The following is a 57,671-nucleotide window of genomic DNA, read 5'->3' as shown; positions in this document are numbered from 1 at the left end:
ATTTACTACGATTTGGACAAAGCCGATATTCGTCAAGACGCAACGATTGAATTAGATAAAATTGTCAATTTCCTGCAAGATAATCCACAGGTAAATTTAGAGTTGGGAGCGCATACGGATGCCCGTGCAACGGCAGCATACAACCAAAAGCTTTCGCAACGCCGAGCTGAATCAGCGGTAAAATACATCATTCAACGCGGTATTGCGAAAGACCGAATTAAGCCAAAAGGCTATGGTGAAAGCCAATTAATCAACGAATGTTCAGACGGCGTGGATTGCCCAGAGGAAATGCATCAGCAGAATCGTCGGACCGAGTTCAAAATCATACAAATAAATCAGGAATAATATGTCGGCATATTTATTGAAAAATGGTCAAATCGTCAATGAAGGCACAATCACTTCAGGGGATATTCGCATAAAAAACGGGCGTATTGAAAAAATTGGCACGAGCATAAGCCCTGAAGGAAATGAGCAGGTGATCGACTTAGGGGGCAAACATGTTTTTCCCGGTATGATTGATGATCAAGTCCATTTTAGAGAACCTGGATTAACCCATAAGGCAACGATTGCTAGCGAAGCGCGGGCGGCTGTTGCCGGCGGTGTCACAAGTTTCATGGAAATGCCGAATACGGTACCCAATGCGCTGACACAAGATTTACTTTCCGACAAATACCACATTGCCCACGAAAACTCCTTAGCCAATTATTCCTTTTTCATGGGAGCGGCGAATGATAATTTAGAAGAGGTCTTGAAGACGAATAAAAACAATGTCTGCGGGATTAAAATCTTCATGGGCTCCAGCACAGGAAACATGTTGGTCGACAACACCAAAACCCTAGAAACACTTTTCCGTTCTAGCGAATTATTAATTGCAACGCATTGTGAAGACGAGTCAACAGTTCGTGCGCGTTTGGAATTATTTAGAGAAAAATACCCAACGGAAGATGCGCCAGCTTTTATTCATCCGTTGATACGTAATGAAGAGGCTTGTTATTTGTCATCCTCGATGGCGATTGATTTGGCGAAAAAATCAAACACGCGTTTGCATATTTTACACATCAGCACCGAAGAGGAATTAGCCTTATTCGAAACAGGAAAGGCCGTAAAAGATAAACGCATTACGGCTGAGGCCTGCGTGCACCATTTGTGGTTTGATGCGTCGAGCTATGAAAATTTAGGCAATCAAATCAAATGCAATCCAGCAATCAAAGACGCGAGACACCGAACGGCGATTCGACAAGCGCTTCAAACAGGAGCGATTGATGTCATTGCTACGGATCATGCGCCGCATACGTGGGAGGAAAAACAACAAGGCTATTGGAAATCACCATCTGGCCTTCCGTTGGTACAGCATCCTATGTTGATGTTATTAGAAATGAGCCTTGAAGGCGTTTTAAGCTTGACTCAAATCGCCGAAAAAACGGCTCACAATCTGGCGGAATGTTTTCAAATTCAGGACCGTGGATACATCCGTGAAGGATATTGGGCTGACTTGGCCATTGTGGATTTAAAGCAATCCCATGAGGTAACAAAATCGTCCTTGCAATATCAATGTGCATGGTCACCTTTAGAAGGCCACACCTTTCCGCATAGCATCACACACACCTTTGTTTCGGGGCATTTAGCTTATGCGAATGGACAATTTGATCTGAGCAAAAAGGGAGAACGATTACTATTTAACCGATAAATTAGAGCACATCGTCAAAGAACACACGCATGTAAAATCCAAGTGATTGATTATACAATGACTTGGAATTCGTCGCAATATTCATGAGACCGGCCTGATAAGTCAAGCCTACGGAAACAAAATTTTGGGAAACAATGCCGATCCCCACTTTAAAGCCCATGTCAAGTCGGCGAATATCGCGCGAAAAGCTTTCGCCTTCTGTCGAGGTCAATACATATATTCCTGGCTTTAATGGATTTGCGGTACGGATATCATAAGTCGCATTGTCCCACAATCCGATTCCCATGTAGGGACCTCCCCAAACAGAAAAGCCATTGGCATATTCCGAAACAGAGCCCAGCTTCAGTTCAAAATTGGGGCTAATATCCAAGTAGTTTAAGGACAAATTCCGTTCTGTATAAGTTGAATCTGAGTAATTCGTTTTTCCGTGAAAACCTTTTTGAGCCAAGGTTAATTCTGGATTGAAACTAACCCGCGAAGTCAGCGGATACTTCAACCCAAAACCTATTTCAAAGGCCGGTTTGAAAAAATAGGTTTCTCCACCAACGCCGTCTCCATTGAATCTTGCCGACTTAGCTTCGAAATGGAAGATCTTTTTCGAACGATTTTTTTGAGCAGACACAGAGTTTGCCAAAAGGCAAAGACACAAAAAAGCGAAAACGAGGTGCTTGTTCATAGGTGGAATCTTTGAAAATAATTAGCAATTTTAAGCCATATTTGTGGAAACACCAACAAATTTTATCGTTCGGCCCTAATTATGTCACTTATCAAATCTGCATTGTTACCCTATTTCCAATCCGAGGGGATTGAAGCAGGCCTTGATGAAGCAGGACGTGGTTGTTTAGCGGGTCCCGTAGTTGCCGCAGCCGTTATTTTACCAAAAGATTTTCACGATAAATTATTGACGGATTCGAAGCAATTGAATGCAAAGCAACGCAAACAACTCATCGATGTCGTGAAAAATTATGCGATCGACTATGCGATTGCCGAAGTGGATCATGCGACCATTGATCAGATAAACATTTACAAGGCCAGCGTGATGGCAATGCATCAAGCTGTCGACAAACTTCGCACCCCGCCAGATCATTTATTGGTTGATGGAAATCGCTTTATTAGCTACCCTTTTATCCAACATACCTGTATCGTCAAAGGAGATTCCAAATATTTTTCGATTGCCGCTGCCTCTATTTTAGCAAAAACCTTTCGAGATGAATGGATGCAAAAAGCAGCGGAACAATACCCTGGCTATGGTTGGGAGCGAAATGCAGGCTATCCAACCTTAGAACATCGAAAGGCGGTCCTGAGCTTAGGGCCTACCGAAATCCACCGAAAAACCTTTCATGTGGAATTAAAGGAAAAAGATTAAATTAGTGCTTTCCAATCTTAGGCATGCGTCATTATTCCCTTTTTTTGACATTACTTTTCGTTTGGGCATTTGCTCCAAACATCCATGCACAGCGGGAAATTTATCGACAAGAAGCCAAAAGTCAAATCCAGGAAAAGGCCACCCAATTTAGCCTTCAAGAAGGCATGAGGCACTCCAAAAGCATTACACTTGCCGAGGAAAAAGGGATCAAGCGCATCGATCAAATAGGCGAGAAAAAAATCTATTTACAATACATCAATGAGCTCGGGGAACCCTTGTATTTAGGAACGGAATCCAATCGGCGATCAGGCCAAATAACCCGTACCGATCAATTGTACAGCGGTGGAAATCTAGGTCTTTCACTCAACGGAAAATCAGATACACTCGCGGGAAAACTAGCCATTTGGGATGGAGGCGGTGTCATGGCTACACACCAAGAATTCTCAGGAAGGGTTAAATTACAAGAAACATCGCTTTCTCCCGACCTGCATGCAACGCACGTGGCGGGAACGATGGTTGCCAGTGGCGTCATTGCGACGGCTCGCGGGATGGCATTTGGCGCGGATCTAAAGGTTTGGGATTACAACAATGACAACTCCGAAATAAGTGCCGCATCGCCCAATCTACTTGTTAGTAACCACTCTTATGGTTACCAGGCAGGCTGGGTCTATGATTCCACGAAACGCAAATGGCAATGGTGGGGCAACGATGCCATAAGTTCACTCGAAGACTACAAATTTGGCTTTTATGACAGCAATGCACAGTCCCTTGACCGAATTGCCTATAACGCCCCTTACTATTTAATCACAAAGTCGGCTGGAAATAGTCGCTCTGAAAATGGGCCCGACTTCGCCAAAGGCGAGTATTATTTATTGAAAAATACCAAAGACTCCAGTAACATTATCCGGACAACAAACGACGCATACGATATCATTTCGACTACAGGAACGGCTAAAAATATCCTAACCGTAGGGGCAATTGAATCCATCCAACAAACGCCAAACCTTCCATCCGAAATCCGAATGAGCGATTTCTCTAGTTGGGGCCCCACCGACGACGGCCGAATTAAACCCGACATCATGGGCGTAGGAACAGATATCCTTTCCACCAGCAACGCATCGAATGGATCCTACACAAGCTTGAATGGAACATCCATGTCCTCGCCACAAGTAGCGGGTTCCTTATTTTTACTACAGCAATTGTACAGTCGACTCAATACGGGGAAATTCATGCGCGCGGCTACACTAAAGGGCTTGGTCATTCATAGCGCGATGGATTTTGGACCCGTTGGCCCCGATTATCAAAGTGGCTGGGGCCTGTTAAACGCAGAAAATGCGGCTTCAATCATTCAAAACAAAGATAAAACGCAGGCCATTCGCGAGTTGAGTCTTAGCAGCGGGGCCATTTACACAGAAAAAATCGTTGCGTCAGGTGCGACAAATGTAAGTGCGACAATATGCTGGACCGACCCAGAAGGCAATGTTTTACCACTGATAGCCAGCAGTTTAAATAGCAGAAGCCCTCGACTCATCAACGATTTAGACATCAAAATACAGGATAGCAAAGGGACATATCTTCCATTTACCCTGGACCCGGAGAACCCAAGTTCGCTCGCACAAACAGGGGTAAACATGCTTGACAATGTTGAAAAAATAAGCATCCTAAATACCGTACCCGGCGAAACCTATACGCTAACGGTTAACCACAAAGGCACATTAAAAAATGGCCAACAAGACTTTTCACTCATTCTTTCCGGGATCGGAGGAACAAGTTATTGCAGTGTAAGCCCAACAAGCAAAATCGCTTTAATTGCAAAATTACAAGCCGACAATAAATCCATCGCGAATACAATAGATAGCAGTGGCGTTGCGCTATCGATCGAAATTGGAGAAAGAAAAAACATCAGCGTTGATTTCAGCAATGCAAATGCCAAAAACATCCGTACCGTGGTTGACTGGAATCAAGATGGAGATTTCGAGGATGCCGACGAACTAATTAACGCATCCACCAATATTACGGGTAACACCTACAGCCTACAAATAACACCCCCGGCGAGCACAAAAATAGGCAATCGGTACAAATTACGCGTCATTTCTTCCTACGAACCCATCAATTCTACTTGCGGAATCTTTCCGAGCGGCAACAGCTTGGACGCAACAATTCTCCTATTGCAAGCATCAAATGACATTGCAGCCATTGGGGTCAACACAACAACGGGGAATTTCTGTCAGCAAACTGGCAATGTAACCTTATTAGTGCGATTGAAAAATGTGGGGAGTAAAACCCAAGCAAAACTTCCTGTAAAGGTCGATATCTATGCTAATGCTCTATTTGTCACGCAGCTGACTGCTACGATGGAGAAAATCAATCCTGGCAGTGAACAAGAAGTTGCTTTACAAGGGAATTTGAACATTGAGGCAGGAAAAACCTACACATTCGAACTTAGCCACCAACTAGCCGGCGACCAATTTGGTCTAAACAATCGGATAGTGGTTGAAAAATTTATTGAAACACCCAAAGCTCCAATTGCGACGGGTACCCAATGCGTTCCAGGAACATTGGTTAATTTAAGCTCCTCAAATGACGCCTCCTTGTGGTATACAAATAATACGCTTGTTGGGGCTGGCGCACGCATTAGCCTTCCTGCTTCCGACAAATACAGCGTCGCACAAGCTGATTTTTCAGGCAACTTAAAACCAAGTGGTAAGTCGGAATTTGGCACAGGGACATATTACAACAATTTCGGTCCTGAACCCATCATTGAAGTCAAAAGCCCCATCGTTTTGGAAAGCGCCCGTATTTATGTAGGCACGTCGGGAACAATAACCTTCAGTGTATTTAACAAAGATACAGGGGAGCTCGTAGGTACAGTCACAAAAGATGTCGTTGCTACTCGGACACAAAGTAATTTAACGCGGACGAAAGATGGCCAACTGACGGATGACAAAGATGACCCGGGTCAAGTTGTTTATTTGAACCTTTCCTTTCCGAAGGCTGGAAGCTATCTTTTGTCTCAATCCTGTTCGAATGGGGCAAGTATTTTCCGGAGCAATAAGAGTCTTGCTGATACGATAAATGCTCCTACAAACATTGGCTATCCTTATACCATACCGAACATACTCACGTTAACCGGCGCAAAGTTTAATGGCTCGCCGATAACAAGCGGCTACTATTATTTTTATGATATGAAGTTTCGATCGATTGGATGTCCTACACCAAGAAATCAAGTTGTCGTATCCACAAGTCCAAATCCGAGTATTAATATAAATCCTGTAGGTACCCTTACGATTTGCCCAAATGAGGTAAAAGATCTTACAGCCGAAGCAAGTGAAAATACAAGTATTCAGTGGTTACTGAATGGGACCCCCATTTCCGGAGCTACTCAGACAAGCTTTAGGGCGAACAAAACGGGGCAATATCAAGCACAAGCGAGTAATTTGAGTAACTGCACGAGTGTAAGCACAACATTCAATCTGATTTATTCAAAGCCCGTCGCACCTTCCTTAACCTTCTCAAATGGTATTTTAAAAACGATTGGAGGGACAAATCCACAATGGTATTTGAATGGGGTAAGTATTCCCGGGGCGACCACAGCCGACTTTTCCCCTAAGGAATCGGGCAGCTATACCATTAAAGTAATCGATATAAACGGTTGCGCGGTGGAATCTGACAATTACAATGTAAGTATTTTGGCTTCCGACGAGCAGAATCCCTTCACCCAAATGACTGCTTTCCCTAACCCAGCGCAAAATGAAATTGTCATAGGACTACCTGAACATCTCCTACCTACAAAAGAAATTACAATCCAATTGTATACGAATTCAGGACAGCTTATTCGAGAAGTAAGCCTTGTGAGCGAGAACCATAAAATCCGGGTTGATATTCGCGACTTAGCGCTTGGAAATTACCTCATCGCATTTCCGGAATTAACGAATCAAAAAGGCATCAAATTTGTCAAATTTTAACAAGATAACGACCGCTACTTGTCCCTGCTAGCATGGACGACAATACGCTAGGAGCCTGTTCAAGTGTAATTTCTTGACAAAAATCCGCCAAGTTCAATGACCAATCTTCTGCTATTTTAGCCCATAATTGTTGTTTATAGGCAAGTGGAGAGTCCGCCGAATAAATTCCTAGCATCCGCGCCCCGCGCAAAATAAAGGGGTACACTTGCATAGGCAATTCAACGCCCGACGCCATTCCACAAACAGCAACAGCACCACCGAATTTCAATCGCTTGACTACTTGAACAAGGTAATCCCCTCCAAGCGTGTCAATCGCCCCCGCATATTCCATCGCATATAATGCACGAACAGGTTCCTCAGCGAAATCCTGTCGAGCAATCACTCGGGAGGCCCCTAATACCTTCAACGTTTCCGCTAGCTCAGGCTTGCCGCTCAGTGCAACGACCGAATAGCCTAAATGACTCAACAAGCGAATCCCAATCATTCCCACGCCTCCGCTGGCACCCGTCACGAATACGTCACCCTTATCGGAAGTAACTTGATTAGCAACCAATGCATCTACCGCCATGGCGGCCGTTAAGCCTGCGGTCCCCCACTGCATCGCGACGCGAGTAGATAAATCATTGGGGATTTCAACAACCCAGTTGGCAGGCACAGCAATATATTCCGATAGGCCACCGTGTGCATTCATGCCCATATCGAACCCTGTCACCAACACGCGCATGCCAGGTTTGAAAGCGCCACTGATGTCAGAGACGACAACTCCAGCGGCATCGATACCCGGAATATGAGGAAAGTTGCGTGTGATTCCTTTATGGCCGCTGGCCGACAAAGCGTCTTTGTAATTCAAGGATGAATATTCGACTTTAATCAGCACTTCAGAAGTTGGCAAAAAAGTTGACGGCAAATTTTGTAGTTCCGTAGAGGCTTTGCCGTCTGAACTGATTTCCGTTACGAGTGCACGAAAAGATTGCATAGGTCTTATTTCTTTTCCCAGAAAAAGATCATTCTCGGGGATGTTTGTTCGTCAAACTTAGCTAAAGTATAGTCGCCTGCCAAATTTAAAAAAGTCAAGCCTGCCTGTTCTGCGTACTTTAAAAAATCAGCTTGGGAGATCAATTCGACTTTCTCTTGAAAGGCAAAGGATTGCCCTTGATCTTCAAAATCAATCGATTTATAGAGATAACCTCCTGCTTCCCATCGTTTGATGTGGAATAAGATGGAACCGCGTTTAACGGTTTCTTCTGGGACTAAATTCGTTCGAATGTAGGTTGGATTTAGAAAATCCATGACCAAAATCCCATCTTTTTTTAGGCCTCCTGCAAATGTTTGAAACGCACGAGCATTATCTTCAGGCGCATCAAAATACCCGAAACTCGTAAAGAAATTAAATACGACATCGTACTGGGCTTGCTTAGGAAGTGGTTCCCGAAGATCGTGAACAAAGAAATGTAAATGTTTATTTGCCAAACGATTCGCCTCCGCAATACTGCTAGGGGACAAATCAAATCCTTCTACCTCCATCCCATGGCGCTGAAGCATTTTGGCATGACGGCCTTTGCCACAAGCGGCATCTAGAACGAAGGCCCCTGTTGCAATTTTCAAATGCGCTTGCAAGGCTTCGATAAAATGTTTGGCTTCTTGCTCATCCCGACTTGCATACAAGAGGTGATAATAAGGGGAATCAAACCACGTACTAAACCAGGTAGCTTTTCCCATTATTTACGCAAAGCGATGTTTTGTAAAAAGTCTTGGTAGGCTAACTGAATCCCATCCTTTAATTCGATGTGGTGTTTCCAACCTAATTGATGTAGTTTCGAAACATCCATTAATTTACGCGGGGTTCCATCGGGCTTTGAAACATCCCAACGAATTTCGCCTTCAAAGCCAACAATTTGTTTAATCGTTTCTGCCAGTTCTTTGATGGTCACATCGACACCCGTACCGATATTAACAAGTTCTTCGTCGCTGTAATTTTCCATCAGGAATAAGCAGGCTTCAGCTAGGTCATCGGCATAAAGAAATTCGCGCATGGGTGAACCCGTCCCCCACAATTCCATGGCTTGGTCACCACGCGCCTTCGCTTCATGAAACTTACGAATCATTGCAGGCAACACGTGGGAATTTTGCAAATCATAATTATCATTCGGGCCATACAAGTTGGTAGGCATCACCGAAATAAAATCACAGCCATATTGTGCACGATAGGCCTCACACATTTTAATGCCTGCTATTTTAGCGATTGCATAAGGTTCATTCGTCGGTTCTAAAACACCCGTTAACAAATAGGACTCTTTCAATGGCTGAGAAGCCATTTTCGGATAGATACATGAGGACCCCAAGAACATTAATTTCGTTACTTGATTTAAGTAAGCCGCATGAATGACATGATTCTGAATCGCCAGGTTTTCATATAAAAAGTCTGCCCGGTACGTGTTATTGGCAATGATTCCGCCTACTTTCGCCGCAGCTAAAAACACATATTCCGGCTTTTCTTGTTGGAAAAAATCCAACACCGCTTGTTGGTTTCGTAAATCCAACTCCTTGGATGTGCGTACGACAATGTCCTGAAATCCATTTAATTTCAATTGTCGGACAATGGCAGAGCCCACCATACCTCGGTGTCCTGCTACATATATTTTAGCTTCCTTTTTCAATGATTGAATGATCTGAAAGATTTAACTCGTAAAAAACCTTGCAAAAATACATAAACTACCCAAGCTAATCATTTAAATTCCTATTTTTGGGAAATTTTTTTGAACGCATAGCGTTCTTAGAAGCCATGAAAATCAAGGTCCTCATTTTATTTTGCATTTCCCTAGCAGCATTAACCAGCTACGGCCAAACGCAAGCCGTGATTTCCTCCCATAAGCCTTTGACGGACACCAGTTCACAAAAAGGATTTTTGGGTGGGCGTTTAAGCACGGGCCTTGAGGAGCAATTGGAGGGCGCAAAAAAGATCAAATCAGAAAGTAGGGCCATCATAGAAGATTTAGGCATTAAAAACCTGGGGATCAAAGCGAGTATGCTCGCACGAAGAGCTGCCAAAAAATCTCCTCCGAAAGATGAATATTCAGGCATAAAAACAGAACGTCGCTTAGGCAATTATGGCAGCGGTGCTCGAAATACCTTAGAAGAAATCAATGTGGTCAAATATGTAGAGGATGAGGCCGTAAGCCCCTATGTAGCTGAAATTTGGTGGTTTGACCCCGCGCAATCACGCATCGTAACAGGCGCGCTGAAGGACAACAAATCAGCACAAATATGCCATGGACCTTTTAGTCGGGTTGTAAATCAAAATATAAGTGAACAAGGTTTTTTCTTCATGGGGGCCAAAGACGGCCGCTGGGAAACGTATGGACCTGAGGGAGAATTAGTAAACAAACAATATTATTATCGCGGATTTCCGGTGGAATCAAACATCAGTTATTACGATGCAGAACAAAAGAAAATCAAAGAAATTATCCCTGTCGTTTTCGGAAAAATTCGCGGACAATATCGTGCTTTTTATGCAGGTGGGAATGTCAAAGAAGAAGGTGTTCTTGACGACAATGTACGTGTAGGCAGATGGCGAGAATATTATGAATTTGGTTCGGGCGGCCGACTGAAAAAGGAATGGCGCTATGGAAAGGACAAGTTTGATAATCAAGAACCCGAATTAGTTCAAGAACGAGATGCACAAGGAAAGATAATTTTCCAGCTACAAAATAAGTTAGGCGAATGATCAAGACTCTATTTTTCTTGCTTAACATACTTTTGGGGGGCCAGCAGACAACTCCTCAGATGCTTTACAGCAACCCGATGGATGGGTTTGTCCTACATACGCGAAGCGAGCATGGTAACACCAATGCCCAAGCGGCTGAACGTACTTTTGCCGAGGAGGAAGATTCCAAATCCGATTCAGATGACTCGGATGACGAATTTAATCCTTTAGATCTGCTGAAAATTTATAGCACTCATGCAGAAAACAACTTTAGCACATCTCAAAAAAAACATATCATGTATGTTGGCGAATTAAGTCCAGCTTATTTACCCCCAATATTGAGTCCTCCTGATAAAATGCATGTTTTAATTCATTTAAATCACGCATTAAAATCTCATGATGAATACTCAAACGTATATAAAATCTTTCATTACTAATGATTGGAAATCGGGCATAGCCGTATTTTTAGTCGCATTACCGCTCTGCCTGGGCATTGCCCTGGCTTCAGGCGCTCCACTCATGGCGGGCCTCATGGCTGGCATTGTGGGTGGCTTACTTGTTTCCTTACTATCGGGCTCTGAATTATCGGTCAGTGGTCCTGCGGCGGGCTTAACCATTATCGTCGCACAAGCCATCTCAAGCCTTGGATCTTTTAACGGCTTTTTGGTCGCTGTCATTTTAGCTGGAATCATCCAAATCATCTTGGGTTTGTTGAAACTAGGTAAGATTGGTGGTTTTTTTCCGAGCTCTGTCATCCGGGGCATGTTGGTCGCTATTGGTGTAGTTATCATCTTAAAACAGATTCCCCATGCGCTGGGAGATGACCTCGATTTTATTGGTGAATTTGAATTCGACCAATCAGATGGGAAAAATACATTTTCCGAAATTCTCGCATCCATTGCGGAATTCAAGATGGGGGCAATCATAATTTCCCTGGCAGGGTTGGTATTATTATTTGCCTGGACCGCTTTGGGGAAGACCGTTAAACTATTAAATGCACTGCCTGCATCTTTGTTTGTGGTATTGATGGGCGTCTTGTTAAACATCCTGTTTGGCCTGTATTTCCCGAGTCTTTACTTAGGAGATTCAAAAGACCACATGGTAAACCTTCCCATTTTTAGTGATATCGGCGCTATTGCTGCGAGCATCGTAACACCCGATTGGTCATTCATATCCAATCCAAAAATTTGGCAAATTGCATTTACATTGGCTATTGTTGCTTCATTGGAATCACTCTTATCGCTCGAAGCAACGGATTCCCTAGATCCGCTTAAACGTATTTCATCCCCAGACCGTGAATTACTTGCGCAAGGAATCGGAAATGTAACCAGTGGCCTAATTGGAGGGCTCCCTATTACCTCCGTGATCGTTCGGTCATCGACCAACATTTATGCGGGCGGTAAATCAAGAATGTCAGGCTTTATGCATGGCTTACTCCTTTTGGTAGCAATTTTATTACTGCCTTTATACTTGAACAAAATTCCCTTAGCTTGCTTGGCAAGTATTTTACTTTACACAGGATATAAATTAGCGCACCCTGACCAATTCAAAAAAATTATCAAGGAAGGTTGGAAACAGTATGTTCCCTTTTTTGTTACTATCATTGTTGTTGTCAGCGTTGATTTATTGTGGGGTATTTTTGTTGGAACCGCAGTAGGTTTGGTGTTCGTCATCATAACGAATTACTCCGCTGTTTTCACCGTGTTTATCAATGGAAATGAGGTATTAATCAAATTCCAAAAAGACGTTACATTCCTACACAAAATGGCCATACAGGAAGCCTTACGAAAAATCCCTGAAGGAAGCGAAGTGTATATTGATATCTCAAAAGTTCACTTTATTGACCATGATGTCAATGAGCTCATCAACGATTTCCTATCTACTGCGAAAGCAAGAGGCATAGATGCCGACTTAAAGAAAAAATAACATGAAAGAATATAAAAAACTCTTACTAAGCAATAAAGCTTGGGCTGCAGAACGCCTCGAGTTAGATGCTACCTATTTTGATAACTTATCAAAAGACCAAAACCCCTTGTTTCTTTGGATCGGTTGTGCGGATAGCCGGGTACCCGCCGAAGAAATAACGCACGCGGATCCAGGTGATATTTTTGTACACCGCAATGTGGCCAACATGGTTGTTCACACGGATATCAATTTATTGTCGGTATTGCAGTATGCTGTCGAGGTGTTAGAAGTCAAGCATATTATTGTTTGCGGACACTACAATTGCGGCGGGGTTAAGGCGGCGATGACCAACCATGACTTTGGTTTGATCAACAAATGGTTACGGAACATTAAAGAAGTGTATGAAAAACACTTTAAAGAGTTACACGAAATCGACAATGAGGAAAAACGGTTTGACAGACTTGTCGAACTCAATGTGACTGAACAAATTCAAAATCTAGCGAAAACGACTATTGTTCAGAAAGCTTGGCAAAAACGCCAATTTCCACATCTACATGGCTGGGTTTTCGATATCCACCATGGACATATTAAAGAAGTATTGAATATCAATGCGGGTGAATGGACGAGTCCCGTCTTTCATTACGACTTTTAATGATTCCTCCCACTTAAGCTTTGGCAATCCTTCAAGGTTTGCCAAAGCTAGCGGGAAAAAACGGCTAAACGCCTCAGAAAACTTATAAATTCGTTTTAATTTTCAACTCATCCAATTGGTCTTGCGCCAATGGAGATGGTGAATCAATCATCACGTCACGACCCGCATTGTTTTTAGGGAATGCGATGTAATCACGAATTGACTCTGTTCCTCCGAACAACGAGCAAAGACGGTCGAAACCAAATGCCAACCCACCATGTGGCGGCGCACCATATTCGAATGCGTCTAACAAGAACCCGAATTGGGCTTTTGCCTCCTCCTCAGTAAATCCGAGTACTTGGAACATTTTCGATTGTAAATCTTTTTGGAAGATACGAATCGAGCCTCCGCCCACTTCCACGCCATTCACGACTAAATCGTACGCATTCGCACGAACTTTACCAAATTCCCCGGCTTCCATCAAGGCGATATCTTCTGGCTTTGGACTTGTAAAAGGATGGTGCATCGCGAACCAACGGTCCTCTTCCTCGCCGTACTCCAACAAAGGGAAATCAACAACCCAATGAACTTTATAATTGTTCGGGTCACGCAATCCCATGCGCGTTCCCATTTCAAGACGAAGTTCATTCAATTGCTTACGCACTTTGTCTCCATCGCCTGACAACACCAAAATTAAATCGCCAGCCTCCGCTTGGAAAGCCGAAGCCCACGCAGCTAAATCAGCCTCCGAATAAAATTTATCAACGGATGATTTCACAACACCGTCCAGCTGAACACGTGCATAAATCAACCCTTTGGCACCAATCTGTGGACGACGAACAAAGTCCGTCAACTCATCCAATTGTTTACGCGTATACTCCGCAGCTCCTTTTACACAAATACCCACGACGGTATTCGCGGAATCAAATACTTGAAAATCTTTACCCGAAGTCAAATCTACGCCCTCTCCTTTCAACTCCACAAACTTCATGTCGAAACGAATATCCGGCTTATCCGAACCGTAATATTTCATCGCATCCGCATAAGTCATGCGCGAAACCTGACCAATGTCCAATTTTTTGACCGACAAAAACAAGTGACGAATCAAACCTTCAAACATATTCAGAATATCTTCCTGCTCCACAAATGACATTTCACAGTCAATTTGCGTAAACTCAGGCTGACGATCAGCACGCAAATCTTCGTCCCGGAAACATTTCACAATTTGGTAGTAACGATCAAATCCCGAAACCATCAACAATTGCTTAAAGGTTTGCGGCGATTGCGGCAAAGCATAAAATTCACCTGGATTCATCCGAGATGGCACGACGAAATCACGTGCCCCTTCCGGCGTAGACTTAATCAATACAGGTGTCTCCACCTCAATAAAATCTTGCTTATCCAAATAATTACGAACCTCACGTCCTACTTGATGACGCAAACGTAGACTCTCGCGAATCGGGTTGCGACGCAAGTCCAAATAGCGATATTTCATGCGAATATCGTCACCTCCATCCGTTTCATCTTCAATTAAAAATGGTGGCAATTTCGCTGGATTTAAGATGCGTAAATTCGTCACCTTAATCTCGATATCGCCTGTTGGCAATTTATCATTCTTCGCCAAACGCTCCACAACCACGCCTTCTGCTGCGACAACAAACTCCCGACCCAAGCCACGGGCTAAAGTCAAGGCCGACGGATCTGATTTCCCTTCCTCCAACATTAATTGGGTAATGCCATAACGATCGCGTAAGTCGATCCATAACATGCCTCCCTTATCACGTGTTTTTTGAACCCAACCACATAATGTGACTGTTTGGCCCACGTGCTCCATTCTCAATTCGCCGTTCGTGTGTGTACGTAACATAGTTTATTATAAAAATTCGTGCAAAATTACGGAAAAGAGTATGTAGTGTAAAACATTTACCTGTTTATTCTTATTTAGTTAATTTCACGGGAAATTAAATCAGCATGTCAACAGTCGGAATTGTCGGATCAGGTATAGGAGGAATTGCATTCGCGATTCGCATGCAAATAATGGGGCATGCGGTGACGGTCTTCGAAGCGAATGAACGTCCTGGCGGAAAGTTGGGCCTTTTGGCAATGCAAGGTTACCGCTTCGACACAGGCCCTTCCTTATTTACGATGCCGCAATTAGTGGATGAATTATTCCAACTTGCCGGAAAAAATCCCCGAGACTATTTTAATTACGAACGCTTACCTGAGATTTGCAGTTATTTTTGGGATGACCAAACACGCTTAAAAACACTTGAGGATCCGGGCGAAACAGCCTCTTTGATGGCTGAGGCATTACAAGAGGATGCAGCCACAATTTACCGTTACATTAAAGAGGCAGGCGAGAAATACAACATCGTAAGCGATTTATTCCTGGATGATTCCTTGCATAAATTGAGCACCTGGACAAGTAAAAAAGCGCTGCATGGCTATGCCAATTTGCATAAACTCGGGTTGTTTCAGACCATGCATCAGGCGCACAAATCGAAGTTCAAAAACCCGAAAACGGTGCAATTGTTCGATCGATATGCCACCTACAACGGCTCTGACCCCTATCAAACGCCGGCAACGCTTTCCATCATTCCACATTTAGAATATAATCTAGGCGCCTATTTTCCGAAAGGAGGCATGATTGAAATCCCGAATGCTTTAGTTCGATTAGCACAGGAACTAGGAGTTCAGTTCCGCTTGAACGAAGCCGTGGAGAAAATTCGCACACATGGCAATGTCGCAAACGGCATTCAAACTAAAATGGGGGTCTATGATTTTGATATCGTAGCAAGTAATGCAGACATTCGGCCGAGTTATAAGCAGTTATTGCCCGAAAACCTTCGGCCAAGCCATTTACTCAACCAACCTAAGTCAAGCTCGGGGATCATTTTTTATTGGGGAATCAATCGCGTATTTGAGGAATTAGGCGTTCATAACATCTTTTTTTCGAAGGATTATCGGGCTGAATTTGAGGCCATATTCAAGCAGGAAAATCTGTTTGATGACCCTACTGTCTACATACATATCTCAAGCAAAGTGGCAAAAGAGGATGCGCCAGATGGTTGTGAAAACTGGTTTGTGTTGATCAATGCCCCTGCAAATTCGGGCCAAGATTGGGATTCCCTCATACAATCATGTCGAACAAATGTCATCCAAAAAATCAATCGGGTACTTGGAATTAATTTGGAAGACCATATCGTCGTGGAAGATTATTTAGATCCGCGGCGCATTGAATCCCGAACTTCATCGGCTGGAGGCGCTCTGTATGGCAACTCTTCCAATAATAAATTTGCCGCGTTCTTGCGACATCCTAATTACCGTGCTGCGATTAAAAACATGTATTGGATTGGGGGGAGTGTTCATCCGGGTGGCGGAATTCCACTTTGCTTGAGTTCTGCAAAAATTGCCGTCAAGCTTTTTCAAGAAAATGCTTAATTTCGCATGAAAATTTTATAACCATGATTCAAAGACCACAAACAATCTTCTTAACGCTTGTTATTATTGCCAATTGCCTTGTCACATTAGGTTGGAGCATTTGGGCTAAAGTAGGCCAAGCTGGACAAAGAGCTGAATTATTTTTCAATGAATGGACGCTATCAGCTGGAGGCAAGACGACTTCCTCAAGCGCGATTGCCATCACGATATTATTGACCTTGTCGACCATCGTCACATTGGTAACGATTTTTTCTTTCAAAAATCGTATTCGTCAAATGATGCTTGGACTAATTAATTCTCTGTTGCTCGCTGGCGCAATGGGCTATGCCTTCTGGGTGATTTTCAAAGAAGCAATGCCGACATTCGAACCGGAGGCACAAGGAAAATACGGCTACGGATTCTATGCGATGGTTGTGGCATTATTGGCCAATATGATAGCAAATCGTTTGGTACGTAAAGACGAGATGTTAGTGCAGTCGTCGAACCGCATGCGCTAATTTTAAACGATTCCCTCTTTTAAAAGGTCGTGGAGATGAACAAATCCCACGGCCTTTTTATTTTCCGTCACGACCAATTGGGTAATATTCAAAGATTGCATGATGGCCAAAGCCTCCGTGGCAAAAGCATCTGCCTCGATTGTTTTCGGCGTGCGATTCATCATGTCGGCCAATTGAATTTCTGACCAATTCGAATGCTGCTCCAACATCCGACGAACATCTCCATCGGTAATAATACCAACAAGTTGATTATTTTCCCCTACAATCGCCGTGGCACCTAAGCGCTTCGAACTGATTTCGTGAATAGCCTCTTGAATACTTGCGGCAGGTGTGATGACTGGAAAATCGTGTTGGGGGTAAATATCACTTACTTTCAAGTACATGCGTTTGCCTAAGGCTCCACCAGGGTGGTATTTCGCAAAATCCTGGGCTGTGAAACCTTTGCACTCCAACAAACAAACCGCTAATGCATCACCGAGCGCTAACGCAACCGTGGTAGATGTTGTAGGCGCTAAATTCATCAAATCCGCCTCTTGTTCTGCCAACGCATGCAAGATAAAATCCGCTTGTTGGCCTAAATAGGACTGTTTATTCGAAACCATCGCAATCAAGGTAACCCCTGTTCGCTTGATCAGCGGAACCAAAACTTTAATCTCCGGTGTGTCCCCTGATTTGGAAATACAAATCACGGCATCTCCGTCTTGAATCATACCTAAATCTCCGTGAATAGCATCCGCTGCATGCATAAACAATGCGGGCGTTCCTGTCGAGTTCATCGTTGCCACAATCTTTTGGGCGATAATCGCCGACTTCCCGATACCGGTAAAGACGATGCGACCTTTGCTTGCCAATAAATGTTCGACACAAGCTTCGAATTCGGAATCAATTCCATCGCTTACACGAAGAATAGCCTCAGCTTCTTGGCTTAAAACTTTTTTTGCTGTGCTTTGGATATTTTTGCTTAATTTCAATGTTAGTAAGAATTTGGGGACCGACAAAGATAACCAATTCTTATGCAATAACTGAAACACTTACGCCACGATATAAATTATGCCGACTTCCATTTCTAGTGAGGTATTGAAGGAACAGCTCAAAAAAACCTTTGGCTTTAGCCAGTTCAGGGGTGAGCAAGAAGCAATCATTCGGAATACGATTGATGGCCGTAATAGTTTCGTATTAATGCCGACCGGTGCCGGCAAATCGCTTTGTTATCAATTACCTGCGATTGTGATGCCTGGGACAGCCATTGTGATTTCGCCATTAATTGCATTAATGAAGAATCAGGTGGACCAAATGCTAGCTTTTGGCATCAATGCACAGTTTTTAAACTCTTCGTTGAGTCGGGCGGAAATTAATCGCGTGAAAGCCGAGGTAATTAGCGGAAGCGTTAAATTACTCTACATCGCTCCTGAGTCACTGAATAAACAAGAGAATCTTAATTTCTTACAGCAAGCAAATATATCGTTCGTAGCCATCGATGAGGCACACTGTATCTCCGAATGGGGACATGATTTCCGTCCTGAGTACCGTAAAATTCGCAACATCATCGAATCGATTGATGCCAAATTGCCGATCATCGCCTTAACAGCGACTGCAACACCGAAAGTGCAGCAGGATATTCAGAAGACATTAAACTTAGAAGACGCGACCGTTTTCAAATCTTCCTTCAATCGGAAGAATTTGTATTACGAGATCCGTTCAAAGAAAGATATAGACAAGCAATTGATTCGCTACATAAAAAGCCACACAGGCAAGGCGGGGATTATTTATTGCTTAAGTAGAAAACGCGTAGAGGAAGTTTCAGAACTTTTAGGGGTCAATGGCATTAAAGCCCTTCCCTATCATGCAGGACTCGATCCACAAATACGCATGTCGAACCAAGAGGCGTTTTTGAATGAGGAGGTTGAGGTCATGGTTGCGACCATTGCGTTTGGGATGGGCATTGACAAACCAGACGTTCGTTTTGTTATTCACTACGATGCACCCAAATCCCTGGAAGGCTATTATCAAGAAACAGGGCGTGCTGGCCGTGATGGCTTGGATGGAACCTGCATCTTGTTCTACACCTACGATGATATTTTAAAATTAGACAAGTTCAATAAAGATAAAGCCGTTTCTGAGAAGGAAAACGCGAAGATTTTATTGAGCGAAATGGTCTATTATGCGAATTTGGGTGTGTGCCGAAGAAAGCAATTATTAAGCTATTTTGGCGAGCATATGGCAGACAACTGTGGCTTTTGCGACAATTGTATGCATCCAACGGCTACCTATAAAGCCGAGCAAGAGGTTTCTTTGGTATTAGAAGCGGTCAAACAAACCGGCGAAAAATTCGATGCAGAGCATATTGCAGATGTTTTGGAAGGCAAAACCAACCAATACACGCAAAGCTATGAACATGAAAAGCTCTCGGTATTCGGCAAAGGGAAAACCATTTCTTGGGCGATTTCAGATGAAGATGAGGATGATGACGAGGATGATGATGACACAGATGGCGAAGAGCAAGCACCTAAAAAGCAGAAGCTGCGTAAAAAGAAGAAAGAAGTAAATCCGGAGGATGAAAAATCACCTTGGATATCTTTCATCAAGCAGGTGCTGATTTATGATTTATTGACAAAAGACATCGAAAATTACGGTGTTCTACATTTGAGTGAAAAAGGAGAGGCTTTTTTAAAAGACTCGCATCCGTTAACCTTCTCGCGTGACCACGATTACGAGCAGGAAGCTATTACGGCAGAAAATGATGAAGAAAATGCGGCAATTGGAGCGAAAGCTTACGATGATGCATTATTTGAAATCTTAAAAAACCTGCGTAAAAAGGTAGCCAAGGAGAAAAACCTTCCTCCTTATGTCATTTTTCAGGATCCATCGTTGGAAGAAATGGCAACCACCTACCCGACTACGCAAGAAGAAATGGCGCAGATCAATGGCGTGGGGATGGGAAAAGTAGTCAAGTTTGGGAAGCAATTCTTGGATGTAATTATTCGATATGTAGAAGAAAATGAGATTGAGACAGCGAAGGAAGTCGTAGTTAAATCAACTGTCAATAAATCTAAAATCAAGATTTACATTATCCAGCAAGTGGACCGTAAAATCGATTTAGACTTAATTGCAGAGCAGAAAGAATTATCGATGACCGAGTTGATCGAGGAAATCGAAACGATCTGTTATTCGGGAACTAAATTGAATTTAGATTACTTTATTAACCAAGTAATCGAACCGGATAAGCAGGAAGAAATCTTCGATTATTTTATGTCGGCAGATACCGACAACATTGCACAGGCCTTAGATGAATGTAACATTGAGGATGTAAGTGAGGAAGAGTTGCGTTTAATGCGCATTAAGTTTTTGAGTGAATTAGCCAATTAATAAAACAGATGAATGTATTAATTATCGGGTCTGGGGGTCGTGAACATGCTTTTGCATGGAAAATAGCTCAAAGCCCACAACTAAGTAGTTTATTTATTGCCCCAGGTAATCCTGGGACAGCGCGTATAGGTACGAATTTAGCCATCGGAGTAGCTGATTTAGCCGGAATAACACAAGCCATTCGGGAACATCAAATTGATTTAGTCGTTGTTGGGCCAGAGGAGCCCTTGGTCAAAGGTGTTCGAGATTACATTGAGTCACAAGATGATTTAAAGCATGTAGGAATCGTCGGTCCTGGAGCGGAAGGAGCACAATTAGAAGGAAGTAAAGATTTCTCTAAAAACTTCATGCATCGCCATGGAGTACCGACGGCGGCATCGCAAACCTTTACGAAGGAGAGCATTGAAGCAGGATTAGCCTATTTAGACACACAATCCTTACCCATTGTCTTGAAGGCAGATGGCTTAGCAGCAGGAAAAGGCGTGATCATCGCATTAACGTTGGAAGAAGCGAAGGCATCCTTACGGGAAATGCTTTTGGACTCGAAATTTGGTGCGGCGTCAGACAAGGTCGTGATTGAACAATTTTTACGCGGAATAGAACTATCTGTTTTCGTATTAACAGATGGTGAAAACTATGTTGTCTTGCCAGAGGCAAAAGATTATAAGCGTATTGGCGACAACGATGAAGGACTGAATACGGGCGGTATGGGGGCTGTTTCCCCTGTCCCATTCGCGACGGCATCCTTTATGGAACATGTGGATAGCAAGGTGATTAAACCGACATTAGCCGGACTAAAGGCTGATGGAATTAAATACCAAGGATTTATCTTCATCGGTTTAATGAACCATGAGGGAGAACCATATGTCATTGAATACAATGCCCGTATGGGAGACCCTGAAACGGAAGTTGTGTTACCTAGAATCGAATCAGATTTCTTATCTTTGCTTCTTGCGGCTGCCAAAGGCACATTGGACAAAGAAAAAATTGAAATCTCTGAACAATATGCTGTGACAACGATGGTTGTCGCAGGTGGTTACCCGGAAGATTACCGAAAAGGGGATGTCATTACGGGATTAGATCAGGTGACTGAGGCGCACATTTTCCAAGCTGGGACGCGTGAAGAAGCAGGTCAATTGGTAACAAGTGGCGGTCGAGTGATCGCATTAACAGGAACTTCGAATACCCTGGAAAGAGCAATTCAAAAGTCTCAAAAGGCAGCGCTTGCGATCCAGTTCGAAGGTAAAAATTTTAGAAGAGATATTGGCTTAGACGTTCTCCGGTATAAAGGATAATTTGCCAATCAAGCATATATTATGGCATGTAAATCGTGTTCAACAGGATCTTGTGGATCCAAAAGCGTAACGGGCGAAGTGGCAGGATGTCAAAGCAACGGAGGTTGTGGCTCAGGTGGCTGCAACAAAATGAATGTCTTTGATTGGCTTTCCGACTTGGATGTGCCACAATTCCAGCGTTTCCACGTCGTTGAAATCAAATTCAAGGGTGGACGTAAAGAATACTTCCGCAACTCAAATAAACTTGAACTACACACAGGTGATGCTGTGATGATTGAATCGAGCACAGGTATTCACCTAGGGGTAGTCTCGCTTCAAGGCGAATTGGTCCGCTTGCAATTATTAAAAAAGAGCATCAAGGATGATGACAATTTAAAGTCCATCGTTCGCATTGCGACAGATAAAGACTTAGAAAAGCATGAGCAAATGATTGCACGCGATATGCCGACCATGTATCGTGGACGTCAAATCATTGGTGATTTAAAGCTTAATATGAAATTATCTGATGTGGAGTTTCAATCAGATGGAACAAAGGCTGTTTTTTACTATTCGTCAGATGACCGCGTTGATTTTCGTGAATTGATCAAACTTTTAGCGACTGAGTTCAAAGTGCGTGTGGAAATGAAGCAAATTTCCTTGCGTCAAGAAGCAGGTCGTTTAGGTGGAATCGGAGTTTGTGGACGCGAATTATGTTGTTCTACTTGGTTAACGGATTTCAAAAACGTAACCACATCTGCTGCACGTTATCAAAATTTATCGTTGAACCCAGTCAAATTAAGTGGCCAATGTGGTCGATTGAAATGCTGCTTAAACTATGAATTAGAAACGTATATGGATGCCCTAAAAGGCATCCCGACGATCGAAGGCCGACTAAAAACGAAGAAAGGCGACGCGATTCTTCAGAAGACTGACATTTTCAAACGCATGATGTGGTTTGGTATTGTGGGTGAAGAAGCGATTTGGATACCCGTAAGCTGTGACCGTGTAGCTGAAATTATTGAGTTAAATAAACAAGGAATTATTCCAGAATCCTTCTCGGATTTAAATCCAGATGCACCAGTAGTTGAAAAGCCATCACTTTCCGAATTAAATTCTGATTTGGAGCGTATGGACAAGAAATATGGTGGAAAGAAACCGGCCAACAAACCAGGGAATAACCGAGGAGGCCGTGACCGTTTCGAAAACCGTGGACCACGTGAAAACCGTGGACCGAGACCAGATGGTCGCGATAATCCACGCGGACCTCGACCAGAGAATCGTGGGCCAAAACCCGCAACACCCGGAAATGAAGGTGATGCAAACCGTGGACCGAGACCTGAAGGTCGCGATAATCCACGCGGACCTCGACCAGATAATCGTGGGCCAAAACCCGCAACGCCCGGAAATGAAGGTGATGCAAACCGAGGACCAAGACCACAACAGGAACGTAAACCTAGACCGGAACAAGTACCTAAGCCAGAAGGCGTAGCACCCGGTGTAGACGGAGAAAACGCAACACCGAAACCGTTTAAAAAGAAGTTTAAGAAGAAATTCAAACCACGCCCACCGCGTGAGGGAGGTTCTTCTGAGGCCCCTGCAGCTCAATAAGCTATGTATATAAAGCGCATTATCCTTTTCATGATGGTCTTGTTCGCTTTTGCTTGCCAAAACGACACCTTGGTTGACCAAACCGTCTCCTTGTCGGAACACGGTTGGCTACAAAAAAACAAAATCGTCATTGATTTTCAGGTGACTGATACAAGTAAAGCATACGATGTTCGGGTTGCATTGCGGCAGTCAATCGAATACCCGTATTACAATTTGTATTTCGTTCCTAAAGTCGTCAATCCAGAAGGGAAAGTCATTAAACGTGCTTTTGCGGAGGCATTTCTGTATGACGCAAAGACAGGAAAACCGAAAGGAAGCGGATTAGGCGATATGTACAGCCATCAATATACGATTTTCAAAGGGCTGCACTTCACCCGATTAGGCAAGCACCAAGTTAGCTTGGAACAATACATGCGGACAGATACGCTGAAGGGAATCATTTCAGCAGGCGCGTCCATCATTGAAACCACAGCAAACGATGGCCAAAATTGACGATATTGATAAGCAAATTCTAGCCTTCTTGCATGAAGACGCATTCATGTCCAATAAGGAAATGGCCTCCAGGCTTGGATTAAGTGCAACCCCCGTTCATGAGCGAATTAAGCGCATGGAAAAAGAAGGTGTCATTACCGGGTACAAAGCTACAATCAACCCGAATAAACTCGGCAAATCCTTAACCGTTTTCTGTGATATTTCACTCAAAGAACATGCCGCGGAATATTTAAATCAATTCGAAACCGATGTCATGTCGCTCATAGAAGTCCAAGAATGCTATTGCGTCTCCGGACACAGTGACTTTCTTTTAAAGATTGTCGTTTCAGATATGGATGAATACCGCAATTTTATCTTGCATAAATTAGCTAGCATCAAAAATATCGGAAATGCCCAGAGCCACTTTGTGATGAATCAAATTCAAAACGAACAAATTTTACCCTGGTTAACCAATAAAACAGCCCAATAAACCTACAATTTAGGACAGCCAATCGTAGGAAAATAGGTAATTTGACTTTCCTCCTAAACCGACTATAAAAACTATGAATAAAGTAACCAAAACCATCGTCTCGCTTGCATCCATTGCCTTAATCCTTGGACTCGCATTTTACCCGAAAATCAAACAAGCTATTTCAAAAAATCCTGAGGAGGATGCCAAAAAGGAGAAAGGCGGCCCAGGAGGAAAAGGTGGCGGAAAAACAGCTGTTGTTGTCTCTGTCGTTAAATCAACGCGCCTAGATGACATGGTGAATTCGACGGGAAGTATTTTGGCCAACGAAGAAGTTGAGGTTCGTTCTGAAATCGCAGGCCGGATCATTCTATTGAATATCAAGGAAGGCGATGTGGTACAGAAAGGAACCGTCCTTTTCCGCATTAATGATGATGATTTACAAGCACGTTTGCGCAAATTAGGCTTCAACAAAAAGCTAGCAGAAGACAATGAAGCGCGTCAAAAAATCTTATTACAAAAAGAGGCCATCTCGCAACGAGAATATGACATTGCAGTAAATTCAGTCAATACCATCGAGGCGGACATCGAAGATTTGAGAGCTCAAATCATCAAGACAACCGTGAAAGCTCCATTCGCAGGAACCATTGGTTTCCGCTATGTTAGCTTAGGAAGTTATATTTCCCCAACGACGAAAATCGCAACCTTAACAAATACAAACCCGGCCAAGATTGAATTCTCCATTCCGGCAAAATATGCGACGGCAATCCGTAAAGGAAGCACCGTTGAGTTTCAAACTGAAAATGAAGACAAAACCTTTATAGGTAAAGTATATGCGATTGACCCGAAAATTGATCCATTAACGAGAACATTGCAAATCCGTGCTCTAGCAGCAAATCCAGGCAACCAATTAGTTCCAGGGGCTTTTGCTAAAGTTAATTTGATTTTAAAATCGAAGGGGAGCGCAATTCTTATCCCCACAGAAGCTGTCATTCCTGAGGCATCTGGAAACAAAGTATTTATCGTGAAGCAAGGAAAATCGGTTCCGGTGAAAGTGAAACTTGGTAATCGCGGCGAGAAGAATGTTGAGATTTTATCTGGACTATCCATCGGCGACACCCTTATTACCAATGGGGTTATCCAAGTTAAACCAGACGGTGAAGTGGAAATCAAAGAAGTTGTAGAATAAAGGATTTATGGCGTCCATCTATGCGAGTCGGTCCTTATGGGAATACAAATTTCGAAAACTAAGCTATTGGTTTTCGGCGTGTATTTCCTATGCCCAACTTTACCTTAGCATACGCCTTGCTCGTATTTCTAAACCTGTTGTCGGCATATTACTAGCCGAACACTTGGGTGATATTGTTGCTGCAGAGCCCATTATCGATGCGCTACGGACAAAACATCCAAACGCGCGAATCGTGTGGATTGTAAAAGATTTGTACAAAGGCCTTTTGGAAAATCATCCACACCTTGACCAGGTATTGACAGAAAATTCAGTTTTGGCTAGCACGTGGTTAAGCAAGCGTTCCCCATTCTCGCATTTCTATAATTTACACATGAATGATTTGCGATTTGACCCTTATTTTAATCGCGTATTGTTCAATGCGCAGGCAGAAAAAATAGGGTTAAACAAATACAATTATTACCAGCGGGGTAATCTCTTGAAGGGAATTTACGACCTGTGCGATATCCCCTATTTAGATTCAAAGCAGCCAAAACTATATTTAGATCATGCTAAGAAGTTTGACTTACCCTCGAAATATTGGGTAATTCATCGGAAATCGAATGGCGCCGACCGTGAATGGCAAGATCAACATTGGATAGCCCTGATTAATCAAGCGCTAGAAACCTATGGCATTTCGATTGTGGAAGTAGGCGCTTCAGAAGGCTTAACTCTTTCAGATCCGAAATTCATCTCGATGGTTGGGAAGACAAGTGTGGTTGACATGGCTCACATCATTTCAGGTGCTCAGTTATTTATCGGCATCGATTCGGGTCCCGCGCACATGGCAAATGCCTTTGAAATTCCGGGCCTGCTATTGCTCGGCGAATATAAAAACTTTAAAAACCACATGCCTTACTCAGGATCCTACGAACAAGGTCGCGCGATGATTTACCATAATCCAGATGGTTCGTCGGCTGAAATTCCATTGGAAACCGTTTGGCACCAACTAAGTAAATTAATACCAATTCCAGCAACGCAATTGGCCTAAACCTATTCAACCTATGGCATCCTTATCAGACATCAGCATTAAACGACCCGTACTTTCCATTGTCATGTCCGTGACGATTATCGTATTTGGTTTAATTGGCTACTCCTACCTAGGAATTCGCGAATACCCGTCGGTTGACCCACCCGTCGTTACCGTCCAAACAAGTTATACGGGTGCTAACGCTGACATCATCGAATCGCAGATTACCGAGCCACTCGAGGAATCCATCAACGGCATCGCGGGAATTAAAACGCTTTCAAGCTCGAGTCGGGATGGTCGTTCGAACATCACCGTTGAATTTGATTTAGCAGTCAACATTGAAGATGCGGCGAATGACGTACGTGACCGCGTTTCACGCTCCATGGCCTTATTGCCCAAAGATGTAGATCCGCCGGTCGTTTCCAAGGCTGATGCAGACTCCAACCCAATCTATAACTTGAACATCTATTCCAACACACGTGATTTGTTGAGCTTAAATGAAATCGCAACACGAAATGTGAAGGAAAAGCTTCAAACCATTCCAGGTGTCAGTTCCGTGCAAATGTGGGGCGAGAAGAAATATGCAATGCGATTGCACATTGACCCAGAGCGTTTGGCATCCTTCCGATTAACGGCACCTGACATCGTTAATGCGTTAACGAAACAAAACATCGAGTTGCCATCCGGAAGTATTGAAGGAAATAACACCGAATTGACAGTTCGTACGCAAGGGCGTATGACTTCGGTAGAGGACTTTAATAACTTAATTATCCGCGAAGAGGGCGACCGCTCAGTTAAATTTTCAGATGTAGGTAATGCAGAGCTCGCACCAGAAAACGAAAAAACGTTCTTTAAGCGTGACATGGTTCCGATGATTTCCATCGCGGTAGTTCCTCAACCGGGATCTAACCAAATAGAGATTGTCGATCAAATTCATAAAAAATTAGTACAAATTCAGTCGACAATTCCTGGTGATGTTATCCTGAAAGAAGGATTTGATAACACAAAATACGTTCGCAAATCCATTGAAGAAGTTGAGGAAACAATCTTAACTGCCATATTATTGGTAACGATTGTCATCTTCTTGTTCTTGCGTGATTGGCGTTCTACCATCATTCCCTTAACAGCAATTCCTGTTTCCTTGATTGGCGTGTTCTTCTTTATGTATTTGGCGGGATTCTCCATCAACGTATTAACCTTGTTGGGAATTGTCCTCTCCATTGGCCTAGTCGTGGATGATGCCATTGTTGTACTAGAAAATATCTATACCAAAATCGAAGAGGGTCTTACACCCTGGGAAGCAGCTTTGGCAGGATCAAAAGAAATCTACTTTGCTGTTATTTCAACGACTGTTACACTTGCGGCGGTATTTTTACCTGTCATTTTCTTGCAAGGCATCACCGGGCAATTATTCCGTGAATTCGGAATTGTGGTGGCAGGTTCTGTTATCATCTCAGCCTTTGTATCGCTGACGCTAACTCCTATGTTGAGTTCGAAACTTCTTAAAGGGGGACATTCGAAGCCTTGGTTTTACAATGTAACAGAACCCTTTTTCGTTTGGTTAACTAGTGCCTATGAAAATTCGTTGCAATCCTTCTTGAAAATTCGTTGGGTTGCCTGGGTCATTATGATTAGCCTTGTGGGAGTGATTTATGGTTTATTCAAAACGGGTGCAATCCCGTCGGAATTAGCGCCACTGGAAGACCGAGGCCAATTGCGAATTAGTGCGACCGCACCGGAAGGCGCAACCTTCGATTACATGTTAAATTTTACGGATGAATTCACCGAATTCATCATGAAAGATATTCCCGCGGCGGAACGAAGTGCGATTTACACGATTACATCCCCAGGCTTTGGGAATGCAGGTTCGAACTCAGGAATGATTCGCGTATTATTGAGTGATTCGAATACGCGCAGGAGCCAACAAGCCATTGTGGATGCGCTTCAACCGAAGGTCAAAAAATTCTCTGGGGCGAAATCAATTGTGATTCAGGAGCCTACTTTACAAACGGGTCAGCGCGGTGGCGGTGGTTTGCCTGTCGCCTTTGTTATCCAGGCCCCCAACTTCGAAAAATTAAAGAAAATGATGCCGCAGTTTATGGCAAAAGTGCGTGATTCGCCAAAATTCGAGGTTTCTGATATCAATTTAAAATTCACGAAGCCGGAATTGCGTTTGGAAATTGATCGCGCAAAAGCACAGAACCTTGGCGTATCCATTCAGGATGTTGCGCAAACCCTGCAGTTGGGTCTTTCAGGTAGACGTTTCGGGTACTTCATTATGGATGGTAAGCAATACCAGGTCATTGGTCAAATCAATCGCTCTCTTCGTAATGATGTGAATGACTTAAAATCCCTTTATGTTAAAAACAACCGTGGCGATTTAATCCAATTAGACAACATGGTTAAGATTACGGAGCAAAGTACACCGCCGCAATTATTCCGTTTCAACCGCTATTCAGCGGCAACCGTAACGGCTCAGATGGCAAAGGGAGTTACTTTGGGAGAAGCCTTGGATGAAATGGATAAATTAGCGAAAGAGACCTTTGATGAAACATTCTCTACCGCTTATGATGGCCAAAGTAAACAATTTAAAGAATCCAGTTCTTCTTTATTATTCGCATTTGCCTTGGCGATCTTATTGATTTACTTAATTCTTTCCGCGCAATTTGAGAGCTTTATTGATCCCTTTATTATCTTATTTACGGTGCCTTTGGCAGTGGCAGGGGCCCTATTATCTTTATGGGATTTTAGCCAAACCTTAAACATTTTCTCGCAAATCGGGATCATTGTATTGATTGGACTCGTAACCAAAAATGGTATCCTAATTGTCGAATTTGCCAACCAAAAGAAAGAAACAGGGTTGTCAAAACTAGAAGCCGTAAAATCAGCCGCAACAGCTCGTTTTAGACCGATTATCATGACATCCTTGTGTACGATTTTAGGTATTTTACCGATTGCCTTAGCACTAGGATCGGGCTCAACGAGCCGTGTTTCCATGGGTATCGCTGTTGTGGGAGGTATGTTATTCTCCACAACATTAACGCTCTATGTCATCCCTGCGATATATAGCTACATGTCGCGTAATCTAAAAAAGACACATGTTGACTGATGAAATTTGGATGCAACGAGCCCTCGACCTGGCACAACTGGGTGGAGGCTTTGTTGTTCCTAATCCTTGGGTAGGTTGTGTCGTTGTTCGGGATGGGATTATGTTAGGGGAAGGGTATCATGCCCACTATGGTGGACCCCATGCGGAAGTTCGGGCATTTGAGGGCATACAAGATGCGAGCGGGTCAACGGCTTATGTAAGCCTAGAACCTTGCAGCCATACGGGCAAAACACCTCCCTGCGCAAACCTCCTCATTAAGCACCAAGTTCAACGGGTTGTCATCTGTAATTTAGACCCTAATCCACTGGTAGCGGGTCAAGGAGTCGCCAAATTACAAGCGGCAGGAATAGACGTGCAAATAGGTGTCTTGTCGGAAAAAGGAGAACTGATTAATCGGCGCTTTTTCTATTATCATCGAAATCAAAGATCCTACATTACGGTCAAGTACGCATCTTCCGCTGACCAGTTTATCGCACATTCAAATGGACATGCACAGGTGTTTTCAAATGCGATAAGTCACCAACTCGTACATCGCTTACGCGCAGAACATCAGGCCATATTGGTAGGCGTGAATACCGCAAATGCGGACAATCCAAGCCTAACAACGCGTTCATGGCCAGGGAACTCGCCCCTACGATTCGTCCTAGATCCTCAAGCACGCATGGATGACAACTTAGTCTTGTTACAAGATGAATTCCCAACATACATTTTCACCTATTCGGTGACCAAATCAGTAGGAAATAAACAGTGGATTGCGTTAGGATCAGTAGACTATTTAAAAACGTTCATGACCTATTGCCAAGAAAATTCCATCCAATCCATTTTGATCGAAGGCGGGGCAAGAACCATTGAAACTTTTATGCAGGAAATAGAAGTTCAAGAAATCATTCACATTGAATCCAACGAAGCATTAGATTCCGGAATTGCAGCCCCACATATCGATGAAAGCTATGCAAAGAAATACAGCGTAGGTTCTAATAACAGCTGGAGAATTCAATTAGGCAAAGAAAATTTGGCCTAATAAATAGCAGTTCAACGAGAGGATAATGGCTGAAACGGACCAAGCAAACCAAGTCATCCAAGTTGGATTAACAAATTTCCCCATCCGTTTTGCATCACTTGTAAACCAAACCAACGGAATTACAGCAAAGCTCAATTGCATCGAAAGGATTACCTGAGAAAGGATCAACAACTCATTGATATGCGATTCCCCCCAGAGCCAGGTAACAAAAAAAGCAGGCACGATGGCAATCAGCCGGGTAATAAGTCGGCGAAGGTAAGGTTTCAATTTCAAATCGATAAAGCCTTCCATGACGATTTGGCCAGCGAGCGTACCTGTAACCGTGGCATTTTGGCCCGAGGCTAATAGGGCGACAGCAAATAAAATACTGGCCCATTTTGTTCCCATAACAGGATCAAGCAATAAAAAAGCATCTTGTATATCAGCCACATCTTTCCGGCCATTCCAATGAAAAGCCGCAGCGGCCAAAATCAAGATACTCGCATTAATAAAGAAGGCAAAGCTTAAGGAAATCGTGGAGTCCCACGTCGCATATTTAATTGCTTTTGTACGGTCTATGTCATTCTGCTCAAAGGCACGTGTTTGTACAATACTTGAATGCAAATACAAATTATGTGGCATCACCGTAGCACCTAAAATCCCGATTGCCACGTACAATTGATGCTCATCCATGATGATACTCGTACTCGGAACCAAGCCGTGTAATACTTGCGAAACGACAGGTTCGGCCACCCACATTTCATAGCCAAAGCAAAGGGTAATAACGGCTAGCAAGGCCATAACAATGGACTCAAGCACCCTAAATCCACGATTCTGAAAGTAAAGAATCAGGAAAACATCCAATATGGTGATGAGAATACCCGCCAAAATAGGGATATTAAAGAGTAAATGGAGCGCAAGTGCCGAGCCGATTACCTCGGCTAGATCGCAGGCAGCAATGGCCAACTCACAGATTATCCAAAGAAAATAGGCTACGGGTTTCGAAAAAGAATCTCCGCAGGCTTGCGCCAAATCGCGGCCCGTTGCAACGCCCAGCTTCAAGGCTAAATGTTGCAATAGAATGGCAAAAAGGCTCGAAATGAGAATGACAGATAATAATGTATACCCAAATTGCGCACCCCCAGCGAGATCAGTCGCCCAATTCCCCGGATCCATATAACCCACAGCCACCATAAAACCAGGGCCAATGAATGCCCGCAGGTTTCGCCAGAAACCCCCTCCTTTCGGAATTGGAATGGAAGCAAACACCTCGCTAAGTGAATTTTCCTGATGAGATTTACGCCAATGTTGGGACATCGAATTGAGATTAACACCCAAATATACAAGAATTATGATGATTCAAAAATATTTTTTAGTTGAGCCTAAAAAATAAATTAACACAAATAAATTCTTACTTTTGAATTCAAAATGTCACAAGATGTCAACATCATTTGCAGAGGAAAATTATTTAAAAATCATTTACCGTCTTTCGGAAGGGCATGATGATGATATCTCGACCAATGCTGTTGCCGAACTAACCCAAACCAAGGCCGCTTCGGTAACCGATATGTTGCGCAAGCTTGCTGAAAAAGGCTGGGTTCATTATCAGAAATACCAAGGTGTTCGCTTGAGTCCTGAGGGAGAAAAAATTGCGCTGGGAATTGTCCGTAAACATCGCCTTTGGGAGGTTTTTCTCGTTGAAAAAATGGGCTTTAACTGGGACGAAGTACACGAAATTGCAGAACAACTCGAACACATCGAATCTGATTCCCTTATCGAAAAATTAGATGCCTTTCTAGAATACCCCAAAACTGATCCGCACGGCGATCCGATTCCAACCAAAAATGGGGTAATGCCTGAATTAGGCTATTTACATCTTTCGGATATTAAAGCGGGAAAGCGTTGCGTGCTGATGGGTGTGGCGAAGGATTCGGCAGTATTTCTTCAACTATTGACCAAAATGCAATTGAGTCTTGGCTCCGCATTATATGTACAGGAGGTTAACGCGTTTGATCGTTCGATTTCCGTATCGATTGATAATGCCCCTGCTGCATTCATTAGCCATGAAGTGGCTAAGAATATCTTAGTCAAATTAGCTTAATAAATCCAAGACTTCGTCTTCACTTAAATTACGCAGGATACTTTCATCTGACGTAACTAATTCATTAGCTAGGTCTAATTTACGCTGTTGCAAGGATAGAATTTTCTCTTCAACGGTCTCTTTGGAAATGAACTTATAGGTAAACACGGTTTTCTTTTGACCAATCCGGTGTGCCCGGTCAATGGCCTGCGCCTCCGCTGCCGGATTCCACCACGGATCCAACAAAAAGACGTAATCCGCTGCCGTTAAATTCAAGCCGACACCACCCGCTTTCAAGGAAATTAAGAATACCGACTGCCCATCATCCTTTTGGAAACTTTCCACCTGTCCTTTACGATCAGATGTACTTCCATCCAGATAAGCATAATCAATTCCGCGTTCATCCAAGGCCTTACGAATCAAGCCCAAATGTTGAACAAACTGGCTAAATATTAAGACCTTGTGATGTTGTTCAAGTACCGTTTCCAATTTCTCTAAAACAGCCTCCATTTTACCGGAATCACCTTCGTAACCCTCTTCACAAAGGGCGGGATGGTTTGCCAACTGCCGTAATTTAGTCAAACCTTGCAAGACAGAGAATCTCGATTTCTGTAAACCTTCATCCTTGATTTGTTTCAATAAGACATCCCGGTAGAAGGACTTCGTTTTATCGTATAAACGTTCCTGTTCATCGGACATCGAACAATAAGTGATGGACTCCATTTTTTCAGGTAAATCCGCCGCCACTTGTCTTTTTTCACGACGCAATAAATAGGGCTTGATTAAGAAGTAAAGACGCTTTTTCTGATCTCCATCCGCTTTCTTCTCGATAGGAATTTGGAAGTGATCTTTGAAATAACGCTGCGTTCCAAGTAAACCCGTATTCACAAAATTCATTTGTGACCACAAGTCCATGGTAGAGTTTTCCAGCGGCGTACCCGTCATAACCAAACGGAACTTCGCATTCAATTTTTGAACGGCCTTTGTGATATTGGCTAATGGATTCTTGATTGCCTGCGACTCATCTAAAATCACATAACTAAAGGCTTGTTTCTCGAACCAATCGATATCTGAACGAACCATTCCAAAGGAACAAAGGATCAAATCAACTTTACCGATTTGCGCTTGTAATTTCTCACGCTGCGGCCCGCTGTATAACAATACACGCAATTGAGGCGTGAACTTTTTCGCCTCCATCTCCCAGTTATACAACAAGGAGGTCGGCATGACTAATAAAGATGGCAAGGTCTCGCCCTGCTCTTTTAAGCTCTGTAATAGGCAAAGCGTCTGAACAGTTTTACCAAGACCCATATCGTCCGCTAAACAAGCTCCTAGGCCCGCTGCTTGACGCGTTCGCATCCAGCGATAACCTTCCAACTGGTAAGGACGCAAAGTCCCTTTGAAATTTTTCGGAACGGGGAATTCTTTGGTTTCGAGTTTAAGATCATTCAGCGTTTTGGTACGCAAATTGGTTTTAACTAATTCCTGATTTTCCCACTCCTGAATCAATTGAAAGTGTTGGCGTCTTAAGAAGACTCCTTCTTCACCTGGGCGAGTTTCGGAGAAATAGAAAAGATCTTGGTAATCGTGGAACCAGTTATCTGGGATGATGGCAATGGACCCATCAGGAAGATGGAATTCTTTCTTTTTCTGTAAAATCAATTGGCGAATTTTCAAGAAAGGAATTTGGAATGTACCAAACGAAATCACCGCCTGCACATCGAACCAATCCAGTTTTTCACCAATACGAATCTTTATTTCAGGCTTTCCTAAGAAATACCGCGGTGCAGATCCGTCCCCTTTAAACTGGACAGAGAAAGCTCCCTGATCTAAATCTTGTTTATGCGCAGTGAGCCATTGAACCGCATCAGAACGCGAAATCGTGGCACGGCCATCAGCCTCCATGGGTAAACCCATTGTCTTCAACGCTTGAAAAGCACGCTTCTCCTTCGTCAGTGAACGCATGATTTTTTGGAAGGCATAACTGTCCCCCTTCTTTTCGAAAAGGACGTTAGCTTCCGCCGACAACCCATCCCAAGGGAAGCGGTTATTTCCGTATTGAAAGGAAAGTACAAATTGCCACTTATCCGCAGCTTCCAAGGCTTTTTTGGATGAAACCTTTTCATCTTCATCTAGCTTTGGGGTTATCGGACCATAAGACAACAAATACTGGCAATTTTTCTCCGTATTCGTGATTTCAAATCCTTTGGCATGCACAGGATAACGTGCCACCATGGCTTTAACGAACTTACGGAAGTAATCTTCCTCCATGTTTCGTGGAATGACCACGAATTTTTTATTCAAAAAGGCACGCAATTTCTTCCCCTCTAACTGAGGTTTGAAATGGTAAAGCTTCTGATTCAGCAACATCCACGCGGGTTCATCACACAGAATGAGTGCGTCTTTGTATTGGAATTCAAGCTTATTGCCTTTGTATTTTAGGGTTGGGAAGTAATGCGTATTCTCCTCGTTCCGCATAAAATGGAAAAGCACCTCGACCGCTTCGGCTTGAATCTCGACAGTTTGACGCATCGGATTACCATCATTTCCCATGATGAAAAGCGTCTTATCAGGACAAATCAATTCGAAAATCTGTGCACGGCGTTTTTCAACTACGGCATGAACGGCTTCCTGAATCTCCTTCTCCCCTTTTTCTACATCAAAGGTTTTCAAGAAGAACTCCTCCATCGTTTTACGCTTGGAGGTATTGAACTTTTCGAAAATCGCGGCAGGCTTCATGCCCTCAACCAATTTCACTGCTGCCTCATCTCGCTCATCCAAGCCATGTGCAAACTCATGAAAATTACGTGTTGTTAATGTTTGATACTCCCAAGTCAATTGCCCTTTGTCATTCAATTGAACAACAAAAACCTCGAACAAATAACCGAGGCATTCGTGAGACAATAAGGAATAAACAACCTGAAAAGGTTTGTTTGGAGAGATCTTCATGTAGCTAATAACAACTCGATTTCGCGAGTTCTATGAGTAAAACCTTCAAAAATAAGGTTTTTTCACGAATTAACACCTAAAATGAAGAAAATAAACGTTTAGTTCTTACGAAGGCGGAGACAAGCCCAATTACGCAGATTCGTTTCGGCCTCTAATTGTAGCCCTAAAGGTTTGGCCGCATCCGTTAAATGCGGAATATCCTCCGCGTAAAATCCACTCAATAACAAGTAGCCCCCTGACGCTAAGCGTAAGGCATACTCGGCTATTTCGTCTAATAAGATATTCCGATTAATATTGGCGATTACGACGTCATAGATGGTTAATGGTTCATTTCGTATGGTTCCTTCTTGAAAGGTTGCGGACTCGCAAGCATTCAGCGCGGCATTCTCAATTGAGTTCTCCACAGACCAAGGATCGATGTCAAAGCCATGTACACGAGATGCGCCTAATTTCAGCGCAATGAAGGCTAAAATGCCTGTTCCCGTCCCAACATCCAAGACCGATTTCCCTTCCAACGAAATCTCAAACATTGCTTGCACCATCAAAGTTGTTGTTTCATGATGCCCTGTTCCGAAAGACATTTTGGGATTAATCACAATATCCATGGCCACGGTAGGATCCGGCGCATGAAAACTCGCACGAATATTGACTTGATCTGAAATACGAATGGGATCATAATTATTTTCCCACACCGCGTTCCAATTTTGCTTTTCTATTTCCGCCTCCACAACATCAATCGACCCTAAAAAACGATACCGCTCTATGATCGTATGAGCTGCTGCGGCATCATATACCTCCATGGGACAATAGGCATTGATTCCCGAATCGGTATCTTCAAAAATATCAAAACCGATCTCACCCAGCTCTGCCATTAAAATATCCGTTATCTCGACATCTGCCGAAATCGTTAATTGCTTAGTCGCCATGCGATGGGTTTTATTATTGCGAAACTGCTTTCAAGTCTTTTTTACCGAAAACAGAGAAATGAATATAGCGCTTCGGCTGCGTACGGAAGTCGATCAATAGCTTATCTAAATCCAACAAAGACTTATTTAATCCATTGTAAAGGGAGTCATTGGTCAACAATTTCCCCGCGCTTCCTTGTCCTTGCTCTAATTTAGTAACGATTTTTTGAAGCGAATGAATCGCCTTTCCAGCTTCTTGTAAGGTTTGACCAATGCGAACAGCTTGCAAAGAATCAGCGACCGTGTTGAACTTCACCAACAAAGGTTTTAGTTGCTTTTCTGTTTCCGTCAAGCTTTGCGATAGGGATTTCATATTCGCTGTGATTTGTTTCACATTCGCCTTGTTATCACTTACGAGCTCCGTCACGGAACCATTAATGTTCGTGACCGCGGAATTCGAATTCTTAATCAATTCATTTAAATGAGTCCCTGTATGCTCGAACTTAACACTGATTTTACGAAATGAAACGAGCAATGAATCTGCATTAGAAAGAACGGGCAATGCACGCTCTTTTAACAAAGCAGATAAGCCTTTTTCCGTCGTGCCTTGTATAACACTTTCTGACGGCAACGATCCTTTGCCCAATAATTCCAAACGCATTACTTTTCCGCCCAATAAAGCTCCATCTGACAATACGATAAGCGTTTTATCTGGAAGGATTAAATCTTTAGTAATCCGCAAAGTCACCTTGATTTTATTACCGTCCTCAGGGAGCAACTCTACTTTTTTAACCTTCCCTACTTCGATACCATTCAAAAGAACTTGATTTGAAGATGTCAAACCATCAACATTGTGGTAGGTAACGTAGTAGATATTGGAAGATGAAAAAACATCATTTCCTTTCAGGAAGTTAAACCCAAAATACAGGATCAGGAAGGCTAATAATGCCAAAAAACCAACCTTCAATTCGTTGCTTTGAAACATAATGGGTTTATTTTTCGATTTCGTCTTTATACTTTTTGAAAGCCGTCGTAATGGCATCAGCAACTTCGGCCTGGCCTTTTTCAGAATTCAAATATTCTTCTTCGGTCGGATTGGTTAAGAATCCCGTTTCAACCAACACACTGGGCATCGCCGTACGCCAAATAACCAAAAAGCCCGCTTGCTTAACTCCAAAACTCTTCCGCTTGAATGTTTTGGAAAACTCATCTTCCACATGTGATGCAAACTTAACCGAATTGGCCATGAAGGCGCTTTGGTAATTAGCCATCATGATATGAGCTAAAGGAGAGCTTGGGTCAAAACCGTTGTAGGAGGTTTGATAATCCTTCTCTTGTAAGATTACGGAGTTTTCTCGTTTGGCTACGTTCAAATTCCCATCTGTTTTGTGGAGACCCATCGTATATGTCTCTGTTCCGTAGGCTGATTTATTGAGCGCAGCGTTGCAATGCACGGAAATAAACAAATCCGCTTTGTTCCGATTAGCGATATCAGCACGCTCAAATAATTCGATGAATTCGTCCGTCTCACGAGTGTAAATCACCTTCATATCAGGGTATTCCGCCTTCAAACGTTTGCCTAATTCCAAAATGATTTTCAAGGTAACTTTCCCTTCTCTCGCTCCCGAAGGCCCTAAACAGCCTGGATCCTTGCCCCCATGTCCCGCATCGAGACATACCGTTTTGATGAGATTCTTTTTAACTGTTCGAGTGGGCTCAACCGTCGGCATGGTCGCCGAGATAATTGACAACGCAAGCCCAATAACAAAAATAACTCGGATGGATGAAAACATTATTTTTAGATTATTACACTTAGGTACCACGCAATGATGTAATTTTGCAAATTCATTACAGAGGACAAATATAATTTTTAAATTCCATTTGATAAAGAAATCCACATATTACCTTTTACTATGCTTCGGCCTATTGTGCGTCCTACCGACGTTGCATGCGCAGCGGGTAATCTTGGCGGATTCTACGCAAAAGAACCTCGTTAAATCTGATAGCCTTGCTAAGCAGGACCTACAAACAACGGTATTTTATTCAGCAACGGACTCAACCGTGTTGGATGCCACCAAACAGGTCGTTCACCTCTACGGAAATGCCAAAGTAAAATATGGCGAAATTAGCCTTGAATCCAGTTACATCCGCTTGGATTGGGAGAAAAATGAAGTTTACGCCATTGGTCAATACGATTCCACATCACATAAAATGGAAGGATTACCCGTATTTACACAAGGGGGCGACAAATATGATTCCGACGAAATTCGTTATAATTTCAAGACGAAGCGAGCAGCCATTAAAGGAATTGTCACCCAACAAGGAGAAGGATTCGTACAGGGAAAGACGGTCAAAAAAGACGAAGAAGACAATTTATACATCCGAAACGCTATTTATACGACCTGTAATTTAAGTCATCCACACTTTCACATTAAAGCGAGCAAAATCAAAGTGGTGGGCAAGAAAGAAATCATTTCGGGTCCTTTTCATTTCGAGTTAAATGACATTCCCCTACCCATCGGTTTACCTTTCGGTTTCTTTCCTTATTCGCAACCCAAAGAAGCTGGGAAATCAGGAATTCTCGTGCCTACCTATGGGGAAGAGCCCTCTGGAAGAGGATTTTATTTACGTGAAGGCGGCTATTACTGGGCCGCGAGTGAACATATTGGGATTCGATTTACGGGACAGATTTATTCCAAAGGGGGCTGGGGATTAGGAGCTAATTCGCAATACAACAAGCGCTATCGTTACGCAGGAAGCTTTAACCTAGCATTCAATCGAAACTCGAATGGGGACGAATTTAACCCGACAAAACGAACCGACTTCGCTTTGCAATGGTCACATACGCCACGAAGTTTGGGTAATTCCAGTTTCTCTGCGTCCGTGAACGTCGCTTCCAATTCGTATAATCAATACAACAATTTCAATACCCAACAGTATCTATCCAATACCATTGGGTCCTCCGTTCAATACACGAAGAATGTAGGCCAAATCTTTCGAAGCAGCATCAGCTTGCGTATCAATCAAAATACAACAACACGTATTTTTGATGCGGGAACAGAGTTCAGCGTAGGATTAAATCAATTTCAGCCGTTTAAGCGTAAATCAAGCGTAGGAGACCGATTCATGGATCAATTCCGAGTAGGACTTGATTTTTCAGGCGGAATCTCGATGACCAATCAAATTGCAGATCCCTATACGCGCTATGAATTTGATGTATATCCACGTGAGACCAATAGTCAGCGGGGCATCATTCAAAAACCATTTATCCCAACCAATGCGGATGACCTTCCTCCGGGGGTAGTAGCTGTGAATGCCAGCACGATTCCGATGCTTTGGGAAAAGGCACAGACGAAATTCAATTATAGCTTACCGATTTCCTTACCAAACATTAAGTTAAATCGCTACGTCAACATCACACCGGGTATTTCTTGGTCGGGAAATATGTACACCCGTTCCTACAAATATACCTACATGAAGTCGGACTCCACAGTACGTATCGATACGGTAGGTGGGCTTCCCAAATTCAATTCGCAGATCTCGTTTTCGGCCAGCATGAACACCCGTTTATTTGGGACGGCACGATTTAAGAAAGGGCGCCTGGAAGCATTAAGGCACACCATTGTTCCATCCATCAGTGTAAGTTATACCCCCGATTATTCGGATCCAGCTTACGGATATTTCCAGGATGTGCGAATCAATAACCGGAAATTTATTAATGCAGATGGTGTGGAGCAAGTGGGGGATATTCGCCGACTAAGCACCTTCGACCCACGTATTTTGTCATACGGTGGTGCATCTGGCGCGATAAGTTTTGGGATACAAAATACGCTCGAGGCGAAACTAAAAACCAAGTCCGATACAGCGACCAAGCAGAATGAAAAAATCAGTTTGATTGACAATTTTGGAATCAACGGGAGTTATAATTTATTAGCCAAAGAGTACCCATTATCAAACATTGGCTTTAACGCCAATTCGCGTGTTAAAGAATTTGACATTAACATAGGTGGTAGCATTGACCCGTATTCGTATGTGCAAGACAATGCATTCTTTGATATGGGCCGCAGGACCAACGAGTACATGTTTAGTAAAGGAGAAGGACTTGGGAGATTACAATCTTTTAATTTGTCGGTAGGCCGCCGTTTCGCCCCTAGCACAGCGAAGAAGACGAAGACAAGTGACATGGGCTCAGATGCCCAGCTGAAACAAATCAACCGGAACATGGATGATTATGTCGACTGGAATGTGCCTTGGACTTTTTCGTTCTCCTATCAGTTTAGCTATAATCGGATGGGCTTAGCGGATCCACAAAAAATTAGTGGATTAACATTCCAAGGCGACCTAAGCATTAGTGAAAAATGGAAGTTTTCCGTGAGTTCAGGCTACGACTTCAAGTACAGCGGCTTGACCTATACGAATATGTCCGTACACCGTGATTTGCATTGCTGGGAAATGAATTTCAATTGGACGCCTATTGCGAGTCCGTTTTACGGCCGGGCGAGTAATTACTCATTTGACCTGCGCGTAAAATCCAGTTTACTGCAAGATTTAAAAATATCTCGTCGGAGAAGCTTCTACGACAAAGGCGGATTTTAATTCAATTTATCCTTAAAGACCTTCAGGAATTTGTCCATTTTGGGCTTAATGACAATCTGGCAATAAGGCTCAGCCCCATTTAATTTGTAGTAATCTTGATGATAATCTTCCGCGGGATAAAAATCGGAGGCCTCTACAATTTGTGTTACGATGGGATTCGGGAATACCTGTTTTGCATTAAGGTCTGATTTCCACTCCTGCGCTGAGCGTAATTGCTCGGCCGAGTGTGCGAAAATCGCTGAACGATATTGAGTCCCCACATCCGCACCTTGACGGTTTAAGGTTGTAGGATCATGCGTTTGCCAAAATACCTCTAGGAGAGTTTGAAAAGAGATTACTTGGGGATCGTAGGTGATTTGGCATACCTCTGCATGGCCTGTTAAACCCGAACATACTTCACGGTACGTGGGATTTTTTAATTTTCCTCCCATATAACCGGAAGTAACCGAATGAACGCCTTTTAAACGCTGATAGACAGCCTCTACACACCAAAAGCACCCTGCGCCGAACGTAATTGTATCCATTTTAGTTGTATTCAAGTTTGATGATGATGCGCTTGGTTTTGAAGAACTTCCGCATGATATATGAGCGAGCGTGATGGAAATAAGTCCAATTAGAGCAATATTTTTAAGCAGCTTATTCATTTCATTTTAAATTTAGCGTAGTTTTGCGCTCCGTTTTCAAGGGTATAACGAAAAAAATACATGAAAGGTTTTGAACAATCCATCGAACAAAATTGGACTGCCGCTTGGCAAGATAGCCGATTTCGTTGGCAATTGATACTGGCTATCGCTGTATTTGCGATCTTCCCCTGGAAGGCCGACGATTATTTCCAATGGATTCAACAGCGGGAAGGTATCGTGATGCAGGATATCGTTTTAGCAAACATCCCAGCAAAAAATGTCTCCATTCCCATTTTTGCGATTATCTACTTCAGCGTGGTCTACCTGATCGCACGAATCATTCGTCAGCCTAAACATTTCCTGTGGTTTGCGTGGGCGTTTAATGTAGAAACGATCATGCGGTTTGCCAGTATCTATTGGGTAGCGCTCAACCCACCAGAGGGCTTAGTTGATTTACATGACCCCATTGCGGAATTGTTTATCTATGGAGAGAATCTGGCGATAACAAAAGACTTGTTCTTCTCCGGACATACGGCAACCATGGTATTTGTCTGTTATTTCTTACCTCAGGCAAAGGAGCGAAAAATAGCCATTGCTTTGACAAGCGTGCTGGTAATCTTGCTGCTAATTCAGCATGTACATTATAGTTTGGATATTGTTGCTGCACCCATCGCAACATGGGTGGCCATTCGAATCGCGAAAGCCCTACTTCGTTGATGGAGAACGCTTCATCGAAACAGCCTTCAAATCTAGCTTTTCAAACTCGGAGTTATTCGAAATGTATTCGGGAATCACTTCTTTGATTTTCGACACGAGGTTATTGTTGTCGCCGGCGCTCAATAATTGACAGATTGCCTGCATCTGGGTTTCCATGAAAGCATAAGAAGGGGCATTTACTTTCGCAATCAAAATCTTAGGATGATGCGTAGGCAGCGTATTTTCATCGGTGTTCAATAACTCCTCATACAACTTTTCTCCAGGGCGAAGTCCCGTATATTTAATTTCAATATCACGTTCCACGCGTAGTCCACTCAGCGTAATCATTTTTTTAGCTAGGTTGACAATTTTCACTGACTCTCCCATGTCAAAGACAAAAACTTCACCTCCTACACCCATGGTTGCGGCTTCCAACACGAGTTCGCAGGCTTCTGGAATGGTCATGAAGTAGCGCGTTATTTCAGGATGGGTAACAGTTACAGGGCCACCACGCTCAATCTGCTTTTTAAACAAGGGGATAACGGAGCCACTTGAACCCAATACATTGCCAAAACGTGTGGCAATAAATTTTGTCCGAATCCCTGTTACGTCATTCAACGATTGCGTATACATCTCGGCAAAACGCTTGGTTGCACCCATCACATTGGTTGGATTAACGGCTTTGTCTGTAGAGACCATCACGAACTTCTCGACACCATGTTCTGCTGATAGGTCGGCTAAAATTTGTGTACCCATTATATTGACCTTAACGGCCTCATAGGGATTTTTCTCCATCAAGGGCACATGCTTATAGGCCGCAGCATGAAAGACAAAAGCAGGCTTATGCGCCTTGAATATGACAGATAAACGGTTTTTATCGGTTACATCGGCGACCTTCACGACCAACTCTGTATTAACAGGAATAACACTCGACAGCTCGTATTCCAAATCGAACAAGCCCGATTCCGACTGATCAATCAAAATGATTTTGGCGGGAAAATAAGCCACCAATTGCCGAACGATTTCACTTCCAATCGAACCCGCGGCACCCGTCACTAAGACAGATTTTGAATTGATTTCTTGGCTGATTTGTTTGTTGTTCATTTGAATTTCTTCGCGCCCCAACAAATCTTCAATTTTGACATTGTGAATTTGATTCAATGCAAACTCACCATTAACCCATTTATCTACAGGAGGAAGGATTTTCACCACAACACCCCGATCTAGAAATACATCCGAAATCTTACGTTTTGCTTGAAGGCCAATGTTATTAATGGCCATAATGACTTGTAGTCCATCATAGTGGTCTACGAATTTTTCCATGGCTTCGGACAAACTAAAAACTCGGATTCCCTCGATCGTCTTATCAATTTTGGCAGCATTATCATCAATAAAACCAAGTACTTGATAATTTACACCCCGGTCGTTTTGGATGACGTTTTTCGTTAACATCCCCGAATAACCTGCGCCGTAAATCAGTACACCCACAGCTGGCTTAAATTCATTAATAAACGACTCGTAAAAAGACTTCACAAAAAAGCGAAGGGAAACCATCAGAAATAAACAGATGAAAAAATCAATCGCTAAAATGGAAAGAGGAACATACAACAAGGTATTAATTCCTGAATAGTATCGAAGACTCAATGAAAACAACCCTGCAATGGCTGTTCCGGTGAATACCGCCTTTAAAATTAACACAGCATCTTCAATACTCGTATGTCGAATAATTCCTGTGTAAGACTTAAACCACAGAAACACAGACAATCGAATAACAAATAAGAATACAAAATGAAATTGGAAACTATATAAATCGATTTCGCCATAATGAAAATTCATCCGCAAGAGGGAAGAAAGCGAAAAAGAAAACATGACAATCAGCAAATCAATAGCAAGTACGAGCCATCTTGAAAGAAAGCGATTCGAATACCTACGAATGAAAAGGGATTGTGTCATTAATTGCTCCAACGATTAAAACTGCATACAAATTTACAAATAAAGCAATTCGAACGACGAGATACTTAGCAAATGGCCAATTATTCCAAGCTGAAGTTCTTCAACATCGCCACAATGACTGCTGGCTCATTCCACATCAGGACATCGATCATCGAAAGTCCAGGCTCAAAGCTTGCTAACTTCCCTTGGCTATAGGGCTGAAGCGAAGGCTTAATGAAAAACAATTCAATCCCATGCGAGGCAAAGAAATCCTTTTCGTAGAGACTTTGGCCGTTTAGGGCATTGATGTATTGCGATGAGCCTAAACTTTTCGTTATGTGAATTAAACGCTCAGCTCTTCCGTCAGCTTGGTTATCAGCTAACTCAGAGCTGTAGTGAAAACGTTTTTCCAAGCCTAAATATTGCCATACAAGCTCAATACTTTTCCCAGCGAGTTCTGCCATACTCTCAGGCTGCTCAGCAAAAAGAGCCCGAATCAAAGGCATAACTTGATTGAATTGCGGAGCTTTTTTATAGGCTGATTCCAATTGCACGATAAACTTTCCCGGAAATTCTGGCCCCCAGGCTACGGTTGATTCGCGAATCGTCTTATTTTGACTTTGTTTTTCAAGCGGAATCGTGAACAAGAATTCTTTGCCTTGCATGAGAATTCGATTCCGATTGATCCAGCCTTTTTTGATGAACATGACGTCATCATAAAACACAAAATCATCCGCGGCTTGGACCAACTGAAAGTAGCCCAAGTAAGGGAAGAAATAAGGTTGCATGATGGCTACAGACATGGGAATTTAGTTAAATCCGGGAGCAGTCAAATTGACAATCTGGTCGGATTTCATGACCATGACCTTTTCGTTTTTCAGGTCTGTCATGTAACCAATCGCGGTCACATCTGCTATTTTCTCTACCTTATCAAAGTCCGCTTGCGAAACGGTAAAGACTAATTCATAATCTTCGCCTCCATTTAATGCTGCGGTCAAGGGGCTTAAATTAAACTCCGTAGCGGCCAAATACGTCTCGTCATCAATCGGTATGTTCTTTTCAAAGATCCGCGCGCCAGTTCCTGAAGCCTCACAGAGATGTAAGATTTCTGCCGCTAAGCCATCCGAACTATCGATCATCGATGTAGGCACAACGCCTAATTCGCGTAATTCATGAATGATATCAAAGCGTGCGGAGGGTTTTAATTGACGCAACACCACATAACTCTTGTTATCCAACTCGGGTTGCATATCTGGATTTGCCAGAAACACTTGTTTTTCGCGTTCTAAGGATTGAAGCCCCATCAAGGCTCCTCCGAAATCCCCACTGACACAGATAACGTCGTTTGGTTTCGCATTCGAACGTGTAACGACTTGAGTCGAATCTACTACCCCGTTTGCTGTAACGGAAACAATTAATCCTTGTGGAGATGCCGTTGTATCTCCGCCCACTAGGTCGATTTGATAATCTTCACAAGCACTTTTGATGCCTGCATATAATTCGTCCACAGCCTCAACGGAAAAACGATTGCTTAAACCGATTCCGATTAACACCTGCGTAGGAATGGCATTCATTGCGGCAATATCCGACACAGCGAGTGTCACGATTTTATAGCCTAAATGTTGCAATGGCGTGTAGGATAGGTCAAAATGGACCCCTTCAATCAACAATTCGGTTGAGGTAACGGTCAATTGATTTGACGCATCCAAAAGCGCCGCATCGTCACCAATACCTAATTTTGTCCAACCCTGCTGTTGGGCAAAAGGAGTCGCCAAACGCTTGATCAATCCAAATTCACCTAAGGTGCCTATTTCTGTTCTGTTTTCCATATAATAAAAAAAGCCGCCACGGGGGACGGCTTACACAATGTCTCGTTGATTATGGGTTTACTAAAGCTAAGCTAACTTTTTTATTGCTGGCTTTGATGTAGGTCGAGCTTGTTTCTAAGCTCAAAGCAGACGCCGATGGTGTCCCTACGATATTAAATTCCAAGGTTCCGTTTGTCCCTGAAGGTGCTCCCTCTGAACTCGTTAAGCCATTTAAGGTAATTTTTTTATTATCGACTGACAAGGTGTAAGTCCCTGTAAATTTACGCCCGTCAAACTCCGTTAACGAAGCTGAAGTTGAACTTGTCAAATCCAGTTTGAATTGAGAATATCCCGAAACCAAATTGCTCGTTGCTCCTTTGGAATATTGCGTCACACCGTCCCATGAGGCTGCACTCACACTCCAAGACTTACTAACTAATTGTGAAACTGTTGGCTGAGGTGTTGGTGCCGGATCGGAACCTGCAGATGAACCACAAGAGAGCAATTGTACACTTAACAAACAAATGAGTAGACCTTGAAAGATTTTCATAAAATACATCCGTTTTTCGTAGATGTAAAATTAAAAATCTTTGGTAATAAAACGGTCTTTAATCCTTTTTATTTAGCTTCGTAAAATAATAATATTGGACTTGTCAGAAGCATTACATTCCTATACCCGATCTCAATTAGCGCTCCGAAATGGGCAGGACCGTCCCGAGATTTGGGTGGCATTTCGTGGATACATTTACGACATGACAAATTCCAAATTATGGAAGAATGGGAAACACTATGAACATTGGGCTGGTCAAGACCTCACATCGGAATTAGCCGATGCGCCACATAGTGAAAAAGTATTCGAAAAATTCACCCCGATAGGACTGTTACAATGATACTACTCATAGAAAGTGGATCTACCAAAACGGCTTGGCGTTATATCACGCAGGCAAATGAAGCTTTTGAAAGTTTTCAATCGGCAGGCATAAATCCATATTACCAAACAGCTAAACAAATTTGCGACGCCCAGCACGAAGTCCTTCAAAAAATCAAGGGAATGACGCTTCGGTTTGTCTACTATTTTGGCACCGGAATTACAGATGAATCAAAAAAAGATGTCATCCGGGAAGTTTTATTGCCGGTGATTGGGAATGCTGAACTAAGCATTCAAAATGATTTAATCGCGGCAGGTCTATCGTTGTGCGGGAAGGCGCCGGGTATCGCTTGCATATTAGGCACAGGTTCTAATTCAGGCTATTTTGAGCAAGGAGAAATTCAACATCAAGTTCCCCCACTTGGATTTTGGCTAGGTGATGAAGGAAGTGGAGGTCATCTTGGAAAAAGCCTTGTATTGGCGTATTTGCATCATGAATTACCCGCCGATTTACAGTTGACATTTACCAAACGCTTCGGCGAACTTGACCGATTAACAATACTTCAGCATGCATACAAGGGCGAATTCCCAAATCGGTGGTTTGCATCATTTTCTAAATTCCTATTTGACCACCGGAAACATCCATTCTGCTATCAATTGATTGAAAAATCCTTTCAATCATTCTGTGATTTATACTTATTGAAATACCCACAGGCAACGGAAGTTCCCATACACGTTACGGGGTCGGTCGCATTTTATTATGCCGATATCTTGCAACGCGTATTGAAGTCAAAACAATTGCGTGTCGGGATTATCAGCGAAGGACCGATGGCGGGCTTAACGATGTATTACAAGGAATTACACCGCGACCTATTTTAGGATTTTTTCAAGAACTGCTACCATTGCACGCGAATATTTTTTAACTTGCTGTTGCCTAAGCAATTCAACAACAAACCTATTCGTCGATGACCACAGCATTGAAATCCATTGGAACGAAACAAAAAGCACTAAAGATCAATTTAGATCGTAGCATTTACGGCTCCTTTGCCGAAATCGGTGCGGGCCAAGAAGTAGCAGCTAATTTTTTTAAAGCAGGAGGAGCATCTGGCACCATCGCCAAAACCATCTCAGCCTATGACATGGCCTTTTCTGATGCCATTTATGGTGAGGAAGAATCTGGCAAATATGTTTGTGAGCCGCGTTTAATGAAAATGTTAAACCGGGAATATAAATTACTTCAAGTTCGTTTGACGGAAAGTGCCGCCGAAAAAAGGTTCTTTGCCTTTGCCGATACCGTTTCCGCATTAAATTATCAGAAGACAAATGATGCGCATGGCTGGATTGGACTACGCTTTCAATTACGGCCTAATGGCCCTGTAAATAATGTTGTCATCCACGTGAATATGTTGGACAATGACAATATTTTACAACAACAAGCACTTGGGATTATCGGCGTAAACTTACTTTATGGTTGCTATTTCTATCATGAAGATCCAGAGAAACTATTGCTTTCGCTATTAGATGATTTGTCTCGTGATCGGATTGAAATCGATATGATTCGTTTTGAAGGTGCGGATTTCAAAGAGGTCGATAATCGCTTGATGTCTTTGTATTTAGTCAAACATGGTTACACACAAGCGGCTGTATTTGGACCGGATGGCACTGTCATGCAGCCTTATGATGCCTTAGCGAAGAAACATATCGTAGCGATACGCGGACGGTTTAGACCGGTTACCAACATCTTTTTAGACATGTTGAAGAAGGGGCAATCGCAGTTTGAGCAAGAGGCAGATGTCGATGATGATAAGGTTTGTGTATTATCGGAATTAACGTTGCGGAGTTTGGAAGATGGAACACATAACATCAATGAGAAGGATTTTCTTGACCGCGTAGACATCCTATGTTCGTTAGGCCAAACCGTTTTGATTTCCAATTTTCATGAATATTTCAAATTGGTTGCCTTCTTAAGTCAGTTCTCGAAACTAAAAATGGCATTAATCATGGGGATGCCCAACCTTGAATACATCTTTGAGGAGAAGCATTACACGCATCTTGAAGGTGGCATATTGAGTGCCTTTGCGAATCTATTTGGTCATAATATCAAATTATACTTGTACCCTACGATTGATGATCAAGGTTCTGTCTTGAATTTGAAATCCTTTAAACCTGAACCACACCTGAAAGGTTTATATCAGTATTTAATGGATAATACAAAGTTGGTCGACATCAAAAAATCCGACGAGAAACTGATGAACATTCGTACCGACAAGGTATTGGATATGATTCAGCAAGGTCCGGGAGAATGGGAGAAATTGGTCCCAAGTTCGGTGGCAGCCATGATTAAGGAGAATGCCTTGTTTGGGTTTACAAATCGGTAGTTAGCTTTGGCAAACCTTGGAGGATTGCCAAAGCTAGTGTTTTTAACGCATAAAAAAGCCCAACCATACGGATGGGCTTTCGTTTTATCAGTTTCTACTTCAATAAATCAACAAACTGATCAAATAAGTAGCGAGAATCATGCGGTCCAGGGGATGCCTCTGGGTGATGTTGTACCGAGAAAGCCTTACGACCTTTGACACGAAGTCCTTCTACTGTTTGGTCATTCAGGTTGATATGCGTCAATTCCGCTTTTTCTGAGGACTTCAACTCGTCCATTTTCACGGCAAAACCATGATTCTGGGAAGTGATTTCAGAAAGTCCCGTTACGAGGTTTTTAACCGGATGATTTAACCCGCGGTGACCATTATGCATTTTATAGGTAGACAAGCCACATACTTGGGCTAAAATTTGATGTCCAAGGCAAATTCCGAATACCGGTTTATCTGACGCAAGGAATTGGGAAACCGTTTCAACTGCGTAAGGCATCGTTGACGGATCACCAGGTCCATTCGAAACAAAGTATCCATCAGGATTCCAAGCAGCAATTTCCGCGAAAGGAGTTTTAGCAGGAAATACCTGTAAGTAACAATCGCGATCAGTGAAATTCGTCAAGATGCTTTTCTTAACACCAAGATCCAAAACAGCAATTTTATAGGTGGCCGTAGGATTACCCATGAAATAAGCTTGCTTTGTACATACCTGCGAAGATAGTTCAAGTCCTTCCATCGAAGGAATCTTCGCTAATTCAGCCTGCAAGGTAGCGATATCCGAAATCTCTGAAGAAATCAAGCAATTCATAACACCCTGCGTACGAATATGACGTACTAAGGCGCGCGTATCAATACCCGAAATACCTACGATACCCGCATCAGCTAAATAATCCTGCAATGAACCATCCGCTGTAGCACGCGAGTGCAAACTTGCAAATTCATTACAAACCATACCTGCAATTTGTACTTGATTTGATTCGGCCTCATCTTGGCTGATAACGCCATAATTACCAATGTGCGCTGTGGTATTAATAATTACTTGGCCACTATAGGAAGGATCGGTATAAATTTCTTGGTATCCCGTCATTCCGGTATTAAAGCAAATCTCGCCACCATGGGTTCCGATTTTACCTAGGGCTTTACCGTGAAATAAGGTTCCATCTTGAAGTAAGAGTACTGCAGGTGTTGACTCTGAAACTTTCATAAATATTAATCAAAAATGTAAAAATCCTAAAAAAAGGGCTTCAACTATACGTTGAAGCCCTTCAAAAAAATATAAGAAAAGAATCTTAAGCGTCTTCTCCTTTTTCTTCAGTAGGCTCCTCCGTTGCAGGTGCTTCAGGAGCATCTTCAACAACTTCAGCAGAAGGAACTTCAGCAACTGGAGCAGCTGCTACTGTTTCTTCCTTCTTAGCTCCAGCACGGCGACTACGACGAGTCTTACCAGCTTTCTCTGCAGAAGCAGCTAACATTGTTTCGTTGAAGTCAACTAATTCAATGAAGCACATTTCTGCGTTATCACCAAGACGATTACCTAATTTGATAATACGTGTATAACCACCTGGACGGTTCGCAACTTTTTCAGAAACGATGCTAAACAATTCTTTAATGGCATCTTTATTTTGTAAATAAGAGAAAACCACACGACGATTGTTCGTGCTATCTGTTTTTGATTTCGTAACCATTGGCTCAATGTATTTACGCAATTCTTTTGCTTTCGCAACAGTTGTTTCGATACGTTTGTGCAAGATTAACGAAGAGGCCATATTAGATAATAAGGCTGCTCTGTGGGAAGCTGTTCTTCCTAAGTGATTGAATTTTTTACCGTGTCTCATTGTTGTATTTCGTAAGTTAAAAGCTCTTTCGAGCTGCGGTTAGTTTACGACCTGTAAACCACCTATTACTTTTTTATAATTAATTAATCTTCGTCTAAACGATATTTAGATACATCCATTCCGAACGTAAGACCTTTTTCTTCGATCAATTGTTCTAACTCGGTCAAAGACTTCTTACCAAAGTTACGGAATTTCATCATATCTGAAATCTCTAATTTCGCTAATTCTCCAAGTGTACGAACGTCTGCTGATTTTAAGCAGTTGTAAGCACGAACAGAAAGGTCTAGGTCAGCTAATGAAGTCTTCAATAACTTGCGCATGTGAAGCATTTCCTCATCAACAACATTGTCTTCTTCCGCTTTTGGTGTTTCGAACGTCATTGTTTGATCAGAGAACAACATAAAGTGTTGGATCAAGATATACGCAGCACCTTTCAATGCATCTTCTGGGTGGATAGAACCATCCGTTTCGATATCAAGAACTAATTTCTCGTAATCAGTTTTTTGTTCTACACGTGTATTTTCGATGCTAAATTTAACATTCTTGATTGGCGTGTAGATGGAATCGATAGCAATGTGACCGAAAGGAAGCTCGTTTGCGCGAGGCTCATCAGCGGGTACATAACCACGACCTTTTTCGATGATTAATTCAACCTCAACTTCTTTCGAAGAATCAAGGTGGCAGATCACTAAATCAGGATTTAAAATTGTGAAATAAGGTGTGAATTTTGCGATGTCACCAGCAGTAATGGCTGTTTGGCCTTTTACTTTTAATGTCACCTTGTTGTCTAAAATCTCTTGCGCTTTTTTGAAGCGAACTTTTTTCAAGTTTAAGATGATTTCAGATACATCTTCATGTACACCTTCGATAGCAGAAAACTCGTGAAGTACACCAGAAATCTTAACGCTCGTGATTGCATATCCCTCTAAAGAAGAAAGCAAGATTCTACGAAGCGCGTTACCAATGGTAACACCGTAACCTTTTTCGAGTGGCTTGAACTCAAATAACCCGTGAAAGTCATCGGCTTTCTCCATCACAACTTTTTCGGGCATTTGGAATGCTAATATTGACATATTTCGTAGCTTAAAATGATACTGAAAAAACGTTATTGGTACTGTTAATGTTAAAAAATAACCCTAGGGATTATTTAGAGTACAACTCGACAATCGCTTGCTCGTTGAAATTCTCTGTGATTTGATCTCTTTCTGGGTAAGCCAAGAATTTACCAACCATATCACTTTCAGACCACTCTAACCAGTTGTAACGTTTTGGAGAACGTCCAGCCAATGAGTTAGTCACAACTTCTAACGATTTTGATTTCTCACGAACACCGATCAATTGACCTGCGCGCAAAGAGTAAGATGGCACATTTACTACTTCACCGTCTACAATGATGTGTTTGTGGATAACCAATTGGCGTGCAGCACGACGAGTCGGTGCAATTCCCAAACGATATACTGTATTATCTAAACGTGCTTCACACAATTTTAACAAGTTCTCACCTGTGATACCCTCTTTTACAGCGGCTTTGTGGAATAGGTTCTCGAACTGACGTTCTAAGATACCGTACGTATATTTAACTTTTTGCTTCTCCTTTAATTGAACAGCATATTCAGAAACCTTTGAACGTTTCCCTTTACCGTGCATACCTGGAGCATAATTTTTACGAGCTAATGCTTTGCTCGGACCTAAAATTGGCTCGCCGAAACGACGCGCAATCTTGGATTTTGGACCTGTGTATCTAGCCATTTTGTGTTAAAAGTCAATGCACCTCTTATGTGCAGTGAAGTAATTAAATTGTGAAAAAAAGCGGGGGAAAATAATTACTAATTACCCCTGCATAAAAATTATTAAACGCGACGACGTTTTGGAGGACGACATCCATTGTGAGGCATTGGAGTGATATCACGGATAAGTGATACTTCGATACCTGAGTTTTGGATGGTACGGATTGCAGACTCACGTCCAGCTCCCGGTCCCTTTACAAAAACTTCCGCTTTCTTCATTCCAGCCTCTACAGCTACTGCTGCACAGTTCGATGCTGCCATTTGGGCTGCATAAGGAGTGTTTTTCTTAGAACCACGGAAACCCATCTTTCCTGCTGATGCCCAAGAGATCACTTGACCTGCTGAGTTTGTAATGGAGATAATGATGTTGTTAAAGGAAGCTTTGATGTGTACTTGACCAACTTGCTCAACTACAACAACCCTTTTCTTCGCTTTATCTTTTCTTTTTGCTTGTGCCATACTATTTGATAAATAAAATTGGGTGTGAGGTATTTCCTCTACTTATTATTTAGTTACTTTTTTCTTGTTAGCAACTGTCTTACGACGTCCCTTACGAGTACGTGAGTTGTTCTTCGTGCGTTGACCACGTACTGGAAGACCTTTACGGTGACGCAATCCACGGTAACAACCGATGTCCATCAAACGCTTGATGTTCAATTGAACTTCAGACTTCAGCTGACCTTCTGTTTTGAATTCTGCTGCGATGATCGCACGAATAGCGTTAGCTTCCGTGTCGTTCCACTCACCAGCTTTCTTATCAAAAGAAACTGCTGCCTTCGTTAAAATCTTTTGAGCAGTGCTGCGACCAATACCAAAAATATAAGTCAATGCAATCTCTCCTCTTTTTTTGTCGGGAATATCAACCCCTGCAATACGAGCCATATAGGTAATTAATTGTTGTGATTAATCAATTTAGTTTGAATTATCCTTGTCTTTGTTTGAACTTCGGATTCTTCTTGTTAATAACGTAAAGCTTACCGTGACGACGAATCACTTTGCAGTCCGCACTACGCTTTTTAATAGATGCTTTAACTTTCATTTTATTTAATTTTATGGGTCAAACCCTATTTTTACTTGTAACGATAAACAATTCTAGCTTTACTCAAATCATATGGAGACATCTCCAACTTAACCTTATCACCCGGTAGAATCTTAATGTAGTTCATACGCATCTTGCCCGAAATGTGAGCAATCACTTGATGTGTATTTTCTAATTCTACTCGAAACATGGCGTTCGAAAGAGCTTCCAAAATAATTCCGTCTACTTCGATCGAAGATTGTTTAGCCATAATATTTTTAAATATTCAACAATACTGTTGAGGTTTTTAGTACTTCTTCTATGTAAGCAAATGTTGTCAATGCTTTTGGGCCTGCAGCAGTAACTCCTACTGTATGCTCAAAATGGGCGCTTGCCTTACGGTCTATCGTCCGAATCGTCCATCCATCTTTGTCAACCGAAATCTGGCGTTTCCCTAAGTTGATCATCGGTTCGATCGCAATGACCATTCCTTCTTTCAATTTAGCACCGTCTCCGCGGCGACCGTAGTTGGGAACTTCTGGACTTTCATGTAGACTTTTACCTACACCATGACCTACTAACTCCCGAACAACTCCATAACCCAGTGATTCCGTATACACTTGCACTGCGTTACCCACATCACCTACTCGCTTACCTGCTTGGGCTTGATTCAAACCCAAATACAAGGACTCTTTTGTCACTTGCATTAATTTCTGTACCTCAGCTCCTACATTTCCTATTCCGTACGTATAGGCGCTATCGGCATGAAACTTATTCTTATAAACACCTGCATCAATGGAGATAATATCGCCTTCTTGTAAGACTAACGCTCCTGGTAAACCGTGAACAACCACATCATTTACCGAAATACATAGTGAATAAGCATACTTCTTATTTCCTACTTGGTAGTTTAAGAAGGACGGGTGTGCCCCATTATCCTTAATAAACTCATAAGCAATTTTGTCTAATGCTAAGGTTGTAACACCCGGCTGAATCGCCTTCGCTACTTCCGCATGACACTTCCCTAAAATCTCGCCATTCGCTTGAATGATGGCCATCTCTTCGGGTGTCTTTAGGTAAATCATCCCTATCGACCGATCACTTCTGAACGTCCTTTCACACGTCCCGACTGCATTAAACCTTCATACTTACGCATCAACAAGTAACTTTCAACTTGTTGCAATGTATCTAATACGACACCTACTAAGATCAACAAAGATGTACCACCAAAGAAGGAAGCAAACCCACGTGTCACGCCAAACAAGTTGGCAATCGCAGGAAGAATCGCAATGATCGATAACATAATTGCACCTGGCAATGTGATACGATCTAAAATGCTCGCAATAAAACCAGCTGTCTCCTCGCCTGGCTTAACACCGGGTACGAAACCACCACCACGCTTCATATCATCTGAAATTTGCGTTGGGTTGATGGAGATAGCTGTGTAAAAGAATGTAAAGACAATGATTAAGAATGCAAATAATGCATTGTATTGCCATGTAGTAAAGTCACCAAACGATTGAGCTACCGAAGCCGCAAATTCTGATTTCTCAGCAAAAGATTGAGCAACTAAACCAGGAATAAACATTAACGCTTGAGCGAAGATGATTGGCATAACACCAGATGCGTTTAACTTCATCGGAATGTATTGACGCTCACCACCTACGGCAGCAGCTGTTGTCTTAGCACCTACAACTTGCTTTGCATATTGAACAGGAATACGACGAACCGCTTGCGTTACCATTACAGCACCCATTACGACAAAGAATAATGCGATAACTTCAATGATAAATAACAAGGCTCCTGACATACCACGTGAGCCGGCTTCTTGTAATAAAGAAGAAGGGAAACGAGATACGATACCGATCATGATCAACATCGAGATACCGTTACCGATACCTTTATCCGTAATTTTCTCTCCTAACCACATACACAACATAGTACCACCTACTAAGATAGCAACTCCATAAAGACGGAAGAACCAAGGATCAACCATGATTGCTTCTGTTGGAATTGTTACTTGCAAATAAGTAAAACCTTGTGCCGCGGTAACGAAGATTGTAAGGATACGGGTGATTTGGTTCAATTTTTTACGACCAGATTCGCCGTCTTTCTGCATTTTTTGGAAATACGGAAGGGCGATAGTCAATAACTGAATTGCGATAGATGCCGAAATGTATGGCATGATACCTAATGCAAAAACAGAGGCGTTGCTCAAGGCACCACCAGAGAACATATTCAACAAGCCGAATAAACCACCATCTCCACCTTGAGACAATTTAGTCGCATCTACACCAGGTAAAACGATAAAAGATCCCAAACGGAAGAAAGCAATGAAGAGAAGCGTATTAATGATACGTCCTCTCAATTCTTCAATTGCGAAAATATGCTTGAAAGTTGTTATTAACTTGTTCATTCGATTAGAATAGAGGATTAACCAACAATTGCTTTACCGCCAGCAGCTTCGATAGCAGCTTTAGCAGCACCTGAGAAACCTTTAACAGTTACTTCTAACGCAGTAGTAACGGCTCCACGGCTAAGGATTTTCACTAAGTCAGACTTAGATACTAAACCATTGCTGTAAAGAGTTTCAAATGTGATTACTTTCGAACCTGTTGCGTCAGCTAATGCTTGTAACGTATCCAAGTTGATTGCTTTGTATTCTACACGATTGATGTTCTTGAAACCGAACTTAGGAACACGACGTTGGATAGGCATTTGACCACCTTCAAATCCACGCTTACGTGAGTAACCTGAACGAGACTGAGCTCCTTTGTGACCACGAGCAGAAGTTCCACCTAAACCAGAACCTTGACCACGACCTACTCTTTTTCTTACTTTTACTGAGCCTTCAGCAGGCTTTAACGATGATAATTTCATTGTAATTGGGGCTTAACGCTGCCATTGCTGGCAACTCGCGTGTTTATTAAATATTTTCGACAACGATCAAGTGACCTACCGCACGAATCATACCTGCAATAGCTGGATTTAATTCATGTTCTACGGATTTACGGATCTTTCCTAATCCTAACGCTTGGATTGTACGTTTTTGTACTTCTGGGCGTTTAATTGCACTCTTAACTTGAGTAATTTTAACTTTAGACATCTTCTGTTCTATTAGTGAGGCTTGAAGCGCTCGGATTATCCATTAAATACTTTCGCTACTGAAATTCCACGTTGGAATGCAACAGTATGTGGTGCACGCATCTTAACTAATGCATCAATTGTTGCTTTAACCACGTTGTGTGGGTTAGAAGAACCTTTTGATTTTGCTAGGACATCGTGGATACCTGCAGATTCCAATACAGCACGCATCGCACCACCGGCGATCAATCCTGTACCTGGAGCAGCTGGCTTAACTAAAACGAAACCACCGGAGAATTTACCTAATTGCTCGTGAGGAACCGTTTTCTTCAACAAAGGAATTTGGAACAAATTCTTCTTTGCATCTTCGATACCTTTTGTGATTGCATCAGTAACCTCGTTTGCTTTTCCTAAACCGTATCCAACGACCCCGT

54 protein-coding genes (2 of these 54 only partly in view) are annotated in these 57,671 nt (G+C 42.6%); 25 read left to right on the top strand and 29 right to left on the bottom strand.

From position 1 onward, the window contains the following. Together PQG45_RS07205 and PQG45_RS07200 are read left to right on the top strand one after the other, a co-directional pair. Positions 1-345 carry the 3' portion of an OmpA family protein gene (locus tag PQG45_RS07205; protein WP_315574953.1) on the top strand. The gene continues 1,662 nt to the left of window position 1, outside the view, so the window shows 345 of its 2,007 coding nt (coding positions 1,663-2,007); the start codon falls outside the window, past its left edge; it ends in the stop codon at positions 343-345. Position 346: 1 nt separating this feature from the next. Next, complete coding sequence (locus PQG45_RS07200) at positions 347-1,687, top strand: dihydroorotase (protein WP_315574951.1); 1,341 nt, start codon at positions 347-349, stop codon at positions 1,685-1,687. 1 nt (position 1,688) lies between these two features. On the opposite strand, the gene PQG45_RS07195 is transcribed toward PQG45_RS07200, so the two are convergent. Next, a complete protein-coding gene (locus PQG45_RS07195; protein WP_315574949.1) occupies positions 1,689-2,363 on the bottom strand; it encodes an outer membrane beta-barrel protein in 675 nt (224 codons plus the stop codon). An 81-nt stretch (positions 2,364-2,444) separates the two neighbouring features. On the opposite strand from PQG45_RS07195, the gene PQG45_RS07190 reads away from it, so the two are divergent. Both PQG45_RS07190 and PQG45_RS07185 read left to right on the top strand, forming a co-directional pair. Then, the gene (locus PQG45_RS07190; RefSeq protein ID WP_315574948.1) at positions 2,445-3,053 is read left to right on the top strand and encodes a ribonuclease HII; all 609 of its coding nucleotides are present in this window, start codon (positions 2,445-2,447) and stop codon (positions 3,051-3,053) included. A gap of 23 nt (positions 3,054-3,076) precedes the next feature. Further along, on the top strand, positions 3,077-7,018 hold the full coding sequence (locus PQG45_RS07185) for a S8 family serine peptidase (protein WP_315574946.1): 3,942 nt from the start codon (positions 3,077-3,079) through the stop codon (positions 7,016-7,018). Here the strand turns inward: PQG45_RS07185 and PQG45_RS07180 are convergent. Genes PQG45_RS07180 through fcl form a run of 3 tightly spaced genes read right to left on the bottom strand, consistent with a single transcriptional unit; the run spans position 7,008 to position 9,675 of the window. Beyond that, the gene (locus PQG45_RS07180; protein WP_315574945.1) at positions 7,008-7,994 is read right to left on the bottom strand and encodes a YhdH/YhfP family quinone oxidoreductase; all 987 of its coding nucleotides are present in this window, start codon (positions 7,992-7,994) and stop codon (positions 7,008-7,010) included. The genes PQG45_RS07185 and PQG45_RS07180 overlap by 11 nt on opposite strands. A 5-nt stretch (positions 7,995-7,999) precedes the next feature. Next, complete coding sequence (locus PQG45_RS07175) at positions 8,000-8,737, bottom strand: class I SAM-dependent methyltransferase (protein ID WP_315574943.1); 738 nt, start codon at positions 8,735-8,737, stop codon at positions 8,000-8,002. Continuing rightward, positions 8,737-9,675, bottom strand: coding sequence for a GDP-L-fucose synthase (fcl, locus tag PQG45_RS07170; protein WP_315574941.1), 939 nt, complete (start codon positions 9,673-9,675; stop codon positions 8,737-8,739). Before fcl ends, PQG45_RS07175 begins: the two co-directional genes overlap by 1 nt. An 86-nt stretch (positions 9,676-9,761) precedes the next feature. Between fcl and PQG45_RS07165 the strand changes: the two genes are divergently transcribed. From PQG45_RS07165 to can, 4 genes are read left to right on the top strand one after another with little or no spacing between them, the layout of a single operon-like run. Further along, complete coding sequence (locus PQG45_RS07165) at positions 9,762-10,742, top strand: toxin-antitoxin system YwqK family antitoxin (RefSeq protein ID WP_315574939.1); 981 nt, start codon at positions 9,762-9,764, stop codon at positions 10,740-10,742. Beyond that, positions 10,739-11,158 carry a hypothetical protein gene (locus PQG45_RS07160; protein ID WP_315574937.1) on the top strand — a complete coding sequence of 140 codons (420 nt, stop codon included), beginning with the start codon at positions 10,739-10,741 and terminating at the stop codon, positions 11,156-11,158. Before PQG45_RS07165 ends, PQG45_RS07160 begins: the two co-directional genes overlap by 4 nt. Then, complete coding sequence (locus PQG45_RS07155) at positions 11,118-12,647, top strand: SulP family inorganic anion transporter (RefSeq protein ID WP_315574936.1); 1,530 nt, start codon at positions 11,118-11,120, stop codon at positions 12,645-12,647. Before PQG45_RS07160 ends, PQG45_RS07155 begins: the two co-directional genes overlap by 41 nt. Before the next feature lies 1 nt (position 12,648). Then, a complete protein-coding gene (can, locus tag PQG45_RS07150) occupies positions 12,649-13,278 on the top strand; it encodes a carbonate dehydratase (RefSeq protein ID WP_315574934.1) in 630 nt (209 codons plus the stop codon). An 82-nt stretch (positions 13,279-13,360) separates the two neighbouring features. Here the strand turns inward: can and aspS are convergent, their stop codons facing one another. Next, positions 13,361-15,124 carry an aspartate--tRNA ligase gene (aspS, locus tag PQG45_RS07145; protein ID WP_315574932.1) on the bottom strand — a complete coding sequence of 588 codons (1,764 nt, stop codon included), beginning with the start codon at positions 15,122-15,124 and terminating at the stop codon, positions 13,361-13,363. Between the two features lie 104 nt (positions 15,125-15,228). Here aspS and crtD point away from each other — a divergent pair, with 104 nt between their 5' ends. Then, on the top strand, positions 15,229-16,698 hold the full coding sequence (gene crtD, locus PQG45_RS07140; protein ID WP_315574930.1) for a 1-hydroxycarotenoid 3,4-desaturase CrtD: 1,470 nt from the start codon (positions 15,229-15,231) through the stop codon (positions 16,696-16,698). A 23-nt stretch (positions 16,699-16,721) separates the two neighbouring features. Then, positions 16,722-17,195: a DUF4293 domain-containing protein gene (locus PQG45_RS07135; protein WP_315574928.1), complete on the top strand. Its 474-nt coding sequence runs from the start codon at positions 16,722-16,724 to the stop codon at positions 17,193-17,195. Positions 17,196-17,197: 2 nt separating this feature from the next. Here the strand turns inward: PQG45_RS07135 and PQG45_RS07130 are convergent, their stop codons facing one another. After that, positions 17,198-18,166, bottom strand: coding sequence for a KpsF/GutQ family sugar-phosphate isomerase (locus tag PQG45_RS07130; protein WP_315574926.1), 969 nt, complete (start codon positions 18,164-18,166; stop codon positions 17,198-17,200). Positions 18,167-18,245: 79 nt separating this feature from the next. Between PQG45_RS07130 and PQG45_RS07125 the strand changes: the two genes are divergently transcribed. The 9 genes from PQG45_RS07125 to ribD all read left to right on the top strand — a co-directional run bounded on the left by PQG45_RS07125 (position 18,246) and on the right by ribD (position 30,708). Next, positions 18,246-20,561, top strand: coding sequence for a RecQ family ATP-dependent DNA helicase (locus tag PQG45_RS07125; RefSeq protein ID WP_315574924.1), 2,316 nt, complete (start codon positions 18,246-18,248; stop codon positions 20,559-20,561). Between the two features lie 8 nt (positions 20,562-20,569). Continuing rightward, entirely contained in the window at positions 20,570-21,856 is a 1,287-nt protein-coding gene (gene purD / locus PQG45_RS07120) for a phosphoribosylamine--glycine ligase (protein WP_315574922.1), read from the top strand. A gap of 21 nt (positions 21,857-21,877) precedes the next feature. Continuing rightward, entirely contained in the window at positions 21,878-23,443 is a 1,566-nt protein-coding gene (ricT, locus tag PQG45_RS07115) for a PSP1 domain-containing protein (RefSeq protein ID WP_315574920.1), read from the top strand. Positions 23,444-23,446: 3 nt separating this feature from the next. Further along, complete coding sequence (locus tag PQG45_RS07110; protein ID WP_316070563.1) at positions 23,447-23,935, top strand: gliding motility lipoprotein GldH; 489 nt, start codon at positions 23,447-23,449, stop codon at positions 23,933-23,935. Continuing rightward, on the top strand, positions 23,922-24,404 hold the full coding sequence (locus PQG45_RS07105; protein WP_315574916.1) for an Lrp/AsnC family transcriptional regulator: 483 nt from the start codon (positions 23,922-23,924) through the stop codon (positions 24,402-24,404). Before PQG45_RS07110 ends, PQG45_RS07105 begins: the two co-directional genes overlap by 14 nt. A 73-nt stretch (positions 24,405-24,477) precedes the next feature. Then, a complete protein-coding gene (locus tag PQG45_RS07100) occupies positions 24,478-25,572 on the top strand; it encodes an efflux RND transporter periplasmic adaptor subunit (RefSeq protein ID WP_315574914.1) in 1,095 nt (364 codons plus the stop codon). Between the two features lie 7 nt (positions 25,573-25,579). Then, a complete protein-coding gene (locus PQG45_RS07095; protein ID WP_316070562.1) occupies positions 25,580-26,599 on the top strand; it encodes a glycosyltransferase family 9 protein in 1,020 nt (339 codons plus the stop codon). A 13-nt stretch (positions 26,600-26,612) separates the two neighbouring features. Next, the gene (locus PQG45_RS07090) at positions 26,613-29,687 is read left to right on the top strand and encodes an efflux RND transporter permease subunit (RefSeq protein ID WP_315574909.1); all 3,075 of its coding nucleotides are present in this window, start codon (positions 26,613-26,615) and stop codon (positions 29,685-29,687) included. Continuing rightward, positions 29,677-30,708: a bifunctional diaminohydroxyphosphoribosylaminopyrimidine deaminase/5-amino-6-(5-phosphoribosylamino)uracil reductase RibD gene (gene ribD, locus PQG45_RS07085; protein WP_315574908.1), complete on the top strand. Its 1,032-nt coding sequence runs from the start codon at positions 29,677-29,679 to the stop codon at positions 30,706-30,708. The genes PQG45_RS07090 and ribD overlap by 11 nt, the downstream gene beginning before the upstream one ends. Here ribD and PQG45_RS07080 read toward each other — a convergent pair. Next, positions 30,685-32,004: an Nramp family divalent metal transporter gene (locus PQG45_RS07080; RefSeq protein WP_316070561.1), complete on the bottom strand. Its 1,320-nt coding sequence runs from the start codon at positions 32,002-32,004 to the stop codon at positions 30,685-30,687. The genes ribD and PQG45_RS07080 overlap by 24 nt on opposite strands. 121 nt (positions 32,005-32,125) lie before the next feature. Here PQG45_RS07080 and PQG45_RS07075 point away from each other — a divergent pair, with 121 nt between their 5' ends. After that, positions 32,126-32,788 carry a metal-dependent transcriptional regulator gene (locus PQG45_RS07075; protein WP_316070560.1) on the top strand — a complete coding sequence of 221 codons (663 nt, stop codon included), beginning with the start codon at positions 32,126-32,128 and terminating at the stop codon, positions 32,786-32,788. Here the strand turns inward: PQG45_RS07075 and PQG45_RS07070 are convergent. From PQG45_RS07070 to PQG45_RS07055, 4 genes are all read right to left on the bottom strand, one after another. Further along, complete coding sequence (locus PQG45_RS07070) at positions 32,780-35,716, bottom strand: DEAD/DEAH box helicase (RefSeq protein WP_316070559.1); 2,937 nt, start codon at positions 35,714-35,716, stop codon at positions 32,780-32,782. The two genes, PQG45_RS07075 and PQG45_RS07070, sit on opposite strands and share 9 nt — an antisense overlap. Positions 35,717-35,814: 98 nt before the next feature. Next, positions 35,815-36,642, bottom strand: coding sequence for a 50S ribosomal protein L11 methyltransferase (prmA, locus tag PQG45_RS07065; protein WP_315574901.1), 828 nt, complete (start codon positions 36,640-36,642; stop codon positions 35,815-35,817). Positions 36,643-36,655: 13 nt separating this feature from the next. After that, positions 36,656-37,606 carry an MlaD family protein gene (locus PQG45_RS07060; RefSeq protein WP_316070558.1) on the bottom strand — a complete coding sequence of 317 codons (951 nt, stop codon included), beginning with the start codon at positions 37,604-37,606 and terminating at the stop codon, positions 36,656-36,658. A 7-nt stretch (positions 37,607-37,613) separates the two neighbouring features. Next, a complete protein-coding gene (locus PQG45_RS07055; protein WP_316070557.1) occupies positions 37,614-38,414 on the bottom strand; it encodes an N-acetylmuramoyl-L-alanine amidase family protein in 801 nt (266 codons plus the stop codon). An 88-nt stretch (positions 38,415-38,502) separates the two neighbouring features. On the opposite strand from PQG45_RS07055, the gene PQG45_RS07050 reads away from it, so the two are divergent. Further along, positions 38,503-41,217 (top strand): putative LPS assembly protein LptD, encoded by a 2,715-nt coding sequence (locus PQG45_RS07050; protein WP_315574896.1) that lies wholly within the window; start codon positions 38,503-38,505, stop codon positions 41,215-41,217. Here the strand turns inward: PQG45_RS07050 and msrA are convergent. Next, entirely contained in the window at positions 41,214-41,741 is a 528-nt protein-coding gene (gene msrA, locus PQG45_RS07045) for a peptide-methionine (S)-S-oxide reductase MsrA (RefSeq protein ID WP_315575088.1), read from the bottom strand. The two genes, PQG45_RS07050 and msrA, sit on opposite strands and share 4 nt — an antisense overlap. A gap of 180 nt (positions 41,742-41,921) precedes the next feature. Between msrA and PQG45_RS07040 the strand changes: the two genes are divergently transcribed. After that, complete coding sequence (locus PQG45_RS07040) at positions 41,922-42,557, top strand: phosphatase PAP2-related protein (RefSeq protein ID WP_315574894.1); 636 nt, start codon at positions 41,922-41,924, stop codon at positions 42,555-42,557. Here PQG45_RS07040 and PQG45_RS07035 read toward each other — a convergent pair. The 4 genes from PQG45_RS07035 to PQG45_RS07020 form a co-directional block, all read right to left on the bottom strand. Continuing rightward, positions 42,546-44,489: a polysaccharide biosynthesis protein gene (locus PQG45_RS07035; protein ID WP_315574892.1), complete on the bottom strand. Its 1,944-nt coding sequence runs from the start codon at positions 44,487-44,489 to the stop codon at positions 42,546-42,548. The two genes, PQG45_RS07040 and PQG45_RS07035, sit on opposite strands and share 12 nt — an antisense overlap. Before the next feature lie 80 nt (positions 44,490-44,569). Then, entirely contained in the window at positions 44,570-45,271 is a 702-nt protein-coding gene (locus PQG45_RS07030) for a WbqC family protein (protein ID WP_315574890.1), read from the bottom strand. Between the two features lie 6 nt (positions 45,272-45,277). Next, positions 45,278-46,297, bottom strand: a complete 1,020-nt coding sequence (gene thiL, locus PQG45_RS07025) for a thiamine-phosphate kinase (protein WP_315574888.1) — start codon at positions 46,295-46,297, stop codon at positions 45,278-45,280. Positions 46,298-46,346: 49 nt separating this feature from the next. Continuing rightward, positions 46,347-46,826 carry a hypothetical protein gene (locus tag PQG45_RS07020; protein WP_316070556.1) on the bottom strand — a complete coding sequence of 160 codons (480 nt, stop codon included), beginning with the start codon at positions 46,824-46,826 and terminating at the stop codon, positions 46,347-46,349. 100 nt (positions 46,827-46,926) lie between these two features. On the opposite strand from PQG45_RS07020, the gene PQG45_RS07015 reads away from it, so the two are divergent. From PQG45_RS07015 to PQG45_RS07005, 3 genes are all read left to right on the top strand, one after another. Then, positions 46,927-47,166 carry a cytochrome b5 domain-containing protein gene (locus PQG45_RS07015; RefSeq protein ID WP_315574885.1) on the top strand — a complete coding sequence of 80 codons (240 nt, stop codon included), beginning with the start codon at positions 46,927-46,929 and terminating at the stop codon, positions 47,164-47,166. Continuing rightward, complete coding sequence (locus tag PQG45_RS07010) at positions 47,163-48,023, top strand: N-acetylglucosamine kinase (RefSeq protein ID WP_316070555.1); 861 nt, start codon at positions 47,163-47,165, stop codon at positions 48,021-48,023. The genes PQG45_RS07015 and PQG45_RS07010 overlap by 4 nt, the downstream gene beginning before the upstream one ends. A gap of 86 nt (positions 48,024-48,109) precedes the next feature. Continuing rightward, on the top strand, positions 48,110-49,522 hold the full coding sequence (locus PQG45_RS07005; protein WP_316070554.1) for a TonB-dependent receptor: 1,413 nt from the start codon (positions 48,110-48,112) through the stop codon (positions 49,520-49,522). Positions 49,523-49,616: 94 nt separating this feature from the next. On the opposite strand, the gene carA is transcribed toward PQG45_RS07005, so the two are convergent. The 13 genes from carA to rpsE form a co-directional block, all read right to left on the bottom strand. Continuing rightward, positions 49,617-50,717, bottom strand: coding sequence for a glutamine-hydrolyzing carbamoyl-phosphate synthase small subunit (carA, locus tag PQG45_RS07000; RefSeq protein ID WP_315574879.1), 1,101 nt, complete (start codon positions 50,715-50,717; stop codon positions 49,617-49,619). Positions 50,718-50,802: 85 nt separating this feature from the next. Then, entirely contained in the window at positions 50,803-51,348 is a 546-nt protein-coding gene (gene rplQ, locus PQG45_RS06995) for a 50S ribosomal protein L17 (protein WP_315574878.1), read from the bottom strand. Positions 51,349-51,431: 83 nt separating this feature from the next. After that, complete coding sequence (locus tag PQG45_RS06990) at positions 51,432-52,421, bottom strand: DNA-directed RNA polymerase subunit alpha (protein WP_315574876.1); 990 nt, start codon at positions 52,419-52,421, stop codon at positions 51,432-51,434. A 70-nt stretch (positions 52,422-52,491) separates the two neighbouring features. Then, entirely contained in the window at positions 52,492-53,097 is a 606-nt protein-coding gene (gene rpsD, locus PQG45_RS06985) for a 30S ribosomal protein S4 (protein ID WP_315574874.1), read from the bottom strand. 101 nt (positions 53,098-53,198) lie between these two features. Then, complete coding sequence (rpsK, locus tag PQG45_RS06980) at positions 53,199-53,594, bottom strand: 30S ribosomal protein S11 (protein WP_315574872.1); 396 nt, start codon at positions 53,592-53,594, stop codon at positions 53,199-53,201. Positions 53,595-53,639: 45 nt separating this feature from the next. Continuing rightward, on the bottom strand, positions 53,640-54,017 hold the full coding sequence (rpsM, locus tag PQG45_RS06975) for a 30S ribosomal protein S13 (protein WP_315574870.1): 378 nt from the start codon (positions 54,015-54,017) through the stop codon (positions 53,640-53,642). 40 nt (positions 54,018-54,057) lie between these two features. Beyond that, a complete protein-coding gene (ykgO, locus tag PQG45_RS06970; RefSeq protein WP_130895424.1) occupies positions 54,058-54,174 on the bottom strand; it encodes a type B 50S ribosomal protein L36 in 117 nt (38 codons plus the stop codon). Between the two features lie 31 nt (positions 54,175-54,205). After that, positions 54,206-54,424 (bottom strand): translation initiation factor IF-1, encoded by a 219-nt coding sequence (gene infA / locus PQG45_RS06965; RefSeq protein ID WP_092013982.1) that lies wholly within the window; start codon positions 54,422-54,424, stop codon positions 54,206-54,208. Between the two features lie 7 nt (positions 54,425-54,431). Further along, the gene (gene map, locus PQG45_RS06960; protein WP_315574863.1) at positions 54,432-55,238 is read right to left on the bottom strand and encodes a type I methionyl aminopeptidase; all 807 of its coding nucleotides are present in this window, start codon (positions 55,236-55,238) and stop codon (positions 54,432-54,434) included. A gap of 2 nt (positions 55,239-55,240) precedes the next feature. Further along, on the bottom strand, positions 55,241-56,569 hold the full coding sequence (gene secY / locus PQG45_RS06955) for a preprotein translocase subunit SecY (protein ID WP_315574861.1): 1,329 nt from the start codon (positions 56,567-56,569) through the stop codon (positions 55,241-55,243). 17 nt (positions 56,570-56,586) lie between these two features. Continuing rightward, positions 56,587-57,033: a 50S ribosomal protein L15 gene (gene rplO, locus PQG45_RS06950; RefSeq protein ID WP_315574860.1), complete on the bottom strand. Its 447-nt coding sequence runs from the start codon at positions 57,031-57,033 to the stop codon at positions 56,587-56,589. 46 nt (positions 57,034-57,079) lie between these two features. Further along, a complete protein-coding gene (rpmD, locus tag PQG45_RS06945) occupies positions 57,080-57,259 on the bottom strand; it encodes a 50S ribosomal protein L30 (protein ID WP_315574858.1) in 180 nt (59 codons plus the stop codon). Positions 57,260-57,294: 35 nt separating this feature from the next. Beyond that, positions 57,295-57,671, bottom strand: partial view of a 30S ribosomal protein S5 gene (gene rpsE / locus PQG45_RS06940; RefSeq protein WP_315574856.1) — the 3' portion only. Its footprint extends 142 nt past the window's final position; the window shows 377 of its 519 coding nt (coding positions 143-519); the start codon falls outside the window, past its right edge; it ends in the stop codon at positions 57,295-57,297.

The organism is Aquirufa regiilacus (genome assembly GCF_032470275.1).
Taxonomy (GTDB): Bacteria; Bacteroidota; Bacteroidia; order Cytophagales; family Spirosomataceae; genus Aquirufa; species Aquirufa regiilacus.
This window is presented reverse-complemented; position numbering and strand designations above follow the sequence as displayed.

Bases quoted from the DNA above. Each gene is read 5' to 3' on its own strand.
- PQG45_RS07200 (WP_315574951.1), top strand. From the start codon at position 347: ATGTCGGCATATTTATTGAAAAATGGTCAAATCGTCAATGAAGGCACA.
- PQG45_RS07195 (WP_315574949.1), bottom strand. From the start codon at position 2,363: ATGAACAAGCACCTCGTTTTCGCTTTTTTGTGTCTTTGCCTTTTGGCA.
- PQG45_RS07190 (WP_315574948.1), top strand. From the start codon at position 2,445: ATGTCACTTATCAAATCTGCATTGTTACCCTATTTCCAATCCGAGGGG.
- PQG45_RS07185 (WP_315574946.1), top strand. From the start codon at position 3,077: ATGCGTCATTATTCCCTTTTTTTGACATTACTTTTCGTTTGGGCATTT.
- PQG45_RS07180 (WP_315574945.1), bottom strand. From the start codon at position 7,994: ATGCAATCTTTTCGTGCACTCGTAACGGAAATCAGTTCAGACGGCAAA.
- PQG45_RS07175 (WP_315574943.1), bottom strand. From the start codon at position 8,737: ATGGGAAAAGCTACCTGGTTTAGTACGTGGTTTGATTCCCCTTATTAT.
- PQG45_RS07160 (WP_315574937.1), top strand. From the start codon at position 10,739: ATGATCAAGACTCTATTTTTCTTGCTTAACATACTTTTGGGGGGCCAG.
- PQG45_RS07155 (WP_315574936.1), top strand. From the start codon at position 11,118: ATGATGAATACTCAAACGTATATAAAATCTTTCATTACTAATGATTGG.
- can (WP_315574934.1), top strand. From the start codon at position 12,649: ATGAAAGAATATAAAAAACTCTTACTAAGCAATAAAGCTTGGGCTGCA.
- aspS (WP_315574932.1), bottom strand. From the start codon at position 15,124: ATGTTACGTACACACACGAACGGCGAATTGAGAATGGAGCACGTGGGC.
- crtD (WP_315574930.1), top strand. From the start codon at position 15,229: ATGTCAACAGTCGGAATTGTCGGATCAGGTATAGGAGGAATTGCATTC.
- PQG45_RS07135 (WP_315574928.1), top strand. From the start codon at position 16,722: ATGATTCAAAGACCACAAACAATCTTCTTAACGCTTGTTATTATTGCC.
- PQG45_RS07125 (WP_315574924.1), top strand. From the start codon at position 18,246: ATGCCGACTTCCATTTCTAGTGAGGTATTGAAGGAACAGCTCAAAAAA.
- purD (WP_315574922.1), top strand. From the start codon at position 20,570: ATGAATGTATTAATTATCGGGTCTGGGGGTCGTGAACATGCTTTTGCA.
- ricT (WP_315574920.1), top strand. From the start codon at position 21,878: ATGGCATGTAAATCGTGTTCAACAGGATCTTGTGGATCCAAAAGCGTA.
- PQG45_RS07110 (WP_316070563.1), top strand. From the start codon at position 23,447: ATGTATATAAAGCGCATTATCCTTTTCATGATGGTCTTGTTCGCTTTT.
- PQG45_RS07105 (WP_315574916.1), top strand. From the start codon at position 23,922: ATGGCCAAAATTGACGATATTGATAAGCAAATTCTAGCCTTCTTGCAT.
- PQG45_RS07100 (WP_315574914.1), top strand. From the start codon at position 24,478: ATGAATAAAGTAACCAAAACCATCGTCTCGCTTGCATCCATTGCCTTA.
- PQG45_RS07095 (WP_316070562.1), top strand. From the start codon at position 25,580: ATGGCGTCCATCTATGCGAGTCGGTCCTTATGGGAATACAAATTTCGA.
- PQG45_RS07090 (WP_315574909.1), top strand. From the start codon at position 26,613: ATGGCATCCTTATCAGACATCAGCATTAAACGACCCGTACTTTCCATT.
- ribD (WP_315574908.1), top strand. From the start codon at position 29,677: ATGTTGACTGATGAAATTTGGATGCAACGAGCCCTCGACCTGGCACAA.
- PQG45_RS07080 (WP_316070561.1), bottom strand. From the start codon at position 32,004: ATGTCCCAACATTGGCGTAAATCTCATCAGGAAAATTCACTTAGCGAG.
- PQG45_RS07075 (WP_316070560.1), top strand. From the start codon at position 32,126: ATGTCAACATCATTTGCAGAGGAAAATTATTTAAAAATCATTTACCGT.
- PQG45_RS07070 (WP_316070559.1), bottom strand. From the start codon at position 35,716: ATGAAGATCTCTCCAAACAAACCTTTTCAGGTTGTTTATTCCTTATTG.
- prmA (WP_315574901.1), bottom strand. From the start codon at position 36,642: ATGGCGACTAAGCAATTAACGATTTCGGCAGATGTCGAGATAACGGAT.
- PQG45_RS07060 (WP_316070558.1), bottom strand. From the start codon at position 37,606: ATGTTTCAAAGCAACGAATTGAAGGTTGGTTTTTTGGCATTATTAGCC.
- PQG45_RS07055 (WP_316070557.1), bottom strand. From the start codon at position 38,414: ATGTTTTCATCCATCCGAGTTATTTTTGTTATTGGGCTTGCGTTGTCA.
- msrA (WP_315575088.1), bottom strand. From the start codon at position 41,741: ATGGATACAATTACGTTCGGCGCAGGGTGCTTTTGGTGTGTAGAGGCT.
- PQG45_RS07040 (WP_315574894.1), top strand. From the start codon at position 41,922: ATGAAAGGTTTTGAACAATCCATCGAACAAAATTGGACTGCCGCTTGG.
- PQG45_RS07035 (WP_315574892.1), bottom strand. From the start codon at position 44,489: ATGACACAATCCCTTTTCATTCGTAGGTATTCGAATCGCTTTCTTTCA.
- PQG45_RS07030 (WP_315574890.1), bottom strand. From the start codon at position 45,271: ATGTCTGTAGCCATCATGCAACCTTATTTCTTCCCTTACTTGGGCTAC.
- thiL (WP_315574888.1), bottom strand. From the start codon at position 46,297: ATGGAAAACAGAACAGAAATAGGCACCTTAGGTGAATTTGGATTGATC.
- PQG45_RS07020 (WP_316070556.1), bottom strand. From the start codon at position 46,826: ATGAAAATCTTTCAAGGTCTACTCATTTGTTTGTTAAGTGTACAATTG.
- PQG45_RS07010 (WP_316070555.1), top strand. From the start codon at position 47,163: ATGATACTACTCATAGAAAGTGGATCTACCAAAACGGCTTGGCGTTAT.
- PQG45_RS07005 (WP_316070554.1), top strand. From the start codon at position 48,110: ATGACCACAGCATTGAAATCCATTGGAACGAAACAAAAAGCACTAAAG.
- carA (WP_315574879.1), bottom strand. From the start codon at position 50,717: ATGAAAGTTTCAGAGTCAACACCTGCAGTACTCTTACTTCAAGATGGA.
- rplQ (WP_315574878.1), bottom strand. From the start codon at position 51,348: ATGAGACACGGTAAAAAATTCAATCACTTAGGAAGAACAGCTTCCCAC.
- PQG45_RS06990 (WP_315574876.1), bottom strand. From the start codon at position 52,421: ATGTCAATATTAGCATTCCAAATGCCCGAAAAAGTTGTGATGGAGAAA.
- rpsD (WP_315574874.1), bottom strand. From the start codon at position 53,097: ATGGCTAGATACACAGGTCCAAAATCCAAGATTGCGCGTCGTTTCGGC.
- rpsK (WP_315574872.1), bottom strand. From the start codon at position 53,594: ATGGCACAAGCAAAAAGAAAAGATAAAGCGAAGAAAAGGGTTGTTGTA.
- rpsM (WP_315574870.1), bottom strand. From the start codon at position 54,017: ATGGCTCGTATTGCAGGGGTTGATATTCCCGACAAAAAAAGAGGAGAG.
- ykgO (WP_130895424.1), bottom strand. From the start codon at position 54,174: ATGAAAGTTAAAGCATCTATTAAAAAGCGTAGTGCGGACTGCAAAGTG.
- infA (WP_092013982.1), bottom strand. From the start codon at position 54,424: ATGGCTAAACAATCTTCGATCGAAGTAGACGGAATTATTTTGGAAGCT.
- map (WP_315574863.1), bottom strand. From the start codon at position 55,238: ATGATTTACCTAAAGACACCCGAAGAGATGGCCATCATTCAAGCGAAT.
- secY (WP_315574861.1), bottom strand. From the start codon at position 56,569: ATGAACAAGTTAATAACAACTTTCAAGCATATTTTCGCAATTGAAGAA.
- rplO (WP_315574860.1), bottom strand. From the start codon at position 57,033: ATGAAATTATCATCGTTAAAGCCTGCTGAAGGCTCAGTAAAAGTAAGA.
- rpmD (WP_315574858.1), bottom strand. From the start codon at position 57,259: ATGTCTAAAGTTAAAATTACTCAAGTTAAGAGTGCAATTAAACGCCCA.